41 protein-coding genes, 1 tRNA gene, 1 pseudogene and 1 riboswitch (1 of these 44 running past the window's edge) are annotated in these 57,671 nt (G+C 62.3%); of the genes and pseudogenes, 22 read left to right on the plus strand and 21 right to left on the minus strand.

Annotation, left to right across the window (positions count from 1 at the left end; translation table 11 throughout):
- The 11 genes and pseudogenes from KO538_RS27410 to KO538_RS27460 form a co-directional block, all read left to right on the plus strand.
- Window positions 1–139: pseudogene (locus KO538_RS27410) on the plus strand (elongation factor Tu); the annotation flags it as partial.
- Window positions 140–205: 66 nt separating this feature from the next.
- Window positions 206–281 (plus strand) — tRNA-Trp (locus KO538_RS27415).
- A 32-nt stretch (window positions 282–313) separates the two neighbouring features.
- Entirely contained in the window at window positions 314–697 is a 384-nt protein-coding gene (gene secE, locus KO538_RS27420) for a preprotein translocase subunit SecE (RefSeq protein ID WP_010394308.1), read from the plus strand.
- Window positions 697–1,323 (plus strand): transcription termination/antitermination protein NusG, encoded by a 627-nt coding sequence (gene nusG, locus KO538_RS27425; protein WP_034753130.1) that lies wholly within the window; start codon window positions 697–699, stop codon window positions 1,321–1,323. The genes secE and nusG overlap by 1 nt, the downstream gene beginning before the upstream one ends.
- 115 nt (window positions 1,324–1,438) lie before the next feature.
- Window positions 1,439–1,873 (plus strand): 50S ribosomal protein L11, encoded by a 435-nt coding sequence (gene rplK / locus KO538_RS27430; protein WP_034753131.1) that lies wholly within the window; start codon window positions 1,439–1,441, stop codon window positions 1,871–1,873.
- Window positions 1,873–2,568 carry a 50S ribosomal protein L1 gene (gene rplA / locus KO538_RS27435; protein WP_034753134.1) on the plus strand — a complete coding sequence of 232 codons (696 nt, stop codon included), beginning with the start codon at window positions 1,873–1,875 and terminating at the stop codon, window positions 2,566–2,568. Before rplK ends, rplA begins: the two co-directional genes overlap by 1 nt.
- Before the next feature lie 320 nt (window positions 2,569–2,888).
- Window positions 2,889–3,428: a 50S ribosomal protein L10 gene (gene rplJ / locus KO538_RS27440; protein WP_034753621.1), complete on the plus strand. Its 540-nt coding sequence runs from the start codon at window positions 2,889–2,891 to the stop codon at window positions 3,426–3,428.
- 67 nt (window positions 3,429–3,495) lie between these two features.
- Window positions 3,496–3,867, plus strand: coding sequence for a 50S ribosomal protein L7/L12 (gene rplL, locus KO538_RS27445; RefSeq protein WP_034753136.1), 372 nt, complete (start codon window positions 3,496–3,498; stop codon window positions 3,865–3,867).
- Between the two features lie 244 nt (window positions 3,868–4,111).
- The gene (rpoB, locus tag KO538_RS27450) at window positions 4,112–8,218 is read left to right on the plus strand and encodes a DNA-directed RNA polymerase subunit beta (RefSeq protein ID WP_046682083.1); all 4,107 of its coding nucleotides are present in this window, start codon (window positions 4,112–4,114) and stop codon (window positions 8,216–8,218) included.
- 109 nt (window positions 8,219–8,327) lie between these two features.
- A complete protein-coding gene (rpoC, locus tag KO538_RS27455) occupies window positions 8,328–12,569 on the plus strand; it encodes a DNA-directed RNA polymerase subunit beta' (RefSeq protein WP_034753138.1) in 4,242 nt (1,413 codons plus the stop codon).
- Window positions 12,570–12,830: 261 nt separating this feature from the next.
- The gene (locus KO538_RS27460) at window positions 12,831–13,019 is read left to right on the plus strand and encodes a hypothetical protein (RefSeq protein ID WP_219330247.1); all 189 of its coding nucleotides are present in this window, start codon (window positions 12,831–12,833) and stop codon (window positions 13,017–13,019) included.
- 273 nt (window positions 13,020–13,292) lie between these two features.
- Here KO538_RS27460 and KO538_RS27465 read toward each other — a convergent pair whose 3' ends face one another.
- Window positions 13,293–13,889, minus strand: a complete 597-nt coding sequence (locus tag KO538_RS27465) for a hypothetical protein (protein WP_219330248.1) — start codon at window positions 13,887–13,889, stop codon at window positions 13,293–13,295.
- Between the two features lie 273 nt (window positions 13,890–14,162).
- Between KO538_RS27465 and KO538_RS27470 the strand changes: the two genes are divergently transcribed.
- A complete protein-coding gene (locus tag KO538_RS27470) occupies window positions 14,163–14,714 on the plus strand; it encodes an ArsR family transcriptional regulator (RefSeq protein ID WP_257620616.1) in 552 nt (183 codons plus the stop codon).
- A 76-nt stretch (window positions 14,715–14,790) separates the two neighbouring features.
- Window positions 14,791–15,630, plus strand: a complete 840-nt coding sequence (locus KO538_RS27475; RefSeq protein WP_034753622.1) for an HDOD domain-containing protein — start codon at window positions 14,791–14,793, stop codon at window positions 15,628–15,630.
- A gap of 58 nt (window positions 15,631–15,688) precedes the next feature.
- Here KO538_RS27475 and KO538_RS27480 read toward each other — a convergent pair whose 3' ends face one another.
- The 6 genes from KO538_RS27480 to KO538_RS27505 all read right to left on the minus strand — a co-directional run bounded on the left by KO538_RS27480 (window position 15,689) and on the right by KO538_RS27505 (window position 22,704).
- The gene (locus tag KO538_RS27480; RefSeq protein WP_034753144.1) at window positions 15,689–16,864 is read right to left on the minus strand and encodes a zinc-dependent alcohol dehydrogenase; all 1,176 of its coding nucleotides are present in this window, start codon (window positions 16,862–16,864) and stop codon (window positions 15,689–15,691) included.
- On the minus strand, window positions 16,861–17,961 hold the full coding sequence (locus KO538_RS27485) for an SRPBCC family protein (RefSeq protein ID WP_219330250.1): 1,101 nt from the start codon (window positions 17,959–17,961) through the stop codon (window positions 16,861–16,863). The genes KO538_RS27480 and KO538_RS27485 overlap by 4 nt, the downstream gene beginning before the upstream one ends.
- Window positions 17,962–18,117: 156 nt before the next feature.
- Complete coding sequence (locus tag KO538_RS27490; protein WP_219330251.1) at window positions 18,118–19,938, minus strand: DUF885 family protein; 1,821 nt, start codon at window positions 19,936–19,938, stop codon at window positions 18,118–18,120.
- Window positions 19,939–20,072: 134 nt separating this feature from the next.
- Window positions 20,073–21,170: a M48 family metallopeptidase gene (locus KO538_RS27495; RefSeq protein ID WP_219330252.1), complete on the minus strand. Its 1,098-nt coding sequence runs from the start codon at window positions 21,168–21,170 to the stop codon at window positions 20,073–20,075.
- Window positions 21,167–22,333 (minus strand): HPP family protein, encoded by a 1,167-nt coding sequence (locus KO538_RS27500; RefSeq protein WP_219330253.1) that lies wholly within the window; start codon window positions 22,331–22,333, stop codon window positions 21,167–21,169. The genes KO538_RS27495 and KO538_RS27500 overlap by 4 nt, the downstream gene beginning before the upstream one ends.
- Before the next feature lie 80 nt (window positions 22,334–22,413).
- The gene (locus KO538_RS27505; RefSeq protein ID WP_257620619.1) at window positions 22,414–22,704 is read right to left on the minus strand and encodes a DUF3349 domain-containing protein; all 291 of its coding nucleotides are present in this window, start codon (window positions 22,702–22,704) and stop codon (window positions 22,414–22,416) included.
- 154 nt (window positions 22,705–22,858) lie between these two features.
- On the opposite strand from KO538_RS27505, the gene KO538_RS27510 reads away from it, so the two are divergent.
- Window positions 22,859–23,359 carry a co-chaperone YbbN gene (locus tag KO538_RS27510; protein ID WP_219330255.1) on the plus strand — a complete coding sequence of 167 codons (501 nt, stop codon included), beginning with the start codon at window positions 22,859–22,861 and terminating at the stop codon, window positions 23,357–23,359.
- A 9-nt stretch (window positions 23,360–23,368) separates the two neighbouring features.
- Here KO538_RS27510 and KO538_RS27515 read toward each other — a convergent pair whose 3' ends face one another.
- Both KO538_RS27515 and KO538_RS27520 read right to left on the minus strand, forming a co-directional pair.
- The gene (locus KO538_RS27515; protein ID WP_219330256.1) at window positions 23,369–25,345 is read right to left on the minus strand and encodes a methyl-accepting chemotaxis protein; all 1,977 of its coding nucleotides are present in this window, start codon (window positions 25,343–25,345) and stop codon (window positions 23,369–23,371) included.
- 140 nt (window positions 25,346–25,485) lie between these two features.
- The gene (locus KO538_RS27520) at window positions 25,486–25,983 is read right to left on the minus strand and encodes an Lrp/AsnC family transcriptional regulator (RefSeq protein WP_034753155.1); all 498 of its coding nucleotides are present in this window, start codon (window positions 25,981–25,983) and stop codon (window positions 25,486–25,488) included.
- A 151-nt stretch (window positions 25,984–26,134) separates the two neighbouring features.
- On the opposite strand from KO538_RS27520, the gene KO538_RS27525 reads away from it, so the two are divergent.
- Together KO538_RS27525 and KO538_RS27530 are read left to right on the plus strand one after the other, a co-directional pair.
- Window positions 26,135–28,162: an aminotransferase class V-fold PLP-dependent enzyme gene (locus KO538_RS27525; RefSeq protein WP_219330257.1), complete on the plus strand. Its 2,028-nt coding sequence runs from the start codon at window positions 26,135–26,137 to the stop codon at window positions 28,160–28,162.
- Between the two features lie 407 nt (window positions 28,163–28,569).
- Window positions 28,570–37,197, plus strand: coding sequence for a GH36-type glycosyl hydrolase domain-containing protein (locus KO538_RS27530; RefSeq protein WP_219330266.1), 8,628 nt, complete (start codon window positions 28,570–28,572; stop codon window positions 37,195–37,197).
- Here KO538_RS27530 and KO538_RS27535 read toward each other — a convergent pair.
- Entirely contained in the window at window positions 37,194–37,415 is a 222-nt protein-coding gene (locus tag KO538_RS27535; protein ID WP_034753159.1) for a hypothetical protein, read from the minus strand. The genes KO538_RS27530 and KO538_RS27535 overlap by 4 nt on opposite strands.
- Before the next feature lie 112 nt (window positions 37,416–37,527).
- The gene (locus tag KO538_RS27540; protein WP_034753160.1) at window positions 37,528–38,103 is read right to left on the minus strand and encodes a TMEM165/GDT1 family protein; all 576 of its coding nucleotides are present in this window, start codon (window positions 38,101–38,103) and stop codon (window positions 37,528–37,530) included.
- A gap of 9 nt (window positions 38,104–38,112) precedes the next feature.
- Window positions 38,113–38,294: riboswitch (yybP-ykoY riboswitch) on the minus strand.
- A 145-nt stretch (window positions 38,295–38,439) separates the two neighbouring features.
- Here KO538_RS27540 and KO538_RS27545 point away from each other — a divergent pair.
- The 4 genes from KO538_RS27545 (at window position 38,440) to KO538_RS27560 (ending at window position 44,958) form a co-directional block, all read left to right on the plus strand.
- Window positions 38,440–40,833 carry a M1 family aminopeptidase gene (locus KO538_RS27545; RefSeq protein WP_219330258.1) on the plus strand — a complete coding sequence of 798 codons (2,394 nt, stop codon included), beginning with the start codon at window positions 38,440–38,442 and terminating at the stop codon, window positions 40,831–40,833.
- A 118-nt stretch (window positions 40,834–40,951) separates the two neighbouring features.
- Window positions 40,952–42,811: a M1 family metallopeptidase gene (locus KO538_RS27550; protein WP_072457716.1), complete on the plus strand. Its 1,860-nt coding sequence runs from the start codon at window positions 40,952–40,954 to the stop codon at window positions 42,809–42,811.
- Between the two features lie 22 nt (window positions 42,812–42,833).
- Complete coding sequence (locus KO538_RS27555; RefSeq protein ID WP_072457740.1) at window positions 42,834–44,471, plus strand: serine hydrolase; 1,638 nt, start codon at window positions 42,834–42,836, stop codon at window positions 44,469–44,471.
- A gap of 292 nt (window positions 44,472–44,763) precedes the next feature.
- A complete protein-coding gene (locus tag KO538_RS27560) occupies window positions 44,764–44,958 on the plus strand; it encodes a hypothetical protein (protein ID WP_072457718.1) in 195 nt (64 codons plus the stop codon).
- A gap of 59 nt (window positions 44,959–45,017) precedes the next feature.
- On the opposite strand, the gene KO538_RS27565 is transcribed toward KO538_RS27560, so the two are convergent.
- A complete protein-coding gene (locus KO538_RS27565; RefSeq protein ID WP_219330267.1) occupies window positions 45,018–45,848 on the minus strand; it encodes a class I SAM-dependent methyltransferase in 831 nt (276 codons plus the stop codon).
- An 85-nt stretch (window positions 45,849–45,933) separates the two neighbouring features.
- A complete protein-coding gene (locus KO538_RS27570) occupies window positions 45,934–46,590 on the minus strand; it encodes a pyridoxamine 5'-phosphate oxidase family protein (RefSeq protein ID WP_219330259.1) in 657 nt (218 codons plus the stop codon).
- A 109-nt stretch (window positions 46,591–46,699) separates the two neighbouring features.
- Between KO538_RS27570 and KO538_RS27575 the strand changes: the two genes are divergently transcribed.
- The gene (locus KO538_RS27575; RefSeq protein ID WP_219330260.1) at window positions 46,700–48,187 is read left to right on the plus strand and encodes a PLP-dependent aminotransferase family protein; all 1,488 of its coding nucleotides are present in this window, start codon (window positions 46,700–46,702) and stop codon (window positions 48,185–48,187) included.
- A 10-nt stretch (window positions 48,188–48,197) separates the two neighbouring features.
- Here the strand turns inward: KO538_RS27575 and KO538_RS27580 are convergent, their stop codons facing one another.
- The 8 genes from KO538_RS27580 to KO538_RS27615 all read right to left on the minus strand — a co-directional run bounded on the left by KO538_RS27580 (window position 48,198) and on the right by KO538_RS27615 (window position 57,132).
- A complete protein-coding gene (locus KO538_RS27580; protein WP_219330261.1) occupies window positions 48,198–48,977 on the minus strand; it encodes a spermidine synthase in 780 nt (259 codons plus the stop codon).
- A 59-nt stretch (window positions 48,978–49,036) separates the two neighbouring features.
- On the minus strand, window positions 49,037–49,561 hold the full coding sequence (locus tag KO538_RS27585; RefSeq protein ID WP_219330262.1) for an FxDxF family PEP-CTERM protein: 525 nt from the start codon (window positions 49,559–49,561) through the stop codon (window positions 49,037–49,039).
- Window positions 49,562–49,798: 237 nt separating this feature from the next.
- Complete coding sequence (locus tag KO538_RS27590) at window positions 49,799–51,115, minus strand: PAS domain-containing sensor histidine kinase (protein WP_070301661.1); 1,317 nt, start codon at window positions 51,113–51,115, stop codon at window positions 49,799–49,801.
- A gap of 14 nt (window positions 51,116–51,129) precedes the next feature.
- Window positions 51,130–52,482, minus strand: coding sequence for a sigma-54 dependent transcriptional regulator (locus KO538_RS27595; protein ID WP_219330263.1), 1,353 nt, complete (start codon window positions 52,480–52,482; stop codon window positions 51,130–51,132).
- Between the two features lie 28 nt (window positions 52,483–52,510).
- A complete protein-coding gene (locus KO538_RS27600; RefSeq protein ID WP_070301646.1) occupies window positions 52,511–53,749 on the minus strand; it encodes an ABC transporter permease in 1,239 nt (412 codons plus the stop codon).
- A gap of 28 nt (window positions 53,750–53,777) precedes the next feature.
- Complete coding sequence (locus KO538_RS27605; RefSeq protein WP_070301645.1) at window positions 53,778–55,100, minus strand: ABC transporter permease; 1,323 nt, start codon at window positions 55,098–55,100, stop codon at window positions 53,778–53,780.
- 9 nt (window positions 55,101–55,109) lie between these two features.
- Window positions 55,110–55,826 (minus strand): ABC transporter ATP-binding protein, encoded by a 717-nt coding sequence (locus KO538_RS27610; RefSeq protein ID WP_070301644.1) that lies wholly within the window; start codon window positions 55,824–55,826, stop codon window positions 55,110–55,112.
- 34 nt (window positions 55,827–55,860) lie between these two features.
- Entirely contained in the window at window positions 55,861–57,132 is a 1,272-nt protein-coding gene (locus KO538_RS27615) for an efflux RND transporter periplasmic adaptor subunit (RefSeq protein ID WP_257620617.1), read from the minus strand.
- 276 nt (window positions 57,133–57,408) lie between these two features.
- On the opposite strand from KO538_RS27615, the gene KO538_RS27620 reads away from it, so the two are divergent.
- A protein-coding gene (locus KO538_RS27620; protein WP_219330264.1) for a BrnT family toxin crosses the window boundary here: on the plus strand, window positions 57,409–57,671 show its 5' portion. Its footprint extends 31 nt past the window's final position; the window shows 263 of its 294 coding nt (coding positions 1–263); the start codon lies at window positions 57,409–57,411; the stop codon falls past the right edge of the window.

The following is a 57,671-nucleotide window of genomic DNA, read 5'->3' on the forward strand; positions in this document are numbered from 1 at the left end:
AATGGTCATGCCAGGCGATAACGTGTCGATCACCGTCAAGCTGATCAACCCGATCGCGATGGAAGAAGGTCTGCGCTTCGCTATCCGCGAAGGCGGCCGTACCGTCGGCGCCGGCGTGGTTGCAAAAATCCTCGCATAAGGAAATGTTATGCTTCCACCCGGGGCGTCCTGGGTGGTAGAATAGCACTCCTCGAAAGTTTTACGTAGGGACGTAGCTCAATTGGCAGAGCGTCGGTCTCCAAAACCGAAGGTTGGGGGTTCGATGCCCTCCGTCCCTGCCACCGTCAAGGTGCAGGGCACCGAAAGTAGAAAAATGTCAAATCAATCCGTGCAAACCGTTAGCACGTCGAGTGACAAGATAAAAGTCGCGCTGGCAATAGTGGCTGCGATTGCAGGAGTAGTCGGGTTTTATTACCTGGCAGGCCAACCAGCTCTGGTGCGTGCAAGCGCGCTTGTGGCTGGTTTGGTTATTGCTGTTGCGCTCTTGTATGTCTCGACGACCGGCCGTGAATTTCTCAATTTCGCCAAAGAAGCTGTGCGCGAAACCAAGAAAGTCGTTTGGCCTACCCGCAAAGAAGCCACGCAGATTACTGCGATCGTGTTTGCCTTTGTGCTGGTCATGGCGATTTTCCTGTGGGGCACGGATAAATTGCTCGAGTTTTTGTTGTATGACGTAATTCTTGGTTGGAAAAAATAATGAGCGAAAATGTGCATGATGAAGCGGCGGACGAGTCCGTTCCGGGCGACGCTCCGGTGGCGGACACTGGTGCAGCGCTGAGCGTGCCAGTCAGCAGCAAGCGCTGGTATGTCGTGCATGCTTATTCCGGCATGGAAAAAAGCGTCATGCGCGCACTGACCGAGCGCATCGAGCGCGCGGGCATGCAAGACCAGTTCGGCCAGATCCTGGTGCCGATCGAAGAAGTTGTGGAAGTCAAGAATGGTGTGAAGTCCGTCACCGAACGTCGTTTCTATCCTGGCTATGTGCTGGTTGAAATGGAAATGACGGACGAGAGCTGGCACTTGGTCAAGAATACCAGCAAGGTTACCGGTTTCATTGGTGGCAAGTCGAACAAGCCGACGCCGATCTCCGCGCGCGAAATCGATGGCATCATGAAGCAGATGCAGGAAGGTGTTGAAAAGCCCCGTCCAAAGACCTTGTACGAAGTGGGCGAGCAAGTCCGCATCAAGGATGGTCCGTTCACGGACTTCAACGGCAATGTCGAAGAAGTCAACTACGAGAAATCCAAAGTGCGCGTCTCGGTCACCATTTTCGGCCGCGCTACCCCGGTAGAGCTCGAATTCGGCCAGGTCGAAAAAGTTTAAGTATTATCAAGCGCCACCAGGAGCGTCGCGGCAGTCTCAGCGAAATCCGGTCAGAGGAGCCCCGCCAGGGTAGGATCGGCGGGGCGCTACTACTCAATCCAAGATAGGAGCCATCATGGCAAAGAAAATCATTGGTTTTATCAAGCTGCAAGTGCCAGCTGGTAAAGCAAACCCATCCCCACCAATCGGTCCAGCTCTGGGCCAACGTGGTCTGAACATCATGGAATTCTGCAAGGCCTTCAATGCACAGACCCAAGGTCTGGAGCCAGGCATGCCAATTCCAGTCGTGATCACCGCGTTCGCTGACAAGTCCTTCACGTTCGTGATGAAGACGCCTCCAGCAACCTACCTGATCAAAAAAGCTGCTGCGATCACCAAAGGTTCGCCGAAGCCACATACCGACAAAGTCGGTACGCTGACCCGCGCACAAGCTGAAGAAATCGCTAAATTGAAAACCCCTGATCTGACCGCTGCCGACATGGATGCTGCTGTACGCACCATCGCTGGTTCCGCTCGTTCGATTGGTATCACGGTGGAAGGTGTTGTATAATGGCTAAGTTATCCAAACGTATCAAGGCTTTGAAAGCCAAAGTCGACCGTACCAAAGTGTACGCTTTCGACAACGCTGTCGCTCTGATCAAAGAGTGCGCGACGGCCAAGTTCAATGAATCGATCGACGTATCGGTACAACTGGGTGTTGACCCTAAGAAATCCGACCAAGTGGTGCGCGGCTCCGTCGTGCTGCCAGCTGGTACCGGCAAAACCGTACGCGTGGCAGTATTCGCGTCGGGCGAAAAAGCGGAAGCTGCTAAAGCAGCTGGCGCCGACATCGTTGGTATGGAAGACCTGGCTGAGCAGATCAAAGCCGGCGACATGCCTTTCGACATCGTTATCGCTTCGCCAGATACCATGCGTATCGTTGGTACCCTGGGTCAGATCCTGGGCCCACGCGGCATGATGCCTAACCCGAAAGTTGGCACTGTTACTCCTGACGTCGCTACCGCCGTGAAAAACGCGAAAGCCGGTCAAGTTCAGTACCGTACCGACAAATCCGGTATCATCCACGCTACCATCGGCCGTAAATCGTTCGCTGACGCAGATCTGAAGTCGAATCTGGTCGCACTGATCGACGCACTGAACAAAGCCAAGCCAGCATCGAGCAAAGGCGTGTACCTGCGCAAAGTTTCGCTGTCGTCGACCATGGGCGCTGGCGTCCGTGTTGACCAGGCTAGCCTGGCAGCTTAAGTAACAGAATCAAGTCCTGTAGCGCCTTCGGGCGCTGCGGGCGCATCTTTGGGCTGTCTGCCCGGTGTTCGCACCAGGCAGGCAGACAATCAAAGACCGTTGGGCCGACTGCGATCGCACATGCAGAAGGTTAATAGGCTTGCCGGCAACGGCAAGTGCCCAACGCAGATGGTGTACCCGAACAAGTTTTGTAGTCCTCATGCTGCGTGAATTCATCCGCTCAGTTTAGTACTTCTTGACTTCGGACGCCGTGTTCGAACCGATGCAAGGCGCTCAACCACTCGGTTGTGATTGCCGAACATCATTTAAGGAGGTTGACCGTGAGTCTCAATCTGAATGACAAAAAGGCCGTCGTCGCCGAAGTTTCCGCACAAGTAGCAAATGCGCAAACGATCGTCGTGGCCGAATATCGTGGCATCCAGGTTGGTCACTTGACGCAACTGCGTGCTAAAGCGCGTGCCCAAGGCGTGTACCTGCGTGTGTTGAAAAACACTCTGGCTCGTCGCTCCGTTGAAGGTACCGCATTCGCCAGCCTGGCAGATGCCATGACCGGCCCGTTGATCTACTCGATCTCGGCCGATGCCGTTGCAGCAGCTAAAGTCATCGCTGACTTCGCTAAAACCAACGACAAACTGGTCATCAAAGCAGGTAACTACGCAGGCAAGCCGCTGGATACAGCTGCTGTCACCGCGTTGGCGAGCATTCCTAGCCGTGAAGTCCTCATTTCGCAGTTGTTGGGCGTTATGCTGGCTCCGGTTTCGGGCTTTGCACGTGGTCTGGCTGCCCTGGCAGCGAAAAAAGGCGAAGGCGCCGAAGCTCCTGCAGAAGCAGCAGCAGAAGAAGCCCCAGCAGCCGCTTAATTGCGCGCGCTTTTTTCTCTCAGTACCAATCTGATGTAACTAACGTAATAAATTTAGGAGTTTCAAAATGGCAATTAGCAAAGACGATATCCTGGAAGCAGTTAGCGCCATGTCCGTAATGGACCTGAACGACCTGGTTAAAGCATTCGAAGAAAAATTCGGCGTGTCCGCAGCAGCTATGGCTTCGGCCGGTCCTGCAGCAGGCCCAGCAGCAGCTGCTGAAGAACAAACCGAATTCAACGTCATCCTTGACACCTTCGGCGCAAACAAAGTTGGCGTTATTAAAGCAGTTCGCGAAATCACCGGCCTGGGCTTGAAAGAAGCTAAAGACCTGGTCGATGGCGCACCAAAAACTGTGAAAGAAGCAGTGTCGAAAGCTGACGCTGAAGCTGCACAGAAGAAACTGGTAGAAGCCGGCGCAACCGCTTCGATCAAGTAATATCTGTACCGGCGGCAGTTAGCGCCCGAGTCAAAGTCTGAGGTTTCCCCTCGCAAGGGGGGAAATCCGACTTTGGCTCCTTTGTCGTCTGCATCGTATTTGTCATGTAGTTGTAGCAGCAGTTTTTATTCGATTCAAGCCGGAAAGCAGAGCCTTGAGGTTTCGTCTGTGTCACACGCAGCGGTGCAAACGAACACTTGCAAAACCTGAATTTTCTATCCTTTCTGTCACTCACGGAGTGTCCATGCACTACTCATTTACTGAGAAGAAACGCATTCGCAAATCATTCGCGAAGCGCGCCAACGTTCACCACGTTCCGTTCCTGCTGGCGACCCAGCTCGAGTCTTATCATAGCTTCTTGCAAGAGGACATAGCACCGTCCGGCCGCAAGAATGATGGCCTGCAGTCGGCTTTCACTTCGATTTTCCCTATCGTGTCGCACAATGGTTTTGCGCGTCTCGAATTCTTGTCGTACGTTCTCGGCGATCCTGCCTTTGACGTCAAAGAATGTCAACAACGTGGCCTGACGTTCGCGTCGCCGCTGCGCGCGAAAGTGCGTCTGGTGATCCTGGACAAGGAATCGCCAACCAAGCCCGTCGTCAAAGAGATGAAGGAACAGGAAGTCTACATGGGCGAATTGCCGCTCATGACGACCACCGGTTCGTTCGTCATCAACGGCACGGAGCGGGTTATCGTTTCCCAGCTGCACCGTTCGCCTGGCGTGTTCTTCGAGCATGACCGCGGCAAGACCCACTCGTCCGGCAAACTGCTGTTCTCCGCGCGTATCATTCCTTACCGCGGTTCGTGGCTGGACTTCGAGTTCGACCCGAAAGACATCCTGTTCTTCCGCGTCGACCGCCGCCGCAAGATGCCAGTAACGATCCTGCTCAAAGCCATCGGCATGTCGCATGAGCAAATCCTGGCCAATTTCTTCGTCTTCGACAATTTCAATCTGCGCTCCGAAGGCGCGGAAATGGAATTCGTCGCCGAACGTCTGCGCGGCGAAGTGGCGCGTTTCGACATCGTCGACAAGTCGGGCAAGACCCTGGTGCTGAAAGACAAGCGTATCAACGCGAAACACGTGCGTGATATCGAAGCTGCCGGCATCAAGCACATTTCCGTACCGGAAGACTACCTGCTGGGCCGCGTATTGGCGAAGAACATCGTCGATGGCGACACCGGTGAAGTCGTCGCTTCCGCGAACGATGAGCTGACCGAAGATCTGTTGGGCCGCCTGCGCGATGCCAACATTTCCGAAATCCAGACCTTGTACACAAACGACCTGGATCAGGGCGCCTACATCTCGCAAACCCTGCGTATCGACGACACCGCCGACCAGATGGCTGCGAAAGTGGCGATCTACCGCATGATGCGTCCAGGCGAACCGCCAACGGAAGACTCCGTTGAAGCGCTGTTCAATGGCCTGTTCTACAATTCGGACCGCTACGACCTGTCGGCCGTGGGCCGCATGAAGTTCAACCGCCGCATTGGCCGCGATGAACTGACCGGCGCCATGACCCTGTCGAACGAAGACGTGCTGGCCGTGATCAAGATCCTGGTGGAACTGCGCAATGGCCGCGGCGAAGTCGACGATATCGATCACCTGGGTAACCGTCGCGTACGTTGCGTGGGCGAACTGGCCGAGAATCAATTCCGCGCCGGCCTGGTGCGTGTTGAGCGCGCCGTCAAGGAACGCCTCGGCCAAGCCGAAGCGGACAACCTGATGCCGCACGACCTGATCAACTCGAAGCCGATTTCGGCCGCGATTCGCGAGTTCTTCGGTTCGTCCCAGCTGTCGCAGTTCATGGACCAAACCAATCCTCTGTCGGAAATTACCCACAAGCGCCGCGTATCGGCTCTGGGACCCGGCGGTCTGACACGCGAACGCGCCGGCTTTGAAGTGCGCGACGTGCATCCGACCCACTACGGCCGCGTCTGCCCGATCGAGACACCGGAAGGTCCGAACATTGGTCTGATCAACTCGCTGGCGTTGTATGCCCGCCTGAATGAATACGGCTTCCTGGAAACCCCGTACCGCAAGGTCGAAGGCTCCAAGATTACCGATCAGATCGACTACCTGTCCGCCATCGAAGAAGGCCGCTACATCATCGCTCAGGCGAATGCGACCATCAACGACGCCGGCATGCTGTCCGATGAACTGGTCTCGGCCCGTGAAGCTGGCGAAACCATCCTGGTCTCCCCGGAGCGCATCCAGTACATGGACGTTGCCCCAGGCCAGATCGTTTCCGTCGCTGCCTCGCTGATTCCGTTCCTCGAACACGATGATGCGAACCGTGCATTGATGGGCGCCAACATGCAACGCCAGGCTGTGCCTTGCTTGCGTCCGGAAAAAGCGCTGGTCGGTACCGGTATCGAACGCACCGTTGCGGTCGACTCGGGCACCACCGTGCAAGCGCTGCGTGGCGGTATCGTCGATTACATCGATGCGGGCCGTGTCGTGATTCGCGTCAACGATGACGAAGCGACCGCTGGTGAAGTGGGCGTCGACATCTACAACCTGATCAAGTACACCCGTTCGAACCAGAACACCAACATCAACCAGCGTCCTATCGTGCAAGTGGGCGACCGTGTTGCCAAGCGCGACGTGATCGCCGACGGCGCATCGACCGACCTGGGTGAATTGGCGCTGGGCCAGAACATGACCGTGGCCTTCATGCCATGGAATGGTCTGAACTTCGAAGATTCGATCCTGATCTCGGAAAACGTCGTCAAGGACGACCGCTACACCTCGATTCACATCGAAGAGTTGTCGGTTGTTGCCCGTGACACGAAACTGGGTGCGGAAGAAATTACGCGCGACATCTCGAACCTGGCTGAAAATCAGCTGGCACGTCTGGATGAGTCCGGTATCGTCTACATCGGCGCTGAAGTCCAGGCCGGCGACACCCTGGTTGGTAAAGTGACGCCGAAGGGCGAAACCCAGCTGACCCCGGAAGAGAAGCTGCTGCGCGCGATTTTCGGCGAAAAAGCTTCGGACGTGAAAGATACGTCGCTGCGCGTGCCTTCGGGCATGATCGGTACCGTGATCGACGTGCAAGTCTTCACCCGTGAAGGCATCGTGCGCGACAAACGCGCCCAGCAAATTATCGATGACGAACTGAAACGCTTCCGTCTGGATCTGAACGACCAGATGCGTATCGTTGAAGGCGATGCCTTCCAGCGTCTGGAAAAAATGCTGATCGGCAAAGTTGTCAACGGCGGCCCTAAAAAGCTGGCGAAAGGCGCCAAGATCACCAAGGAATACCTGGCCGATCTGGACAAATACCACTGGTTCGACATCCGCCCTGCGGACGACGATGCAGCGGTAGCGCTGGAAGCGATCAAGGAATCGATCAACGAGAAGCGTCACCAGTTCGATCTGGCCTTCGAAGAGAAGCGCAAGAAACTGACGCAAGGCGATGAGCTGCAACCAGGCGTGCAAAAAATGGTCAAGGTGTACCTGGCCGTGAAACGCCGCCTGCAGTCGGGCGACAAGATGGCAGGTCGCCACGGTAACAAGGGTGTGGTTTCCCGTATTGTTCCTGTGGAAGACATGCCATACATGGCCGACGGCACGCCAGCCGACGTTGTGCTGAACCCGCTGGGCGTTCCTTCGCGGATGAACGTTGGTCAGATTCTCGAGACTCACTTGGGCTGGGCTGCCAAGGGTCTGGGTATCCGCATCGGCGAAATGCTGAAGGCGCAAACCAAGGTCGAGCAAGTGCGCAAGTACCTGACGACGATCTACAACGACAACGGCCGCGCGGAAGATCTGAACGACTTCGACGACGAAGAGATCATGAAGCTGGCGGAAAACCTGAAAAAAGGTGTTCCATTCGCCACGCCAGTGTTCGACGGCGCCAATGAAGAAGAGATCCGCCGCATGCTGGACCTCGCGTATCCGGACGACATCGCCAAGAATCTGGGCATGACCGCTTCGAAAAACCAGGTGACCATGTATGACGGTCGCACCGGTGAAGCGTTCGAGCGCAAGGTCACTGTCGGCGTCATGCACATGCTGAAACTGCATCACTTGGTTGATGACAAGATGCATGCGCGTTCGACCGGTCCTTACTCGCTGGTGACGCAACAGCCACTGGGCGGTAAAGCCCAGTTCGGTGGTCAGCGTTTCGGTGAGATGGAAGTCTGGGCACTGGAAGCGTATGGCGCGTCGTATGTCTTGCAAGAGATGTTGACCGTCAAGTCCGATGACGTGAATGGCCGTACCAAAGTGTACGAGAACCTCGTCAAGGGCGACCACGTGATCGACGCCGGCATGCCGGAATCGTTCAACGTGCTGGTCAAGGAAATCCGTTCGCTCGGTATCGATATCGACCTCGAACGCAACTAAACGACAGCACCCTGTCATTTGGTTTGGGAAACACAAAGCCCGGCTGGGAAACCACGCCGGGCAATGTAGTCTCAGGAATATAGAAATTTAATCACCTCTGGAGTGATACATGAAAGCACTGCTCGATCTATTCAAGCAAGTACAGACCAACGAGACCTTCGATGCAATCAAGATCGGTCTCGCTTCGCCTGAGAAAATCCGTTCGTGGTCCTACGGCGAAGTCAAGAAGCCGGAAACCATCAACTACCGTACCTTCAAGCCTGAGCGCGACGGCCTGTTCTGCGCCAAGATCTTTGGCCCGATCAAGGATTACGAATGCCTGTGCGGCAAGTACAAGCGCCTGAAACACCGCGGCGTGATCTGCGAAAAGTGCGGCGTCGAAGTCACCCTGGCCAAAGTGCGCCGCGAGCGCATGGGCCACATCGAGCTGGCCTCGCCGACCGCGCACATCTGGTTCCTGAAATCGCTGCCGTCGCGTCTGGGCATGGTCCTGGACATGACCCTGCGGGACATCGAACGCGTGCTGTACTTTGAAGCATACGTCGTGACCGATCCAGGCATGACTCCGCTGAAAAAGTGCCAGATCATGTCGGAAGACGACTACGCCGCCAAGTACGAAGAGTACGGCGACGACTTCACCGCCTTCATGGGCGCCGAAGGTATCCGTGAACTGCTGCGCTCGATCGACATCCACCGCGATGCCGAAACCCTGCGCGTGGAACTGAAGGAATCGAAATCCGAAGCCAAGATCAAGAAATACGCGAAGCGCCTGAAAGTGCTGGAAGCGTTCCAACGTTCGGGCATCAAGCCTGACTGGATGATCATGGAAGTGCTGCCAGTGCTGCCGCCGGAACTGCGTCCGCTGGTACCGCTGGATGGTGGCCGTTTCGCGACCTCGGATCTGAACGATCTGTATCGCCGCGTCATCAACCGTAACAACCGTCTGAAACGCCTGATGGAGCTGCGTGCTCCAGAGATCATCACGCGCAACGAAAAGCGCATGCTGCAAGAAGCGGTCGATTCGCTGCTGGACAACGGCCGTCGCGGCAAAGCGATGACCGGCGCCAACAAGCGTCCGCTGAAGTCCTTGGCCGAGATGATCAAGGGCAAGGGCGGCCGTTTCCGTCAAAACTTGCTGGGCAAACGCGTCGATTACTCCGGTCGTTCGGTCATCGTCGTGGGCCCGCAATTGAAACTGCATCAGTGCGGCTTGCCGAAACTGATGGCGCTGGAACTGTTCAAGCCATTCATTTTCAATAAACTGGAACTGATGGGTCTGGCTACCACGATCAAGGCCGCTAAAAAGCTGGTCGAGATTCAAGAGCCGGTCGTGTGGGACATCCTGGAAGACGTGATCCGTGAACATCCGATCATGTTGAACCGCGCACCGACGCTGCACCGTCTTGGTATCCAGGCGTTCGAGCCAGTCCTGATTGAAGGCAAGGCCATCCAGCTGCACCCGCTCGTCTGCGCCGCATTCAACGCCGACTTTGACGGTGACCAAATGGCGGTCCACGTTCCTCTGTCGATCGAAGCGCAGATGGAAGCACGCACCCTGATGCTGGCATCGAACAACATCCTGTTCCCGTCGAACGGCGAACCATCGATCGTTCCTTCCCAGGATATCGTGCTGGGTCTGTACTACGCGACCCGCGAAGCGATCAATGCGAAGAACGAAGGGATGATGTTCCCTGACGTGTCGGAAGTGATCCGCGCCTACGACAACAAGGAAGTCGAACTGACGACCCGCGTCACCGTGCGTATTACCGAATACCCGAAAAACGCCGAAACGGGCGAATTCGAGAAAACGGTAACGCGTTACGAAACGACGATCGGCCGTGCGATCCTGTCGGAAATTCTGCCGAAAGGCCTGCCGTTCTCCGTCCTGAACCGCGCGCTGAAAAAGAAAGAAATTTCCAAGCTGATCAACACGTCGTTCCGCAAGTGCGGCCTGCGCGCCACCGTGGTGTTCGCAGACAAACTGATGCAATCGGGTTTCCGCCTGGCGACACGCGCCGGTATCTCGATCTGCGTCGACGACATGCTGGTACCGCCTCAAAAAGTCACCCTGATCGCGACGGCCGAATCGGAAGTCAAGCAGATCGAACAGCAATACGCCTCGGGTCTCGTGACCGCCGGCGAGCGTTACAACAAGGTAGTCGATATCTGGGGCAAAACCTCGGATGAAGTCGGCAAGGCCATGATGGACCAGCTCAAAGTCGAAGACGTGATCCGCCGCGACGGCACCAAGTCGACGCAAGAATCGTTCAACGCCATTTACATGATGGCCGACTCCGGCGCGCGCGGTTCCGCAGCCCAGATTCGCCAGTTGGCCGGTATGCGTGGTCTGATGGCCAAACCGGATGGCTCGATTATCGAAACGCCGATTACCGCGAACTTCCGCGAAGGTCTGAACGTTTTGCAGTACTTCATTTCGACCCACGGCGCTCGTAAAGGTCTGGCCGATACGGCGCTGAAAACGGCTAACTCCGGTTACCTGACGCGTCGTCTGGTTGACGTGACGCAAGACTTGGTGGTGATCGAAGATGATTGCGGCACCATGAACGGCGCCGTCATGAAGGCACTGGTCGAAGGTGGTGAAGTCATCGAACCGTTGCGTGACCGTATCCTCGGCCGCGTGGTGGTGCATGACGTCGTCAATCCTGAAACCCAGGAAACGCTGTACGAAGCCGGCACCTTGATGGACGAAGACATGGTCGAAGAGATCGAGCGTCTGTCCATCGATGAAGTCAAGGTTCGCACGCCACTGACTTGCGACACGCGCTTCGGCCTGTGCGCCAAGTGCTATGGCCGCGACCTGGGCCGCGGCATGCTGGTCAACGCCGGCGAAGCCGTCGGTGTGGTGGCAGCGCAGTCGATTGGTGAGCCGGGTACCCAGCTGACCATGCGTACGTTCCACATTGGTGGTGCGGCATCGCGTGCGGCAGTGGCATCGTCGGTGGAAGCCAAGTCGAACGGTACCATCCGCTTCACGGCAACCATGCGTTACGTGACGAACGGCAAGGGCGCGCAAATCGTCATTTCCCGTTCCGGTGAAGTGCTGATTACCGACGACCATGGCCGTGAGCGTGAGCGTCATAAAGTACCGTACGGTGCGACCCTGATCGTCAAGGACGGCATGGTCATCAAGGCCGGTACGGCCCTGGCAACGTGGGATCCGCTGACCCGTCCGATCATTACCGAATACGCCGGTCAAGTGCGTTTCGAGAACGTCGAAGAAGGCGTCACCGTGGCCCGTCAGGTCGACGAAGTGACCGGTCTGTCCACCCTGGTGGCGATCGATGCGAAACGTCGCGGTTCGTTGACGAAAACGTTGCGTCCGCAAGTCAAGCTGATCAACGACGCGAACGAAGAAGTCAAGATCGCCGGCACCGAACACTCGGTGGCGATCGGCTTCCAGGTCGGCGCGCTGATCATGGTCAAGGACGGTCAACAGGTATCGGTTGGTGAAGTGCTGGCACGTATTCCTACCGAATCGCAAAAAACGCGCGATATTACCGGTGGTCTGCCACGCGTTGCGGAACTGTTCGAAGCGCGCTCGCCGAAAGATGCCGGTATGCTGGCGGAAGTCACGGGTACGGTTGCGTTCGGTAAAGAAACCAAGGGCAAGCAGCGTCTGGAAATCACGGACATGGACGGCAACAAGCATGAGTTCTTGATCACCAAGGACAAACAAGTGCTGGTACATGACGGCCAAGTCGTGAACAAGGGCGAGATGATCGTGGACGGCCCGGCCGATCCGCAAGACATCCTGCGCCTGCTGGGTATCGAAGCGCTGGCACGTTACATCGTTGACGAAGTGCAAGACGTGTACCGTCTGCAAGGCGTGAAGATCAATGACAAGCACATCGAAGTGATCGTGCGTCAGATGCTGCGCCGTGTTCAGATCGTCAATGCCGGCGACACCAACTACATCGTTGGCGAGCAGGTAGAGCGTTCGGAACTGCTGGACGAGAACGATCGCATGGCCGTTGAGAACAAGATTCCAGCGACCTACGAAAACGTCTTGTTGGGTATTACCAAGGCATCGCTGTCGACCGATTCGTTCATCTCGGCCGCATCGTTCCAGGAAACCACCCGCGTGCTGACCGAAGCGGCGATCATGGGCAAGCGCGATGGTCTGCGCGGCCTGAAAGAGAACGTCATCGTCGGCCGTCTGATTCCTGGCGGTACGGGCCTGGCCTTCCACCGCGCACGCAAAGAGAAAGAAGCGTGGGAAGTGGAAGAGCGTCAAGCGCTGCTGCTGGCCGAGAAAGCCTCGATGGCTGGCGAAGCTGCAGAAGCATTGCAGGATATCGAGACCCAGCAACACCACGGCGACGAAGCGTAATCTGCGCTGCTAGCTGACAAAACGGCACCTTCGGGTGCCGTTTTTTTATGGCCGTTACTGCGGCCTTCCACCGTGCACGCAAAGAGAAAGAGACGTGGGAAGTGGTTGAGCGTCAAGCCCCGCTGCTGGCCGATAAAGTCACTCTGGCCGGTGAAACTACCGACGATCTGCTGGCCATCGAAACCCGGCAACACCACGGCGACGAAGCGTAATCTACGCTGCTAGCTGACAAAAACGGCACCTTCGGGTGCCGTTTTTTTTATGTCCGTTACTGCGGCCTTCCACCGTGCACTCAAAGAGAAAGAGACGTGGGAAGTGGTTGAGCGTCAAGCCCCGCTGCTGGCCGATAAAGCCACCCTGGCCGGTGAAACCACCGACGATCTTTTGGCTATCGAAATCCGGCAACATACGACGAAGCGTCATCTTTATCAAACAGCGTACAATTTATAGTTAATTGCAATCGCATGGATGTCGTCCGCTTTATTTTCCTGGAAATTTTTAATCATTTAATTGATAGAAATTCCAGGTAATAGAAAAGATTTATTGCGTATGCCATTCAACGGTCATTCGTCAATTATTTAACTTATTAAATATATGCATCTGCGCTGTTCGCTGATAAGCACGGCACCAGGGAGAAATTCCTGGTGCCGTTTTTTTATCTCCATGACTGCGGCCTTCCAGCACACACGCAAACAGGAAGCCGCGCCCAGGAACGCCATGGCGTCAGCAAGTCTGCAGTATTGATCGGCACTCGTTTTTGCTGGCATCGTAAAACACATAGACGGCGGCCTCGTCATGAAAATAGTCGTCCACCGGGAGTTGTCCCAAAAATACTAGCGGACCGTGCGCCTCGATGGGCCAGTTGGGCGCTTGCAGCCAACGGGGCGGCCTCTTCGCATAGCGAAATAACGCGAGCAATTGCGCCCGCAGCCACTGCGTCCGTTCACTTTTTTTCGCATGTGGCGGTGCCTTGTCCAGCAGTGCCGCCACATAGGCCAGATCCACATCCAGCCACTTCGGCTGCGCCGCCAGTAAAAGCGCGTGCAGCTGGCCAGGCTTTTCCGAGACGAATAGCGGAATGCCGGCGGCGTGCAAAAACTCGGCCAGAGCGCCCTGCGCGTTCAGCACGTCCGCCGGATTGTGCAGGTCGAGCGATATCAGATAGTGATACAGCGTGTGCCCCGCATGCGCATACCTGGGCGCCGGCTGCGCCGACAACAGGCGCTCTGTTTCTGCGTCTTGATATAAAAGGTGTTCAAAGGCCGCCGTATCAAGCTGTCCTCCGACAAACCCGACCACGCTGCTGGTGGCTGATGACATACAAGTGTTCCCCTGAAAGTATCGTTTGTCGGCAACTGCGAGTGTGAGAGGGCACGCCGTTTTCCGATCGTTCGGGAGTGCGCAACCATGGCGATTATGCACGATGCCGTCATGTCGGCACACTCTGTTGTAGCGTAGCAAAAGCGCACTTGCCACGCCAATTTCCAGTGCGCTCATGCTAATATCTGGCGCATGATTGCCCAAGCCCTGTTTACTCCCGCCCAGCAGAAACTGCTGGGACTGCTCTTTGTCCGCGTGAATGAAGGCTTTCACTTGAACGAGATCATGCGCTTGACGGGGCTGGGCAGCGCGTCGGCGCAGCGGGAACTACGCCGGCTGCATGAGTCCGGCCTGATTACTTCTGAACGGATCGGCAATGTGCGGCGCTTCTGGCCCAACAAGGAAAGCCTCGTGTATCCGGAGTTGAGCGGACTGGTGCAGAAAACCTTCGGCATCGTCGGTGTACTCAGCATGACTCTGGCGCCCTTGCGTGCCCAGCTGCACCTGGCATTCGTGTCGGGCGCCACGGCGAAGGGGCAGGACATGCCTGGCAGCGCCATCGATTTGCTGCTGGTGGGTGAAGAAGCCAATTATGGCGATCTGTTGACGGGATTGGCGCCGGCCGAGCGAACCTTACGGCGTAAAATCAATCCCAACCTATATACGCTGGCCGATTATCGCCGGCGGCTACGTGAAGGCCAGCCATTTCTGCTGCAGGTATTACAACAGCCGAAGTTGTTTGTCATCGGCGATGAATCGCTATTGCATGCGCTGGCATTACCGGATTCTTCATTACAAGCGTATGACATGCCATCTGTATTCTAAAGGCCGGGCCTGGCATTCAATTTCTGATGCATGAAATTGTTGGCCAGAATAATATCTGAGGCGGATTGATCGTATGATGAATAAACTACAGGCTTTCGGTTTAATTGTTTCCCAAGCGGTGCGCGGCGAATTAACGTTTCCCACGAGCGTTAATTCTGCACTGCAACTGCAATTGGCTTTGGCTGAACCGGACTGCCATATCGACCATGCGATCAAGCTGGTATTGGCCGAACCCTTGCTGGCGGCGCGCACGGTTGCGCTGGCCAACTCGGCCGTCTACAGCCGCGGCGATGCGGCGCCCGTGACCAGCGTACGCGCCGCCGTCATGCGCATGGGCTACCGCAATCTGTACGCGCTGGTGGCGGCCATGGTGGTGCGCCAGTTCGGCAGCAAGATCATCGACCCCGTCCTGCGCCAGAAGGCGGCCCAGCTGTGGGAGCACACGGCCCACGTGGCGGCGCTGGCGCACGTGCTTGCCCGCCGCGTGACGCACGTCGATGCCGACACGGCGCTGTTCGCCGGCATCGTGCATGAGGTGGGCGGTTTTTACCTGTTGTCGCGTGCCGACGAATTTCCCGGCCTGCTCGACGACGATGCGGATCACTGGATGGAGTCCGCAGAAGAAATCATTTCCCGCGAAGTCATGAAGAAGCTTTTGATCCCGCTGGCCGTGAGCGAAGCCATCGAAGGCTTGCGCGATGGCTTGCTGTCGATTCCGCCCGACTCCCTGCTCGACACCTTGTTGTTGGCCAAGCAACTGTCGCCCGTGCAGTCGCCGTTGCAGGTGACGTATGTGGAAATGCTCACGCCCTCCGATTCCGTCATCGATTTCATTATCGATAACGAGACTTTGCAAAGCATCCTCGCCGAATCGGCCGAGGAAGTGCGTTCGATGAGTGCCGCGCTGCTCGTCTGAGCTCGTCCGAGATCAGCGCATTGTTCGCCTGGCCCTGCCGCGCTGTCTGCCAGCGCAGTCAGGGGCCCGGATGCAGCACGACCTTGATGCATTGCTCCTGTTTCTTCTGGAAGATTTCGTAGCCGTGCGGCGCTTCGTCCAGGGTCAAGTGGTGGGAAATGATGGCGCCGGGATCGAGCTCGCCCCGTTGTATCCGTTCCAGCAGTGGCTGCATGTAGCGCTGCACGTGTGTTTGGCCCGTCTTGATGGTCAATGAACGGTTCATGATGGAGCCAAACGGAATCTTGTCGCTGAAGCCGCCATATACCCCTGGCACCGAGACGACGCCGCCGTTGCGGCACGCCATCAAGGCTTCGCGCAGGGCCGTGGGACGATCCGATTCCAATTTCATCGTCTGCTTGAGGCGGTCGTAGATATAGCTGACGCCGGAGCCGTGCGCTTCCATGCCGACGGCATCGATGCAGGCATCGGGGCCTCGTCCTCCCGTCATTTCCCGCAGGGCATCGGGCACGTCCACGGCATCGAAATGCAGGGTTTCCGCACCGGACAGTTCGCGCGCCATGCGCAGGCGTTCCGGGTAATGGTCGATGGCGATGACGCGCTCGGCGCCGAGCAGGAAAGCGCTCTGGATGGCGAACTGCCCCACGGGGCCGCAACCCCAGACGGCCACCACCTGGCCTGGCGTGATGGCGCAGGCTTCGGCCGCCATGTAGCCGGTCGGCAGTATGTCCGAGAGAAACAGCACCTGTTCATCCTTGAGCTCGTCCGGTACCTTGATGGGGCCGACGTCGGCAAACGGCACGCGCACATATTCGGCCTGGCCGCCCGCATAGCCGCCCGTCAGGTGGGAATAGCCAAAGATGCCCGCGCCCGAGTGGCCCCACATCTTTTCCGCCATATAGGCGTTCGGATTGGAATTCTCGCACACCGAGTACAGCTGTTGCTCGCAAAAGAAGCAACGTCCGCAGGCAATGGGAAACGGCACCACCACCCGATCTCCCACCTTGAGCTTGCGCACAGCGGAGCCCACCTCCACCACCTCGCCCATGAACTCATGGCCGAGGATATCGCCTTGTTCCATGGTGGGCACGACGCCATTGTAGAGGTGCAGGTCGGAACCGCAGATGGCCGTGGAACTGACTTTGATGATGGCGTCGCCGGGATTGAGGATGGCGGGATCGGGCACCTGTTCGATCCGTACGTCGCGCTTGCCGTGCCAGCAGTTGGCTTTCATGACACACCTCCGTTTGCTTGCGGTCGGGGGGAAGATACCGTGCCACCAGCCTTGTGCAGCAAGCGCGTCTTGAAGCTGCGCTTGCCTGACGGCTGGCCCTCGATGGTGCTGACTTCGCCCGTTTCCATCCACTGCTTGAAGCGGCGCAAGGTGGTCTCGATCTTGTAGGCGGGCGCCTGGCTGAACAGGCCGACCACGGCCGCGCCCACCTTGCCGACGGGCGCCTGCATGTGCAGTTGCATGGTGACCACGGTGCCGCGCCCGCCCGGTGCGGGCGACAGTTCCAGCGCGCCCGTTTCCGCATGATTTTCCGCCGCGCGCCAGCGCATGCCCTGGCCCGGACGCTCGTCTGTCAGTTCGCCTATCCACTCGCCTTCGACGCTGTGCCAGCGCGAGCGGCGCGCATCGATTATCTGCACCGATTGCAAGCCTGGCATGAAGCTGGGCAGGTTTTCCAGGTCGCGCCAGGCGCGGTAGCATTCGTCGGCGGAACGGTTGACGATCACGCTCCTTTGCAGCGCCAGCCCCTCTTCGCCGGGCGCGGGCAGTTCGCTCAGCTTGCGCGGCGCCAGTTGTGCGCTGGCGATATAGTCGATGGCCGTCACGCCTGCCACCACGGCTGCCGTCGCCGCCAGGCGCGTGCGCGCATTGCGCCGGCTGGCCATGGCCACGCCCAGCAGCGACAGATCCATGGCGTCGCCGGCGATGCGCGACCAGCGCCATGCCGGCCTGCTTTCTCCGCGCAGCAAGGCGACGCCGCAAGCCATTTCGCGCAGGCCGATGGCGCGTATCCAGACAGGCGAGACGCCGCGCAAGCCGCTGGCCCGCGCCAGCCCGCGCGGTGCCACCAGCTGGACCAGGCCCAGTCCGATGCTGAGCCAGCCAAGTGCCGTGATCAGGCCATGGTTGCCATGCGTGGTATCGTCAGGAATGTGCCGCTGCAGCCGTCCATCGACCTGGCCGCGCGCGCTCGTGTAGTGAAGAATGGCGTCGTGCCCATTCCCGGACGAGCCGGATGTTTCCGCTGGCATTTCTGACTGCTGCCGCCACGTTGGTGGATGCGCCGTGGCGCCATCGCTGATGTCTTCGTTTTGCATGCTGCCTCCCTTCTGTGTATGGGAATTAGGCAGCATCGAGCTGTACACGTTCCGGCAGGCGCGCGCGAGATGCGCCGGATCTGCGCCAGATCAAATATCGGTGCGAAAAAAAACGGCAGCCCCGGTTGGCGCTGCCGCTGTTGCGGGAGGGCTAGCTTACTTCTGCTGCGCGATCCACCGGTCGACCTTGGCTTCCAGCAGTTTCAGGGGCAGGGTACCGTCGCTCAGCACCACTTCATGGAACTTCGGCAGGCTGAATTTGTCGCCCAGCGCCTGCTGCGCGCGCTGGCGCAGTTCGACGATCTTCAGCGAACCGATCTTGTAGCCCAGCGCCTGGCCCGGCCAGGCCATGTAGCGTTCCGTCTCGCTTTTCGCCACGGCGTCATAGCCGAGGGTATCGCGCATGTACTTGATGGTCTGCTCGCGCGTCCAGCCCTTGGTGTGCAAGCCCGTGTCGACCACCAGGCGCACGGCGCGCAGCATCTCGTCGTTCAAATGGCCGAAATACTGGGCCGGATCCTCGAACAGCCCCATTTCCTTGCCCAGGGTTTCCGCATACAGGGCCCAGCCTTCCGTGAAGGCATTGTTGCCGCCGAAGCGGCGGAAGTTCGGCAAGTCCATCTCTTGCACCAGCGCCAGGTGGAAATGGTGGCCCGGCTTGCCTTCGTGCAGGAACAGGGTGGTCATGCCCGTGTCGCCATACAGTTTCGGATCCGTGACGACGGACCAGAACACGCCGGGGCGCGAACCGTCGGCGGCCGGCGCCGTGTAGTGATCGGCGGCCGTGTCGCGGCTCAGTTCAGGTTCCAGACGCAAGTCCAGTGGCGCTTTTGGCACCAGGGTGAACAGGGCGGGCAATTTGCTGTCGAGCAGCACGTTTAGTTTCCGGTAGACGTCGAGCACTTCCTGCTCCGTCTTGAACGGGCGGTATTTCGCCTGTTCCGATACCCATACGGGCAAGCCGGCGGCCGGGCCGTTGTAGCCCATCTTCGGGCCCACGATCGCGTATTGTTCCTGGATGCGCGCCACTTCCTTCAAGCCGATGGCGTGGATCTGCTCCGGTTTCAGATCCGTGGTGGTGCTGCTGGCCACGCGCGCCTGGTACCAGGCGGCGCCATCGGGCAGGGCGCTCCAGCCGCTGCTCGTGCGGCCGGCCGGCAGGTAATCGCGCTCCATGAAGGTGGACAGGCGCTGCAGCGCCGGCATCAGCTTGGCTTCGATGATGACGGTATAGGTTTGCGTCAGGCGCGCCTTGTCCGCGTCGGAAAAGCTGGCCGGCAAGTTCTTGATGGGCGTGTAATAGACGCTGTCCTGCGGCGTGGCGCTGACGAGCTTTTTGAATTGCGGCAGGGCCGATTCCGTCAGCGCCTTCGGCAGCACGATGCCCTTTTGCATGCCGACTCTCATGTTGGCGATGGCCTGGTCTATCCATCCCGGCAACTGGCCGATACGGCTCAGGTAAGCGTCATACTCCTTGACCGTAGTCAAAGGCTGCGATGCCTCGCCGCCCGCATAATTGGCGAGGGTGACGGGCATGCTGTCCATCTGGTTCAGCGGCAGCAGGTATTCCGGGAAGCGCTCGAAACTGAGCGCCGTGGCCAGTTCATAGTCGAGGATGTCGTAGTTGATCTGGTCCTGGTGCGACAGCTGCGCGCGGGCAATGCTGCGCAGCGCCTTCTGGTACTGGCGGTACAGGGCGAACTGTTTTGCGCGCGCGGCGGGCACGATGGCTGAACCGAGCTGGTCATCAAAACGGTTGTCGCCGCTCTCGGTGGCATTGATCGGCTCGAAACGGGCCAGCGCGTCGTAGTATGTGTCGGCCAGCACTTGCAGCTGCTGCTTTGCTTTTGGCGCGCTGACGGCGGGCGCGACGGCTGTTTTGGCTGCGGGCTGGGCCGCTTGCGCCATGGGTGCGTAGGCGAGCAACAGGGAGATGGCCAGGGTGCCGAGGGTGCCGGCGGCAAAACGATGCTTCATGCGCGATGTCCTTTGTAAGGAGGGAATGAACGGAGGCGTTGTGGGTCGGGGTGGCCGGTCGCGATGGAGCAGCCGGGGCGTAAGCATACGCCATTGCCCAGTACGTTTGGATAAATTGTACGAGAGGAATGTTGCTATTTTGCCGTAGGCGGCAGGTCCGCTTTCATCGCTTGCCAGTGGCTGCTGCTCAAGGGAAGGCAAGCAGGGCAGGGCGTGGCGGCGATCAGGCTGCGGATCTGCTGCGCGCGCGCCGCCGTTTGCGGGTGCGAGGAAATCCAGCCGGGTACCTTGGCCTTGTCCTTGTCATCGAGCTTCTGGAAAAAGCTGAGCATGCCGTCGGGACGGATGTGCGCGCGCTGCAAGGCGAGCAAACCGAGACGGTCCGCTTCTTCTTCCATGTCGCGGCTGAAATACAAGGTGCCGGCCTGGTGCGCCAGCATGGCGGCCACGGCGCTGATGTCGCCGATGGTCACGCCCACGAGGGCGCCCCAGCCCAGGCTGCTGATCATTTGCCGCAGCGAATGACGCTGCTCCACATGCTGCACTTCATGCGCGAGTACGCCGGCCAACTCGCCCGGGTCGGCGGCCTGGCGCAGCAAGCCCGTATGCACGACGATGATGCCCCCCGGCATGGCAAACGCGTTGACCGTGTCGTCGTTCTTGATCAGCCAGCGGTACTGGTAGCGCGAGCCGGCCGTCAGCTTGCGGCCGATCTCCTGCACCGTCTGCTGCTCCACGCCGCTTTCGCTGATGCCGCCCTGCGCGCGCACTTGCGACAGGGCCAGTTCGCCCAGCTGTTTTTCCGTCGACAAAGGGATGAATCCCGCCAGCGCGCCGACGGCATGGCCGCCTTGCCACCACAGCAGAGCTGCCGCGACGATGGCCGCGCCTGTCAAACCGGCCAGCCAGCCCGACACCTGCCGCCGGTTGCGCTGGCGCTCGCCCCACAAACGCTGCAGTTGCGGCTGCAGCGCGGCCGGCGCTTCGCGCAAGACGATGGCGATGTCGCTCGCCGTCAGCGGTTTCAGCGAGGCTTGCCGTCCTTGTTCGTCGAGCCAGTTCAGGAACAGTTCCGGCCCATCGACGCCGCCTACGCTGACGACCAGCTGCGCCACGTCGACACCATGGCCGGGCGCATCGATAGCCAGCTGGCTGCCGAAAAAATGCGCGCTGACGGCCGTGCCCGCCGGGCCGCCGTCGGGGCCGCTCAGCAGTGCCTGGAATGGCGTCATGCGGCCGCCTCGGCAAAGCGGCTTTCGTACAGGGCCGCCATCAGGTCGGACTGGCTGATGATGCCGGCCAGACGCTCTTCATCGTCGAGGATGGGAATATGGTGATAGCCGGCGTCGGCCATCAGGGGAACCAGATCGATGATGGGCGTGCCCAGGCGGGCCGTGTGCGGGGACGGCGTCATAAGCTGCCCCACCACTTCCGGCTTGTCGCTATGGGACAGGCCGCTGCGTTGCAGCAGGCCGCGCAGGCGCTGGCGCATGCCCTGATAATCGTCGAGGCCGCCATGGCGCAGGAAATCCGTCTGCGTGATAATGCCGATGACGCGGCGCGCCCGGTTCAGCACGGGCAGGGCGCCCACCTGGTGTTCGCGCATGGTGCGCCAGGCAACATCGAGCGGCGTGCCGAACTCCACGCTGAGCACGTCTTTCGACATGATGTCGGCGCAGGTGACGACGCCGAAGCGGCGCTGGTAGGCGCGCATTTCCGTTTGCAGGAAGATCGCTTGCAAATCGTCGCGGCTGATGTCGAGCACTTCGCTGTGCTGGCGCAGGACGGCGTCGAGGTCATCGGGCGAAAAGCCCAGCCGGTTGCTGGGCACGTCATCCTTGGTGGCGTGCGGATGCGGCGCCACCAGTTGCTGGATGTGCGGGTAGCGGCGCCCCGTCAGGTTGTTGTACAGCACGGCGCAAGCGACCAGCACAGCGGAATTGAACAGCACGGTGATGAAGACGAATTCAAAGCCGGCGGCATGCACGCTGGCGCCGCCAACCACCGTGGTGAGCGCCACGGCGCCGCCCGGCGGATGCAGACAGCGCAGGGCAAACATCGCGCCGATGGCCAGACAGGCGGCCAGCGCCGCCACGCCCACGCTCGATCCCAGCCATTTCACGCAGGCCATGCCGACCAGGCCGGAGATGACGTTCCCGCCCACCACGGACCACGGTTGCGCCAGCGGGCTGGCCGGCAGGCAGAACAGCAATACGGCAGAGGCGCCCATGGGCGCGATCAGGTAGACGCTGGCGCTGTCGGGGGCCAGCAGGAAATGGCAGATCAGGCCTGTCAGCAGCAAGCCGCAGATGGCGCCCGCACACGCACGTAATTGTTCGCGGCGGCTGCCGTTGTTCGGTTGCGGCAGCCAGCGTGCCAGGAAAGAAGTCGTCATGGAGGAGGGCGCGTTCGGATCGCGTTGCTCAGTGTGAGCCCGATATTATCCCATGCGTTCCATTTCGCTGCCTGCAGGCATCAATCTTCGGCACAGACTGCTTGCAAGCCGTGTTGCTCCAGCAAGTTCCTGGAGGCCGCGATGGCGGAAGGTGCCGGTTTGCTGCTGGCGCAGGCATAGATGTCATTGAGGACCACCGCCGCATCCTTGCCCATTACAGCGGCCATCAGCTCGGCCAGGTTGCAGTCGGAAAAGTGTTCATACAGCAGGGCCAATACGGCGAAATACGCCGAGTCGGGAATGCCAGCGGGATAGGCGCTGCGCAGCATGCGAGCGGCGCCGGACAAGGTTGGGGGCAGGGTATCTGGCATGCTCAAGCGGCTACTCCTTGGTGTTGCTTATACCTTTTCCGCATAAGCACAGTGCAATTAAATGGTGGATATTTCCCATAAGCAGGCATATTCTAGACAATCACGCCAGCTGGCAGCTGTTCAGCTGGCCTCACGATTTTTTTCAGGAGCCCGCATGCGCTTTTCTCTTTTCCTTGCCAGCCTGCTGCTTGCCGGCACCGCCGTTGCCGCCGCGCCGACACCGGCTAACCTCGTCGCCACGCCGCACTTGCCGTACAACGCGGCGGCCGACGCCAAGGCCGACGTGGCCCGCGCGCTGGCCGAAGCGAAGGCGGCGCACGTACCTGTCTTGCTGATCTTTGGCGCCAACTGGTGCGAGGATTGCCGCGCGCTCGACAAGGCATTGAAGGAAGGCAAGAACGCGGAATTGATGCAGCAGCAGTTCAAGGTCGTCAAGGTCGACGTGGGTAACTTCGACCATAACCTGGACGTGGCGCAAGCCTATGGCAATCCGCTCAAGAAAGGCATCCCCGCTGCCGTGCTCGTCTCGAGCGACAATAACCAGGTGCTGTACGCCACCAAGGGCGGCGAACTGGCCAATGCCCGCCGCATGAGCGAGAGCGGCATCTACGATTTCTTCAAGCAAGCGGCCAGCGTGAAAGCGCCGGCGATTTAAGCGTCTTCTTTAAAACTCTTCCCACGCATCGCTGGCCGGCGCTGCCGGGCGCGATGGCGTGGGCAGCACCGGCTTGTGCGCCGGCTGCCGGGGCTGTAGCTGCGCCGCATGCCCGGTTTCTTCCAGCTTGAACACGCTGACTACTTGCGCCAGCCGGCCGGCCTGGTCCTGCAACGATTGGGCTGCCGCCGCCGCTTCCTCCACGAGGGCCGCGTTTTGCTGGGTGGCGTCATCCATCTGCGTGACGGTGGCATTGACTTGCGCGATGCCCTGGCTTTGTTCCTGGCTGGCCGAGGCGATTTCTCCCATCAGGTCGGCCACCCTTTGCACGGAGACGACGATGTCCTGCATGGTGGCGCCGGCCGAGTCGACCAGCTTGCTGCCCGCTTCCACCTTGCTGCCCGAGTCGACGATCAAGTCCTTGATTTCTTTCGCTGCCGCTGCCGAGCGTTGCGCCAGGTTGCGCACCTCGGTCGCCACCACAGCAAAGCCGCGGCCCTGTTCGCCCGCACGGGCTGCCTCGACGGCCGCGTTCAGGGCGAGGATATTGGTTTGAAAGGCAATGCCGTCGATCACACCGATAATATCGGCGATCTTGCGTGAACTTTCCGTAATCGCGCCCATCGTCTGCACCACTTGTCCCACCACTTCACCGCCCTTGACGGCGTGGTTTGAGGCCGACACGACCAGCTGATTGGCCTGGCGCGCATTGTCCGCGTTCTGTTTCACGGTCGACGTCAGTTCTTCCATGGCGGCCGCCGTCTCTTCCAGGCTCGACGCCTGGGCTTCCGTGCGCGCCGACAGGTCCAGGTTGCCCGACGCGATCTGGCTCGATGCGCTGGCAATGGAGCCCGTACTGTCGCGAACTTCGCGTATCGTCACGTTCAGCGATGCGACGAAGCGGTTGAAGGCGGCGGCCAGCGCGCCGACCTCGTCTTCCGATTCGACGGGCATGCGGCGGCTCAGGTCGCCATTGCCGCTGGCGATTTCGCTGAGCATGTTGGCCGCCCGCGCGACGGGGGCGGCGATGGCGCGGCTGATGACATAAATGATGCACAGGGCGATGCCGCCACCGACGAGGCCGGCGATCAGGGCGGCAAGCAGGGCCGAACGCGTGACATTGCCCAGCACTTCCGCTTCCGGCACTTCCGCCATCACGTATAAATTCAATTCCGGCACGAAGGAGGCGGCGACGAACTGGCGTCCCGCAGGCGCGTCGTAGATGGCGTACGCGTATTTGTTACCGGTCAACAGACTCTTGCTCAGGGTATCGCTAAAGCCGGGCAGATCCTTGAGCTGATGCTTGCCGTCGGCCAGGGCCGTGTCGCGGTGGACCAGCAGCACGCCATTGGCGCGCGCCAGGTAGACATGGCCCGTCTGGCCGATCTTGTAGCTGCGGATGGTGTCAGCCAGCGCATTGATGGACAGGCCCAGGCCGGCCGCGATCTGCTTGCCGCCCGCCGTCTGGCCGCGCGCATTCAGGTACAGCATCAGGTCGCTGGAGTTTTCCGCCTTGTCGATGTCGAGCGTGTAGGCCTTGTCGCCGGCCAGCAAGCCATAAAACCACTGGTCGGCCGCCTGGTTCTTGTCCAGGGTGCGCAGCAAGCCTTCCGTGGTGAAATACTTGCCCGTACTGGCCGAGGCCCAGTTGATCGAAGCGGCCTTGTTCTTTTCCTTGACGACCTTGGCGTAGCGCTGGAAGGTGGCGATGCCGCTGTCGGGCAAGCCCGCGTCTTCCCAGTCTTGCAGGTAGACATCGTTGGCCATGGTCTGCACCACGGACAGGGGCTGGCTGATCTGGCGCAGCACGTCGTTGCGGATCTCGCCCACTTGCGCCGGCAACTCCTGGCTGACGACGCGCTCGCGCACGTAATCGCTGCTCATGCGCACGCTGAGGAAAGACGAGATCGCCATGAAGAGCAGCAGGCACAAGCCCATGCTGAACAGGAGTTTTTTCTGGATGGAGAGGCGGCGGAGCAGAGACATGGAAGACCTTGAGGATGGCCTGCAGAATGAGCAGAAAAGCGGGCAGGCGAGCAGACAGTATACCGGCCGCACTGCGCCTTCCATCGCACCATTGCTGCTTTTCATTCATTTATGTTGCATTGCAGCAACGTGCGATCGTCTCAGGCAGGCAAGCCGTGGGCGATCAATTCCAGCGGCAATTCCGTGCTGCACTTGATCTGCTCCATGGAAAAGGCTGAAGACACGCCCGTCAGCTGCACGGCCTTGATGAGCTTTTTGTAGAAGGTGTCATAGCCCTTGATGTCGGTGGTGACGACTTTCAGCAGGTAATCGATGTCGCCGCTCATGCGGTGAAATTCCTGTACCTCGGGCAAGACGATGACGGCGGCGGCGAAGCGGCGCAGCCATTTTTCATCGTGCTGGCCCGTGCGCACGCTGACGAACACGGTTACGGGCAAGCCCACTTTTTGCCGGTTGACGATGGCCACGCGGCTCTCGATATAGCCGTCTTCTTCCAGGCGCTTGACCCGCTTCCAGCACGGCGTGCTGGACAAACCGATCTTTTCGCTGAGGGCGGCGATCGACAGGGTGCCATCCTGTTGCAAGGCGGCCAGGATGGCGCAGTCGAATTTGTCGAGCGAGGCGTTTGGTGAATTCATTTTACTATTCCAGTTTTTATGGCATGAACATGCTGCATGGTACATCGTTTGCAGCATTGTTTGGCATATCTTCACGGGGGCGGGCCGGTAGACTATCCATATGTTCCAGCCGCCTGCGCTGCCCCTTTTATAGAATACTCAGACTGCCATCATGAAAGAAATCTACCTCGACAGCAATGCCACCACTTGCGTGCTGCCCGCCGCCGTTGCCGCCGCCAAGCAGGCGATGGAGCAGGGCTATGGCAATCCCAGCAGCACCCACGCGACGGGATTGCAGGCCAAGGCCATGATGGATGGCGTGCGCCGGCGCGCCAGCGGCTTGCTGGGCGTGGGCGACGGCCGCCTGATGTTCAACAGCGGCGCCACCGAAGGCATTCAGACAGCCGTGCTGTCGGCCCTGTGCGCGCTGCGCGAACGGCGCGATGCGGGCAAGCGCATCGGCAGCCTGCTGCTGTATGGCGCGACCGAGCACAAGGCCGTACCGGAAAGCCTGGCGCACTGGAATCGCCTGCTGGGCCTGAACCTGGAAGTGCGCAAGCTGCCCGTCGATGCGCAGGGGCGCCACGATCTGCAGGCACTCGGTGCGCTGATCGGCGACGCAGCCATGCTGTGCACGATGGCGGCGAATAATGAAACGGGCGTCGTCAGCGATTTGTCCGCCATCGCGCAGCTGCTGCAGGAACGCGGCGCCGATGCCTACTGGATGGTCGATTGCGTGCAGGCGCTGGGCAAGCTGAAACTGAACCTGGCCGCCACGCGCATCGATTACGCACCGTTTTCCGGCCACAAGCTGTATGCGCCCAAGGGCATCGGCATGCTGTACGTGCGCGCCGGCGCCCCGTTTACCCCCTTGATGATGGGCGGCGGCCAGGAAGCGGGCTTGCGCTCGGGCACGGAAAACATGGCCGGCATCGCCGCGCTGGGCGCCGTGCTGGCCGCGCTCGACGATGGCAAGACCTTCCGCAGCCACGCCGACCTGGCCGCGTTCCGCGCGCAGCTGGTGGCCAGCCTGGAACGTGCCTTCCCCGGCATCGTGTTCAATATGCCGTTCGACTTGTCCTTGTCGACGACGCTCAATTTTTCCGTGCCCGGTTTGTCGTCAAAGGAATTGCTCGATCTGTTCGACGCGGCGCGCGTGCGCGTCAGCTCGGGCAGCGCCTGTTCCGCCGCCAAGGCGCTCCCCAGCTATGTGCTGGAAGCGATGCACGTGCCGCAATGGCGTGCCAGCTCGGCCATCCGTCTGTCGTTCGGTCCCCTGATCGACGCGGCGACGGTGACGGCCGCCTGCGCGCGCATTGAGCGCTGCGGCGAAGCGCTGCGCAGCAGCTGCCTGCTGCCGTCCGCGCTGGCGCCATCGCCGCAGGACGGCGTGATTCAGCTCAGCGTCGATGGCCAGTGCACCTGGCTGCTCAGCGACCTTGCCAGCGCCAGTTGCGTCGTCATCGATCCCGTCGCCGCGCTCGTGCCGCGCCTGGCCGCTTTCATCCGCTGCCAGCACCTGGCCTTGCGCGCCATTGTACACACGGCGGCGCCAGCCGACCATGGCGTGGCGCGCCTGGCGCTGCTGCAGGAACTCGAGATCGAACAAGTCGGCCACGTCGATATCGACGGTGAGCTGGCGCTGGGCCAGCAGCGTTTGCGCCGCGTCGAGTGTGGCGAAACCCATGTGTATCTGCTGGGGCAGCGCTTCGCCTTCATCGGCGCCATGACGCCCGGGGCGCTGGCACCTCTGCTGGATGCGGCGCTGCTGACGCAGGACACCGTGCTGTGCGCGTCAGGCGACGACGGCAGCATTTGCGCTACCGTGCGCACCGTGCAGGACGGTAGCGTGCCGGCTGTCGAACTGCGGCTCGATGCGGCCGCCTTGCCCGCCTTCCTGCGCCAGCATCCCGACGCCATCCTCGTCGACGTGCGCGAAGCGTATGAACACGCGGCGTGCGCCGGCACGGTGTTCGAGGGCTGCGAGGTGCGCAGCGTACCGCTGAGCCGCCTGGCGGGACAGGTGGCCGCGTGGCTGCAGCAGCCGCAGCGCCCGCTGGTCTTTTTCTGCCGCAGCGGTAACCGCAGCGCGCGCGCTAGCGCCTGCCTGCGCCGCCTCGGTCACGGCGCGGCATGGCAACTCAATGGCGGCATGGCGATGGCCGAGGCGACGCGCCACCCGCTGGCCATCGCCGCCTGAACGGTCTGAACTTTCTTCCTTGAAATATTGCACCGTGCCATCTTTGGCACGGTGCTCTTCTCGCATTTCTTGCATTCATTTCCTGACGGCATTTTTCTGCCGCTCAACAGGCTAATTTCTTTGCTGAAACGTCCCTAAAACGTGATGTATGTACGCTAGCGCACGGTCTTGCGCAGATGGCGCACCTACGATGAAGTTCAGAAAATCTCCTTATACCCTGAGATTCGTCGCAACGCTCCGGCGCTTCGCTTTCCGTCTTCGCCAGTGTCCGATCGTGTTCTTCCAGACTGGGCCCGCGTGACGGCGGCCGCTGGCTGCGTGCGTGCACCTAGCGAGGCCCCAAGTTGAAAGAGTACACAGCAGTTGTCACGCAGCAGATCAAGGAACAGATTTCCAAAGTTAAAGAAATCTTCCGCGACCATTCCCTTGCACCGGACACCTTCGACGCCGCGCGCGACGATGCCTTGCCCCTGCGTTCCGAATTATTCAGCGCCATGCAGATGGCCGCCCACGGCAAGCACGTGGCCACCGGCCATGCGGTGGGCAAGCATCACGGCCGCGACCGCCTGTTGGCGCGCCTGGCCGACAATGCGGCCCTGATCACGGCCACCGTCAACGAGCTGACGGCGACCGTCAAAAGCGGGCGCCAGGTCACGCCCGCCTCGGAATGGCTGCTCGATAATTTTTACCTGATCGAAGAGCAGATCCGCACGACGCGGCGCCATTTGCCGAAGAACTACAGCAAGGAGCTGCCGCGCTTGACGTCGGGCCCCGACGCAGGCTGCCCGCGCGTCTATAAAATTGCGCTGGAAATCATCTCGCACGGCGATGGCCGGGTCGACCTGGAAAACCTGTGCCACTTCGTCGAGGCTTACCAGGATGTGGCCACGCTCACGCTCGGTGAACTGTGGGCCGTGCCCATCATGCTGCGCCTGGCCCTGATCGAAAACCTGCGCCGCGTGGCCGTGCGCGTGGCCGACGACCGCATGCAGCGCGACCTGGCCAACACCTGGGCCGACCAGATGACGGAGATCGCCGAGCGCAATCCCAGCGGCTTGATCCTGCTCGTGGCCGACATGGCCCGTTCGAATCCGCCGATGACCAGCGCCTTCGTGGCCGAATTGTCGCGCCGCCTGCAGGGACAAAGTTCGTCGCTGACCCTGGCGCTGTCGTGGCTCACGCACAAGCTGGCCGAGTCGGGCCTCACCATTGAACAGCAGATCCAGTCCGAGATCGGGCAGCAGGCGGCCGACCAGGTATCGATCGCCAACAGCATCGGCAGCCTGCGTTTTCTCGGCACCATGGATTGGCAGGAATTCGTCGAGACGATGAGCGTGGTCGAGCAGACCTTGCGCCTCGATCCGGCCGGCACGTATGGATTGATGGATTTCGCCACGCGCGACAGCTACCGCCACGCCATCGAACGCATCGCCAGGCGCAGCGCGCGCAGCGAAGTGGAAGTGGCCGAGATGGTGGTGCAGCTGGCGCACACGCACGGCAACGGCAATGACGCGCGCCGCGGCCACATCGGCTTCTACCTGGTGGGGCGCGGCGTGCTGGTACTGGAAAAACAGGCAGGCGCGAAGCTGCCCTTCGTCGAGGCGCTGCAGCACACGGCGCGCGCCGCGCCGCTGGCCGTCTACCTGGGCGCCATCTGCTTCCTGACCCTGGCGACGAGCGCCTTGCTGCTCGAGCGCGCCGTGCGCCATGGCGTGCAGGGCTGGCCCCTGGCGGCGCTGGGCGCGCTGGCGCTGCTGGGCAGCAGCCAGCTGGCCGTGGCCGTGGTGAACTGGCTGGCGACCCTGATGACGTCGCCGCATCCGCTGCCGCGCATGGATTACCAGGCCGGCATTCCGTCGGACGCGCGCGGCATCGTCGTCGTGCCGACCCTGATCTACAGCGAGGAAAACGTGGCGGCCCTGTGCGAGGCGCTGGAAGTGCGTTATCTCGCCAACCGCGACCCGAACCTGCGTTTCTGCCTGCTGACGGACTTCGTCGACGCTGAGGCGCAAACGATGCCGGGCGACGAAGCCCTGCTGCGCCAGGCGCAGGAGACCATCCGCATCCTGAACGAGAAATACCGCGTGGAGGGCGTCGAATTCAAGGAAAACGGGGACCCTGCCGATCCCGAGGAGCTGGGCCATGTGGGACCGTTCCTGCTGCTGCACCGTCCGCGACTGTGGAATTCGCAGCAGAATGCGTGGATGGGGCAGGAGCGCAAGCGCGGCAAATTGTCCGACCTGCACGCGTTCTTGCGCGGCGGCGCGCGCGACAAATTCTCGCTGGTGGAAGGCGAGCTGCGCGGCCTGCGCACGATCAAATACGTGATCACGCTCGACACGGATACGCAGCTGCCGCGCGACGCGGCGCGCGAATTCATCGCCACCATGATGCACCCGCTGAACCGCCCCGTGCTCGACGCGGCCGGCACGCGCGTCGTGGCCGGCTACGGCATCCTGCAGCCGCGTGTGGCCGTGGCGCTGCCCAGCGCGAACGCCTCGCGCTACGAGCTGCTGTGCGGCGGCGAACCGGGCATCGACCCGTATACGCGCACCGTCTCCGACCTGTACCAGGACGTGTTTTATGAAGGCTCGTTCATCGGCAAGGGCATCTACGATCTCGACATGTTCGAGCGCGTGCTGGGCCAGCGCCTGCCCGATAATAAAATCCTCAGCCACGATCTGCTGGAAGGCTGTTATCTGCGCGCGGGGCTCCTGAGCGACTCGCAGCTGTACGAGGAATATCCGGCCCGCTACGACGCCGACGTGAGCCGCCGCCAGCGCTGGATCCGCGGCGACTGGCAACTGGTCGGCTGGCTGCTGGGCCGTGTGCCGGGCCGCGCCGGCAAGCGCGAACGCAATCCCTTGTCGATGCTGTCGCGCTGGAAGCTGTTCGACAACCTGCGCCGCAGCGTCGTCGCGCCGGCCACCACCTTGTCGCTGCTGCTGGTATGGGGCTTCCTGCCGCATGTGGCCTTCTGGAGCGCGGCTGTGCTGGCCATCATCTTCCTGCCGCCCGTCTTTTCGGCCCTGTACGATCTGCTGCGCAAACCGCGCGACACCCTGTGGCGCCAGCACCTGGCCGCGTTCGAGCGGCGCTGCGGCGTGCAGTTTTCGCACGCCATGCTGACCCTCGTCTTCCTGCCGTACGAAGCGTGGATCAGCCTCGATGCCATCGTGCGCACCCTGTGGCGCCTGGGCGTGTCGCACAAGCATTTGCTCGACTGGCGCGCCTCGAACCTGCATGTGTCGTCAGGTTCGCAGGCCGACAGCTGGCGCGCCATGTGGTGCTCGCCCGCGCTGGCGCTGGCCACCTTCGGCGCCTTGCTCTACTGGCGTCCGGAAGCCTTGCCCGCCGCCGCCGTGGTGCTGCTCTTGTGGCTGGCCGCGCCCGCCATCGCCTGGTGGATCAGCCGCCCCATCGAGCGGGCCGTGGCGCGCCTGTCGGCCGAGCAGGGACGTTTCCTGCACGGCGTGGCGCGCAAGACCTGGGCCTATTTCGACACCTTCGTCGGGCCGGACGACCACTGGCTGCCGCCTGATAACATGCAGGAACACCCGAACCTCGTGGTGGCGCACCGTACCTCGCCGACGAATATCGGCCTGGCGTTGCTGGCCAACCTGACGGCCTACGATTTCGGCTATCTGACCCTGGGCCAGTTGATCGAGCGCAGCCGCGCCACCCTGCACAGCATGGGCGAACTGGAACGCTTCCAGGGCCATTTCTATAACTGGTACGACACGCAGACCCTGAAGGCGCTGCAGCCCATGTACATTTCAACGGTCGACAGCGGCAACCTGGCCGGCCATCTGCTGACCTTGCAGCCGGGACTGGTGGAGCTGTATGACGCCCCGATCATCGGCGCGCAAGTGGTGCAGGGCATCCGCACGACGGCGCAGGTGCTGCAGGAATTCATCGCCGCCGAAGGCGAGGGCAAGGCCATGCGCGACAGCATGACCCTGCTGCAGGCGCAGGCCGCACCGGCCAGCCTGGCCGAATGGCATGCCTACCTTTCTGCCGCGAATGGCGCGGCCGACGCGCTGCTGTCGCTGACCTTGCAAAGCGAGGATGGCGAGCTGTCCATGTGGGCGGGTGCGCTGGCGCGCCAATGCCGCGCGGCGCTGGCTGAATTGCTGCAACTGGCACCTTGGGCGGCGCAGGCGGGCGTCGATGCGGCGTGGCTGCGCGTGCCGACCCTGCGCGAACTGGCCAACCTGGAAACGCCGCAAGGCACGCAGCCGGAGCTGGCCGCCTTGCTGGCGCAGGGCCGCGAACAGGCGGGCCGCCACATGCGCGACATCGCCCACGCGGCGGGCCAGGCGCGCGACTTCGCGCAGATCGAATACGGCTTCCTGTACAACCCGTCGACAAAACTGCTGGCCATCGGCTACAACGTCAGCGAACGGCGTTTGGACCCCAGCTACTACGATTTGCTCGCTTCCGAAGTGCGCCTGGCCAGCTTCATCGCCATCGCCCAGGGCCAGCTGCCGCAGGAGCACTGGTTCGCCCTGGGCCGCCAGCTGTGCATGGTGGCCGGCCAGCCCGTGCTGCTGTCGTGGAGCGGCTCGATGTTCGAGTACCTGATGCCGCTCCTGGTGATGCCGAACTACCCGAACACCTTGCTCGACCAGACCTACCATTCCGTCATCGAGGCGCAGATCGATTACGGGCGCCAGCGCGATGTGCCTTGGGGGATTTCCGAATCCGGCTACAACACGGTTGACGCCAGTTTGAACTACCAATACCGTGCCTTCGGCGTGCCGGGACTGGGCTTGAAACGGGGCCTGGCCGACGACTTGGTGGTGGCGCCGTACGCCAGCATGATGGGCCTGATGGTGCAGCCGGAAGCGTCGTGCCAGAACCTGCAGCGCATGCAGGCGGCCGGCTACATGGGCCGCTACGGCTTTTTTGAAGCGATCGATTTCACCACGGCGCGCCTGCCGCGCGGGCAGGGCAGCGCCGTCATCCGCTCCTTCATGGTGCACCACCAGGGCATGGGCTTTCTGGCCCTCAGCTACCTGCTGCACGACCGCCCGATGCAGCGCCGTTTCGAGTCCGATCCGCTGCTGCAATCGGCCTTGCTGGTGCTGCAGGAACGCACGCCGCAGGCGGGCGCGTTTTACTCGAACACGGCCGAACTGGCGGTGCTGCGCAGCGGCGCGCCCGAGCAGGCCATGCCGATGCGCATCCTCACGCAAGCTAACAGCGCCGTGCCGGAAACGCAGCTGCTGTCGAACGGCCGCTACCACGTCATGGTGAGCAATGCGGGCGGCAGCTACAGCCGCTGGAAAGACCTGTCCGTGACGCGTTGGCGCGAGGACAGCACGCGCGATAACTGGGGCAATTTCTGCTACCTGCGCGACCTCGATGATGGCGAAGTCTGGTCCACCATGTACCAGCCCACGTTGGCCGAACCGAAGAAATACGAAGTGATTTTTTCGGAAGGGCGGGCCGAGTTCCGCCGCGCCGACCATGGCCTCGACCTGTACACGGAAATCGTCGTCTCGCCCGAGGACGACATCGAAATCCGGCGTACGCGCATCAGCAATAATTCGAACCGCCAGCGGCGCATCGAGATCACCAGTTTTGCCGAAGTGGTGATGGCGCCGGCGGCGGCCGATGCGGCCCATCCCGCGTTCAGCAAACTGTTTGTGCAGACGGAAATCCTCGCGCATGAAAAGGCGATTTTATGCACGCGCCGGCCCCGCTCGAAAGAGGAGCAGATGCCGTGGCTGCTGCATGTGATGACCGTGCACGATATCGAGCGCTACGAAGTATCGTTCGAAACGGACCGCGCGCGCTTCATCGGCCGTGGCAATACGGCGCAGCTGCCGCAGGCGCTGCAGGAAAGTGGCCCGCTCAGTGGCGGCCACGGTTCCGTGCTCGACCCCATCGTGGCCATCCGCTATGTCATCACGCTCGAACCCGACCAGGCCGTCACCGTCGACAGCGTCACCGGCATGGCCGAACAGCGCGATGCGGCCTTGCACCTGATCGACAAATACCAGGACCGCCATCTGGCCGACCGCGTGTTCGAACTGGCCTGGACGCACAGCCAGGTGGTGCTGCGCCAGTTGAACGCCAGCGAAGCGGACGCGCAGCTGTATGCGCGCCTGGCCAACGCCGTGATCTACCCGAATGCGGCCCTGCGCGCCGAGGCCAGCATCCTGATCAAGAACCAGCGCGGCCAGTCCGGCCTGTGGGCGTATGCCATTTCCGGCGACTTGCCCATCGTGCTGCTGCAGATACGCGACGCGGCCAATATCGAACTGGCGCGTCAGATGGTGCAGGCGCATGCCTACTGGCGCCTGAAGGGGTTGATCGTCGACCTGGTGATCTGGTACGAGGAGCAGTCGGGTTACCGCCAGTTGTTGCACGACCAGATCATGGGCTTGATCGCCTCGGGCATCGATGCGCAGGCGATCGACCGCCCGGGCGGCATCTTCGTACGCCTGGCCGAGCAGATCGCCAACGAAGACCGCATCTTGCTGCAATCGGTGGCGCGCGCCATCATCAGCGACTTGCGCGGCACTCTGGCCGAGCAGGTCAAGCGCCCGCCAAGCCCCGTGCTGCGCATGCCGCCGCTGCTGCAGGACCCGGCCCGCGAACAGGGCGGCGTGCCGCACCGGGCGCCAGAGCGCCAGTTGATCCTGGAAAATGGCCTCGGCGGTTTTACACCCGACGGCCGCGAATACGTGATCACCACGGCAGAAGGCAAGCAGACGCCGGCGCCGTGGTCGAACGTGCTGGCCAACGCGCAATTCGGCACGGTGGTGTCCGAAGCGGGCCAGGCCTACACGTGGAGCGAGAATGCGCATGAATTCCGCCTCACGCCGTGGCAGAACGACCCCGTGTCCGACTTGTCCGGCGAAGCGTTCTATGTGCGCGACGAGCAAAGCGGCCAGTTCTGGTCGCCCACGTCACTGCCCGCGCGCGGCAGCGGCGACTACGTGACGCGCCACGGTTTCGGCTACAGCATTTTCGAACATAGCGAAGGCGGCATCGCCACGGAATTGTGCACCTATGTGGCGCTCGATGCTGCCGTCAAATATTCGGTGATCAAGGTGCGCAACGACAGCGGCGTGCCGCGCCGCCTGTCCGTCACCGGTTATGTGGAATGGGTGATGGCCGACCTGCGCGCCAAGTCCGGCATGCATGTGGCCACCGAGGTCGACACGATCAGCGGCGCCCTGTTTGCGCGCAATAACTACAACACGGAGTTCTCGGGCCGGGTCGGCTTCTTCAATACGGACGCCAGCATCCGCTCCATCACCTGCGACCGCAATGAATTCATCGGCCGCAACGGCAGCCTGGCGCAGCCGGCGGCGCTGCGCCGCGTGCGCCTGTCAGGCAAGGCGGGCACGGGGCTGGACCAGTGTGCCGCCATCCAGGTGCCGTTTGAATTGCAGCCGGGGCAGGAGCGCGAAATCGTCTTTATCCTCGGCGTGGGCGGGCGCCGCAATGCCGATGCCAGCACCATGGTGCAGCGCCATGCGGGCAAGGATGCGGCGCGCGCTACGCTCGACGCCGTGCGTGCGCACTGGGACAGCACCCTGGGCGCCGTGCGCATCGAAACGCCCGACCCGTCGCTCGACGTGATCGCCAACGGCTGGCTGATGTACCAGACCATCGCCTGCCGCCTGTGGGCGCGCAGCGGCTATTACCAGTCGGGCGGCGCCTACGGTTTCCGCGACCAGCTGCAGGACGCGATGGCGATGATACACACGGCGCCGCAGTTGCTGCGCAAGCACTTGCTGCTGTGCGCGGCGCACCAGTTTGTCGAAGGCGACGTGCAGCACTGGTGGCATCCGCCATCGGACCGCGGCGTGCGCACGCACTGCTCCGACGATTACCTGTGGCTGCCGCTGGCCGCCTGCCGCTATGTGATCGCCACGGGCGACGTCAACGTGCTGTCGGAAGTGGCGCCCTTCATCGAGGGCCGCGCCGTCAAGCCGGAAGAGGATTCCTACTACGACTTGCCCGTGCGCTCGGGCGAATCGGCCGACCTGTACGAGCACTGCGTGCGCGCCATCCGCCATGGCCTGCGCCTGGGCGTGCACGGTTTGCCGCTGATCGGTTCCTGCGACTGGAATGACGGCATGGACAAGGTGGGCGAACATGGCAAGGGCGAGAGCGTGTGGCTGGCCTTCTTCCTGTATGAAGTGCTGCAGCGCTTTGCCGAAGTGGCCATGCTGCGCGGCGACGCCGCGTTCGCCCAGTTCTGCCGCGACGAAGCCGTGAAACTGGCGGCCAACGTCGAGGAACATGCGTGGGATGGCGAGTGGTACCGGCGCGCGTATTTCGACGACGGCACGCCCTTGGGTTCGCATACGAACGAGGAATGCCAGATCGATTCGATTTCGCAAAGCTGGGGCGTGCTGTCGGGCGCCGCCAACAAGGAGCGGGTCGCCGGCGCCATGCGCCAGGTCGATGCGCGCCTCGTGCGCCGCGATTCCGGGGTGATCCAGCTGCTCGATCCGCCGTTCGACAAGGCCGACCTCAATCCCGGCTACATCCGCGGCTATGTGCCGGGCGTGCGCGAGAACGGCGGCCAGTACACGCATGCGGCCATCTGGACGGCGATGGCGTTTGCCCGAATGGGCGACGGCGAGAAAGCATGGGAACTGCTGCGCATGATCAGTCCCGTGCGCCATGGCGCTGACGCGCCGGCGGTGGCGCGCTACAAGGTGGAACCATACGTGGTGACGGCCGACGTGTATGCCGTGGCGCCGCACGTGGGACGCGGCGGCTGGAGCTGGTACACGGGATCGTCGGGCTGGCTGTACCGCCTGATCGTCGAATCCCTGCTCGGCTTGACGCGCGAAGCGAACGTGCTGCGCATGGCACCGATGATGCCGGCCGAGTGGCGCAGCTTCAAGCTGCATTACCGCTTCGGCGCCAGCAGCTACGCCATCACGGTGGAGCAGGCGCAGGGGCGGCCTGCGGGACTGTCGCTCGATGGCGTGGCGCAGGGCGGCAACAGCATCACCCTGCGCGACGAAGGCCGCGAGTATGCGGTGCTGCTGCTGGTTTAGTCTTGCCCACGTACTTGCCAAGCATCGTGTTCGGGACGGCGCCGGCCGGCCAGCAGGATCAGGCCGGCGCCAAACAGCAGCAGGTCGCGCGTGCGCACCTCGGGCGCGGACTGCGTTGCCGTCTGCTGGTGGTAGTTCAAGGCTGCCGCCGTGGCGGCGGCAGGCTGGCTGGCGCAAGCGGCCAGGCACAGCGCCGCCATTTTTCCATTCAAATACATACATTCCTCAAGAAAGCGCACCGGCCGTTGGGATCGGCGCGCCGGTATTCATGTCGACGACATTGTAATTATGAACATGAATATTGTAAATGAGAAATTATCCAAGGCTGCCTCAGAAACCCAGGGCGGCGCCTGCCCCCAGCAGGGTGGCCACACCCAGCACGGCAAACACCAGCGCCGCGATGCCGTGCACGAGGCGCAGCGGTACACGGTTGGCGATCCTGTCGCCCAGGTAGACGGCCGGCACGTTGGCCAGCATCATGCCGAAGGTGGTGCCCAGCACGACGGAAACAATGTCGTGGTAGCGCGCCGCCAGCGCCACGGTCGCCACCTGCGTCTTGTCGCCCATTTCCGCCATGAAGAAGGCGATCAGGGTGGTCAGGAAGACGCCGTATTTGGCCAGCTTCGTTTCGTCTTCATCGAGCTTGTCGGGGATCAGCGTCCAGGCGGCCATGGCCAGGAACGACACGCCCAGCACCCAGCGCAGTACGTCGGGGCCCAGCATGCTGGTGATCCAGGCGCCGACGGCGGCGGCGAACGCGTGGTTGGCGATGGTAGCGACGAAAATGGCCAGCACGATGGGCAAGGGCTTGCGGAATTTGGCGGCCAGCAGAAAGGCCAGGAGTTGGGTTTTATCGCCGATTTCAGCGAGACCGACGATGCCGGTGGAGATGAGGAATGCTTCCATGAGATTGCAAGAGGTACGCGGGCCGGACGAATTAACCAATGATCCACGGGCGACTCCGGCCCATGCGGCCGCCCTGGATCAATGGTCTCGTCAAGTTCTGCAACCACCTGCACCATGGCCTGCGGGCCAATCATGTTGATACAGGTTCCCGCGGCAGGACCGCGGGACGACTACTCCCCAATGTTCGAGGCGCATCATACGCCAATGCCCGCGCCGGCGCCAGTAGCGCCCGGGTGGGGCGCGGCCCGGTGTGTGGGACTTCGACAACAATGACCGATTGCAAACAGACTCGACTTAGAATGCAGTTCTGTCCACGACTCCCAGATGGAATGCGCCATGCCGGTCCTTGTCCGCTTGCTTGCCTTGTGTTTGACCTTGTTTGCTCCCTTGTCCGGCCTGTGCGCCGCCGCGCCCTTCGACGACAAGTTCCGCCAGCTGGAAGAGCTGCTGCCCACGCCGAACAGCTACCGCACGGCGTCCGGCGCGCCCGGCCACGCCTACTGGCAGCAGCGCGCCGATTACGTGATCCGCGCCACGCTCGATGAGGAACGCCGCGCCATCACTGCCAGCGAGCAGATCACCTATCACAACCGCTCGCCCGACAGCCTCGCGTATCTGTGGCTGCAGCTGGACCAGAATGGCTTGCGCCAGGATGCCGACCAGCGCCGCGTATTGAGTGCCCCATCGCGCCAGGCCTGGCTCAGTGGCAGCGAAGACGAGGCGCTGAAATTCGAGGACTTGCGCGCCATCCATGCGGGCCGCGAATTTGACGGCGGCTTCAAGCTCACCGCCGTGACGGCGGCCAACGGCAAGCCGCTGCCGTATGTGGTCAACCAGACCATGCTGCGGATCGATCTGCCGGTGGCGCTGGCACCCGGCCAGAGCGTCACGTTCAATATCGACTGGTCGTATCGGATCAATGACCAGAAGGTGCTCGTCGAGCGCTCCGGCTATGAGTATTTTGAAGACGACAAGAACACGATCTTCCAGATCGCGCAGTGGTTCCCGCGCATGGCCGCGTATTACGACGCCGCCGGCTGGCAGCACAAGCAGTTCCTCGGCTCCGGCGAATTCACGCTGGAGTTTGGCGACTACGAGCTGTACCTGACGGTGCCGGACGACCACGTGGTGGCCGCCACGGGCGAGCTGCAAAATCCGGCCGCCGTACTGAGCGCGGCGCAGCGCGAGCGCCTGGCGCGGGCGAAAAACAGCAATACGCCGCTGCTGGTGATCACGCCGCAGGAAGCGCTGGCGGCGGAGAAGGGCAAGTCGGCGGGCATGAAAACCTGGCACTTCAAGGCGGCCAATGTGCGCGATGTGGCGTGGGCCTCAAGCCGCAAGTTCATCTGGGATGCGCAGGGTTTGAATAGCGGCGGCAAGCGCGTGATGGCCATGTCGTATTACCCGAACGAAGGCAACCCACTGTGGCAGCAGTACAGCACGCGCGCCGTCGTGCACGCGATCGAGCAGTACAACAAATACAGTTTCGACTATCCGTATCCGAACGCGATTTCCGTCAACGGCGCCGTCGGCGGCATGGAGTACCCGATGATTGCGTTCAATGGCGGGCGCCCCGTGAAGGACAAGAAGACGGGGGAGCTCACGTATTCGAAGACGGCAAAATATGACCTGATCGGCGTGATCATCCACGAAGTGGGCCACAATTATTTCCCCATGATCGTCAACTCCGACGAGCGCCAGTGGACGTGGATGGACGAGGGCCTCAACTCCTTCCTGCAGTACCTGGCCGAGCAGGCGTGGGAAGAGCATTTCCCGTCGTGGAATGGCGAGCCGCGCAAGATCGTCGACTACATGCGCAGCCAGAACCAGGTGCCCATCATGACCAATTCCGAGTCCTTGCTGCAGTTCACGGCGAACGCCTACGACAAGCCGGCCACGGCGCTCAACATCCTGCGCGAGACCATCCTCGGGCGTGAACTGTTCGACTTCGCCTTCAAGCAGTACGCGCTGCGCTGGAAGTTCAAGCGCCCGACGCCAGCCGACTTTTTCCGCACCATGGAAGACGCGTCCGGCACGGACCTGGACTGGTTCTGGCGCGGCTGGTTCTATACGACCGATGCGGTCGACATCAGCATCGACGGCATCAGCGAATATGGCGTGAGTACGAAGAATCCGGAAATCGAGAAAGCGTGGAAGAAGGCGCAGAAAGACGCGCAGCCCATCTCAATTTCGGACCAGCGCAACAAGGCGCTGCCGAAGAAGGTCGACATCGATCCCGCACTGAAGGATTTCTATAACCGGCACGATGACTTCACGGTCACCAACAAGGACCGCAACAGCTATGCGGAAGAGCAGGAAGGGCTGGAGCCGTGGGAGCGCAAGCTGCTGGAACAGCGCAACATGGGCAAGCACTTGTACCTGGTCGACTTTTCGAATCTCGGCGGCCTGGTGATGCCACTGATCCTGGAAATCGAACTGAAAAGCGGCAAGAAGATCATCGAGCGCGTGCCGGCCGAAGTGTGGCGCTATGCGCCGCACAAGATCAGCAAGGTGATCGTCACGGACGAGCCGATGGTGGGCCTGGTGCAGGACCCGTATTGGGAGACGGCCGACATCGACACCGGCAACAATAGCTGGCCGAGGAAAGTCACGCCATCGCGCCTGGAACTGTTCAAGCTCGATCGCGACAAGAACAACCTGATGAAGGATTTTAATACGCCGCTGAAGGCGCCCGAGGCCAAGGCCGAGGCCAGGCCGGAAGCAAAATAGGGAAACAGCGCCGGCCAGTCCGGCGCTTTTTTCTGCCGGCCCGCGCCGGAAGTGCTATTCTGCGCGACGCCCCGGCGCACACGGACCGGGGCTTTCGCAAATCATTCAAAAGACGACCATGCAAACTTTGACCTTCCTGCGCGCGCTGGGCTGTGCGCTCCTTTGCCAGGTAACCCTGGCCGCGCACGCCGACCCCCTCAGCTATGCGCGCTACGACCAGGTGCGCACGCGCGACCTGCAGCTGGACCTGAAAGCGGACTTCAAGCAAAAGACGCTCTCCGGCTATGCCGAGCTGTCCTTGAACTGGATCGATCCGGCGGCGCGCACCCTGGTGCTCGATACGCGCGATTTGTCGATCGCCAAGGTGCAGGTGCAGGACAAGCGCGGCGCTTGGCAGATGGCGCCGTACCAGCTGGACAGGGCCGACCCGGAAAAGGGCCAGGCGCTGCGCATCACCACCACGGGCCAGCCGGGCAAAGTGCGCGTCTACTATCACACGGCGCCGAACGCCATCGCGCTGCAGTGGCTCACGCCGCAGCAGACCATGTCGGGCAAGCTGCCTTTCATGTTCAGCCAGTCGCAAAGCATCAACGCCCGCTCGTGGGTGCCGTCGCAGGATACGCCGGCCGTGCGTTTTACGTATAGCGCACGCATCGATGCGCCAGCGGGCATGCGCGTCGTGATGAGCGCTGAGAACGACGAAAAGGCGACGGGCAAGGGAGGCTGGAAATTCAGGATGCCGCAGCCGATTCCATCGTACCTGCTGGCCATTGCCATCGGCGAATTGGAAGTGCGCAAACTCGGTCCCCGCTCCGCCGTGTATGCGGAACCGCCGCGCATCAAGGCGGCCGAATACGAGCTGGCCGACACGGAAAAGATGATCCAGGCCGCCGAAGCGCTGTACGGTCCATATGGCTGGGGACGCTACGACATGATCGTGCTGCCGCCATCGTTCCCCTACGGCGGCATGGAAAACCCGCGCCTGACCTTCCTCACGCCGACCATGATCGCGGGCGACCGCAGCCTGGTCGACCTGATCGCGCATGAACTGGCCCACTCGTGGTCGGGCAACCTGGTCACCAACGCCTCGTGGAAGCACATGTGGCTCAACGAAGGCTTCACCACCTACGTCACGACCCGCATCGTCGAGCAGCTGTATGGCAGCGAAGTAGCGCAGATGGGCGTGCAGGTCGACCAGGAAGAACTGGCCGCTGCGATCCGCGAACTGCCGGCCGCGAAAACGGCGCTGATCACACGCGACGCGGACGCCAACCCGGCCGAAACGTACACGGACGACGGCATCATCTACCCGAAAGGCGCCTGGTTCCTGGCCACCATGGAGCGCCGTGCCGGCCGCGCCGTGTTCGATCCTTTCCTGCGCGGCTGGTTCGACCAGCACGCGTTCCAGAGCGTGACGACGGAGCAGTTCATCGCCTACCTGCGCAAGAACCTGCTGGCGCAGCATCCGGACGTGATGCCGGAAGCGGAACTCGATGAGTGGCTGTATGGCACGGGCGTGCCGGCCAGCGCGCAGCGCGTCGTCTCGCCGCGTCTGGCGCTGCTCGACCAGCACCGCGACGCCTGGTTGAAAGGCACATTGCCGACGAAAGACCTGGGCATGGACAAGTGGATCGCCATCGAATCGATGCACTTCCTGAACGACATCAACAACAAGGCCAGCGCGGCGCAATTGCGTGAGCTGGACCAGGCCTACGGCGTGGGCAAGAGCGGCAACAATGAAGTGGCCTACCGCTTCTACCTGGCCTCCGTGAACGCCGGCTACGACGTGCAGCAGCCCTTGCAGGCATTCCTCATGAGCGTGGGCCGCCAGAAGTTCGTCGTGCCCCTGTACAGCGCTCTGATGAAGACGCCGCAAGGCCATGCTTGGGCCAAGGACGTGTATGCGAAGGCGCGCGAACGCTACCACCCGGTGACGCAGGAAAGCGTCGACAAATTGATGGCCGCGCAAGCGCATTGAACTTCCTTTGGACATCCTGACCATGCATACCATGAACCGCCTCGCCACCGCCATCGTGCTGGCGTTTTCCGCGATCGCCGTGCCGGCGCTGGCTGTTGACGCCGCCCCCGTTGTTGCTGCCGCACCGGCGCCCGCGCCGGCCTTCGATCTTGAGCGCGACGTCGCCACCGCCCTGAAAGTGTTCGACGTGCCCGGCATGGCGATCGCCATCGTCAAGGACGGTAAAGTCATCACCGCCAGGGGCTTTGGCGTGCGCAAGCTGGGCGAGCCAGCCGCCGTCGATGCGAAGACCGTGTTCGAAGTGGCATCGAACTCGAAAGGCTTCACGGCCGCCGCGCTGGCCATGCTGGTCGACGAGGGCAAGCTGGCCTGGGACGATCCCGTTACCAAGCATTTGCCCGGCTTCCAGATGCACGATTCCTACGTGACGGGCGCCATGACCATCCGCGATTTGCTGACGCACCGCAGCGGCCTGGGCCTGGGCGCCGGCGACTTGCTGTGGTGGCCGACGACGACCTTCAGCACCGACGAGATCATCGAGAAGCTGCGCTACATCCGTCCGGCCACGAGTTTTCGCAACAGCTATGCCTACGATAACCTGCTGTACATCGTGGCTGGCAAGATCATCGCCGACAAGGCGGGGAAAAGCTGGGGCGAGGCCATGCATGAACGCATCCTGGCGCCGCTGGGCATGACGGGCACCACCACCAGCCTGGCTGAAAATGCGGGCAATCCCGACGTCGCCAATGCGCACAGCAAGATCGACGGCAAGATCGCCGCCGTCAAATCGATGCCCGTGCCGAACGCCGTGGGCGCCGTCGGCATCAACACGAATGCGGAAGATATCGCCAAGTGGATGATGGTGCTGCTTGACGGCGGCAAGATCGCCGGCGTGAAGGACAAGGATGGCAAGGACGCGCGCCTGTTCAGCGAAAAGCAGGGCCGCGAAATGTGGACGGCGCAAACGCCGATCAAGATCCCCGAGCCGAAACCGGCATTGGCCGCGACGAAACCGAACTTCAGCGCGTATGGCCTGGGCTTCCAGCTGCGCGACTACAAGGGCATGAAGGTGGCCATGCACGGCGGCGCGCTGCAGGGCTTTTATTCGCGCGTGGTGATGGTGCCGGAAGCGAAGCTGGGCGTGGCCATTCTGACCAATGCGGAAAATGGCGGTTCCATGACGGCGCTGCAATGGCGCATCCTCGACCATTACCTGCAGGCGGCGCCGTCGGACTGGCTGGCGCTGGTGGCCAAGGTGGAGCAGGACCAGCATGCGGAAGAAGTGAAAAAGCAGGGCAAGGCGTCGAGCGCGCGCGCGGCCAGATCGCAGCCATCGCTGCCACTGGCGGCGTACGACGGCGAGTACGAGGATGCCTGGTACGGCAAGGTCATCATCAAGCCCGAGGGGAAAAAACATATCCTCAGCTTCACGCGCACGCCGGACCTGACGGGCGAGCTGGAACACTGGCAGCACGACACCTTCATCGTGCGCTGGAAAGAGCGTAACTTCAACGCCGACGCCTACGTGACGTTCTCGCTCAATCCCGATGGCAGCATCGACCGGGTGAAGATGGCGCCCGTGTCGGCCGAGACGGATTTCAGCTACGACTTCCAGGACCTGAGCCTGGTGCCGGTGAAACCGAAGGAAGCGAAGAAATAAAGGGTCGATACATAAAGGGTCGATACCAGAACCGCAGCCTGTGCTGCGGTTTTTTTTCGCCCGTTGCCATGCAAATGCGCGGCAGGAGGGTGGCGGACCGGTTTTTATTCCATGAAATGGGGCGAAAAAGAAACGTTATCTTGTTTTCTTGTTTGTGGATTTACTAACTTTTCAAGGTGATACTATTTCCGTGCGCCATGAAATTTGTCTGTCGACAGACGCTTTCTGGCGGCTGACGTCTTTGTCTTCCAGTGTTTTTTATAACGACTCAACTTTGGGGAATGGGATAAAAATGATCAATGTGAAAAAAGCCGTATTTGTCTTTTGCGTCGCCGTCGGTTTTGCCGGCGCCATCAGTTCTTCCGCGTTTGCCTTGCCAACGCGTGAAACCTGCGAGGAAGCCTATACCGCCTGCGTGACGGACAGCGATGCCAACGCCTGCACCCTGGTCAAGCGCCTGTGCGGCGTGTACGGCATCCACCTGTAAGGCGGCATTCCAGTCCGGGATCGGGCGGCGCGCCGGAGTGGCACGCCGCCGTTTGCTTTTTATGGCTTGACGAACTTCAAGGTCATGCGGTCGCTCTCGCCGATGGCCGTGTACTTGGCCCGGTCCACATCCTTGTTGGCGTAGGTGGGCGGCAGCGCCCAGACGCCCCCCTGGTGGTCCGCCGTGTCTTTCGGATTGGCGTTGATCTCTGACTTGGCCGCCAGTTTGAAACCTGCGCCTTCGGCCAGTTTGATCACATACGCTTCGTGCATGTAGCCGCTGCTTGCTGTGGCGTCCTGCACCTTGTTCGCCGGCAGGCGGTGCTCGACGACGCCGAATACGCCGCCCGGTTTCAGGCTGTCATACACTTCCTTGAACAGGGTCTGCATGCCCGCTTCGCCGATCGGTATCCAGTTGTGGATATTGCGGAAGGTGAGCACCATGTCGGCCGTGCCCTTGGGCGCGATGCGGTAGGTGGTGGGTGGCGCGAAGGCGCCGATGTCCACCTTGCCGAAGGCGCTGGGATTGGCGTCGAGTTTTTGCTGGAAGCGCGCCGCGCCGCGGCGAGCGCCTTCGCTGCTTGACTGCGGGTCGTTGCCGGCGGCAATCAGCTTGCCGTTGTCGCGCAGGTAGGGCGCGAGGATCTCCGTGTACCAGCCGCCGCCGGGCGCCAGTTCCACCACCGTCATCGTCGGCTTGATGCCGAAGAACGTCAGCGTTTCATACGGGTGGCGGGCGCTGTCGCGCAGCGCGTTGGCCGGTGTGCGCGCGCTGCCGGCGATGGCCGCTTTCAGGGCCGCGTCGCCCGTGTCGGCGGCCAGTGCCGCGCCGCTGCCGCCACAGGCCAGCATGACCGTCAGGGCCACAGCCAGGGATACTCGCTTCATCATCATTTGCTCCATGCGTGATTGGATCGGTTGGTGAATTGGTGGCGATCGCCATCAACGCCGATCATCGGTCAAGCACGCTGGCCGGTCAAGCGGATTCCGTACTCCATGCGGCGGCATACGCGGGTATGTCGCACGTGTTGAGCGCATCGGCGATGGCCGCGCCACGGCCGTGCGTGAACGGCAGTTCGCCCGTCCAGACGGCATGCGCCATGTCGCCAGCGTCGTCGAGCGGGCCGCCCTTGCGCTGCTTGACGGCGTATTCGTCGAGCGCGATGCGCAGCACGGTGGTGGCCGCGTATTCCTTGGCGTTGCCGCCACGCACGTGCGCCAGGCGTCCCGGCATCAGCTTTTCCATCAGCGCGTCCATGGCCGCATGCTGCTGGCCGATGTCGCTGACTTTTTCAAACCGCCCGTACACCATCGCCGAACGGTAGTTCATCGTGTGGTTGAAGGCGGAGCGCGCCAGTACCAGGCCATCGAGATGGGTGACCGTCACGCATACGTCGCTGTCTTGCAGGAGCTTGAGCATGCGGCTGCCGTTCGAGCCGTGGATATACAGGTGGCCATCGATGCGCCAGCAGGCGGTCGGGATGCAATGGCTGCCCTTGTCGTCGTGGAAGGCGATATGGCACAGGTAGGCGACATCGAGGATGGCGTACAGGGCGGCTTGCTCGTAGCTGGCCAGTTCGGCGACGCGGCGCACGCGGGTACGGGGGCTGGGAGGCAGGGCGGTAGTGGTCATGGCGGAAGTCCCGTTGGTTGAAGAGGAAGGCCGCACTATAATCGGCATCTGGCCCTGAAAAAAGATCCAGAACCGATAAATAATGTAGAGCCACAGTTGAGGGGGCCACATGGATTTTGCTTTGCTGCTGAGCGCATTCGAGCGCACGCACCGCGAGCGGGGCTGGCCGCGCCAGCGCCTGCTGCATGAATGCCTGCGCGCGGCGATCCGCGGCGGCCAGCTGGCCCCTGGCACGCGCCTGGCCGCCACGCGCGTGCTGGCGGCGGAACTGGGACTGGCACGGAATACCGTGCTGTACGCCTACGAGCAATTGGCCAGCGAAGGGTTTGTCTTGCCGGACCGGCGCGGCACCGTCGTCGCCGGCAGCGTGGGCGTGCCGGAAGCGGCACCTGCTGCCGGCGGCAGCAATGACGGCTTGTCGCGCCGCGCCCGGCGTTTGCGCGGCGTGGCGGGACAGGATGCCAGCGCGGCGGTGGTGTTTCCCGCCGACGCCATGGGCGCGTTCGCGCCTGGCGTGCCGGCGCTCGACGAATTTCCGCTGGCGCAGTGGCGGCGCATGCTGGACCGCGCGTGGCGCGCGCTGACGCCGCGCCAGCTCAATTACGGCGACCCTGCCGGCGAGCCGCAGCTGCGCATGGCCATCGCCGACCATTTGCGCGCAGCGCGCGGCGTCGTCTGCGATGCGGGCCAGGTGTTCATCACGGACGGCACGCAGAGCAGCCTCGATGTCTGCCTGCGCGCCTTTGCCGACCAGGGAGATACCTTGTGGATCGAGCATCCCGGCTATGGCGGCGCGCTGGCGGCGGGCCGTGGCGCCGGCTTGCAGGTGACGGGTATCGCCGTCGACATCGATGGCATCGCGCCGACGGACGACGACTGGCGCGATACGCCGCCGCGCCTGATCTACACGACGCCGTCGCACCAGTATCCGACGGGCAGCGTACTTAGTCCCGCGCGCCGCATGGCGCTGCTCGAACGCGCGCGCGCGGCCGGCGCCCTGATCATCGAAGACGATTACGACAGCGAATTTCGCCATGGCGGCCCGCCCCTGGCGGCCATGCAGGGACTGGTGGCCGACGCGCCCATCGTGTACCTGGGCACCTTCAGCAAGACCATGTTCCCCGCCTTGCGCCTGGCTTTTATCGTCGTGCCGGCGGCGCTGGCCGGGGCCTTCGCGCAGATGCAGGCGCAGGGCGCCGCGCGGGGCCGCGTGGCCGAACAGCTGGCGCTGGCCGAGTTCCTGCGCAGCGGCCTGTTTGCGCGCCATGTACGCCGTATGCGCCGCCTGTACCGCCAGCGCCGCGACGCCTTGAGCGAGGCACTGCAGCGCCATGCGTGTGGGGGCGCGGCCATCCATGGCGGCACGGCCGGCATGCACCTGGCGCTGCGTTTTCACGATCGCGCATGGGATGACCTGGCGCTGAGCCGCCGCGCCGCGCAGGACGGCATCGTGGCGCTGGCGCTGTCCGCCCATGGCACGGGCGAGGGGACGCGAGAAGAGGCAGGCTGGAACGGTTTTCTGCTCGGCTATGCCCAGGTACCGGCCGAGAATATGGATGGCCTGGCGCGCCGCCTGGGCGCGCTGCTGCCGGCGTGATGCGGTTATCTTATTGCTGGTCCTGCATCCACTGTTTCAAACCGTTGACCCAGTTCTTGGCGGGCAGGTTGAATTGCTTCTTGATGGTGGCGGCGCGTTCGTATAGCTCGCTGAAGTCGAGCGATGGCGATTTTTTGAAGGCCAGCACGACGATGTTTTCATCTTCCATTTCCGGCACCCAGACGACGGCGTCGAAGACCAGTTCCATCGCCTGCAGATTCTTGTCGTAGTTGGGGAAGTCGCCGAAGACATTCGTGCACATGATGCCCTCGTCCGTCAGGCAGTCGAAGCATGCCTGGTAGAACTCGGGCGTGTCGAGCACGGGGCCGCGCGCGTCTTCATCGTACAGGTCCACCTGCAGCGCGTCGACGGTGCCATGGTTGGCCGGGTCGAGCACGAAGTCGAGCGCATTCATTTCGCGCACATCGAGGCGTGCGTCGTTCGGCGGCAGCGCGAACTGGGCGCCGCAGATGGCGATCACGTTCGGATTGAGTTCAATGGCCGTGACCGAGGCATCGGGGAAGCGGCGGTAGCTGAACTTGGTCAGCGCGGCGCTGCCCAGGCCCAGTTGCACGATGCGTCTGGGCTGCGTCTTGAACAGTATCCACATCATCATCATCTGCACGTATTCGAGTTCGATGGCATCGGGTTTGTCGAGGCGCATGGCGCCTTGCACCCACTTGGTTCCCAGGTGCAGGTAGCGGATGCCGCGGTGTTCGGTGGTGGTGGCGGGCGGGTGGCCCGGGTGGCTGAAAGCGGTATGGCTGGTGGAGGTAAAGTCGGTCGTCATGGCGCCAGTTTAGCAGTCGCCAAAGAAAAAGACGCCGTGGCGTCTTTTGGGTGGAGCGCTCAAGATTGCTTGCGGCGCCGCGCCAGGAAGCCGAGTATGCCCAGGCCGGCCAGCAGCATGCCATAGGTTTCCGGTTCAGGAACGGGAGCCAGGTTCAGGTTGAAGACGCCGCCATAGCTGCCGCCCTTGGTGTTGCCGATGACGGTGAGGACCAGCGGGCCATTGAACAGGAGGTTCGTCGGCGCCAGGACTTCGCCCTGGGCATAGCCAAAGACGGTGGGGCCGCCAAAGCCGGTCAGGCCGATGCCATTCAGGTTGGCGCTGGTGAAGCTGATGGAGGAACTGTCCGAACCCGTGACGGACAGGTTGGCCAGAAAGGCTTGCGCGGTGGAACCGAAGGTCGCATCGGGTGTGAACGTGAAGGTATCGGTGAAGTCGCCGAGCGGACTGGGCACGGCGCTGAAGCCGCTGGTCCACAGATTCCCCGTGGTATTGACGAGGTTGACGATGTAGTCGGCGGCACTGGCGCTGCCGATGGAAGCAGCGCTCAGTACTGCCGCTGCGATGAGTGATTTTAATTTCATGTTGATCCCCGCGAAAAGACGATTGATGTTTCAAAAAAACCGTACCGCGCTGATAAATTATCGCTGAGACATCACGTTGTCAATTAGTTATTTCAATATCATTATGCAAACTCAAATAGCTTATTTCTAACGCACGGGCATGGGACGTGAGTGATTTCAATATTGACAATTGTTATTGTCAATGTTTTACTCAAAATCGTCCGAGATTTTGTGGTCTAAAAATCGTTACGCTGGGAACTAATTTCTGTCCAGCAAGGGAAGAATCAAGGTCACCGCCAGGCCGCCACCCTCGCGGTTGGCCAGGGTGATGCGCCCGCCATGGGCTTCGGCGATTTCGCGCGCCAGGGCCAGGCCCAGTCCCGTGCCGCTGCGCTTGGTGGAATAAAACGGCACCAGCGCGTTTTCCAGCACGGCGCCGCTCATGCCCGGCCCGCGGTCGCGCACTTCGATGCGCAGCTGGCCATGCGCCTGGCTGACTTGCAGGCCGATATGCTCTTCCCGCGAGCCCGATTCCAGCGCATTCTTGAGCAGGTTCAGCAGCGCTTGCTGCATTTGCGCCGCATCGAACAAGGCCGCTTGCGCGGGCGGCGGGGCGTCGAGCGTGAAGGCTGCTTGCGAGGCCAGGCTGTCAAGGAAGAGGGGCCATTCGCATGGCGCCAGGCGCGGCGTGGGCAACTTGGCAAAGCGCGCATAGCCGAGGATGAAGGTTTCCAGGTGACGCGTGCGCTCTTCGATGGTGGCGAGGATTTGCGGCAGGCGCTCCGTCTGGCCGCGGCGCACCAGCTCGGCGCCGGAGTGGGCCAGCGAGGCCAGTGGCGCCAGCGAGTTGTTGAGTTCGTGGCTGATGACGCGGATGACTTTTTTCCAGGTCTGCACTTCCTGCCGGCGCAGTTCCAGGGTCAGCTGGCGCAACAGCAGCAGTTCGTGCTTGCGTCCGTTCAGGCTGAAGCTGCGCCGCGCCAGGTGATACACCTCTTCCTGTTCCCCTTCGCCGCTGGTAAACAAGCCGTCGTTGCGGCGCGCCAGCGCTTCGGCCAGTGCCGGCGCCGCCTGCTGCACGATGTCGGCCAGGTGATGCCCTTCGAGCCGGCGTCCCTGGTGCAGCAACTGGCGCGCGGCCAGGTTGGCGTAGACGATGGCGCTGCCCTCGGCCACCAGCAGCATGGCCACCGGCGTGTTCTGAACCATGGTGTCGAGCAGCAGTTCGCGCTGCACCAGGTCCAGGCGCTGCTTGCGCAGCACGTCGCCCAGCGCATTGTGGGCCGCCACCAGGTCGGCCAGCTCATCGTCTTGCGGCCAGCGCAGGCTGAAGCCGAAATCGCCGTCCTGGTAGCTCGTCACTGTGCCGCTCAAGGCGCGAAACAGCGACAGCATCGATTGCAGCTGCGCGCGGATGGTGATGACGGCCACCGGCAGCACGCACAGCAGGGTACCGGCCAGCACCAGCAGCGGCTGGCCTGGCAAAAAGTGCGCGAGCAGCAGCGCGATGATGATGCCCAGCACCAGCAGGGTGACGATCAGCGCCGTCCAGCGCGTGAGCAGGGAGAGGCGCATGGGGCGGTATCCCATCAGCCGCGCGCGATGCCCAGGCGTTCCATGCGACGGTACAGTGCCTGGCGCGACAGCCCCAGTTCCTGCGCCGCCTGCGCCACCACGCCGTGCGCACGCGCGAGCGCCGCAGTGACGCTGTCGCGGTCCGGTTCCGTCGCGCCGGCATCCTGCGGCGCGCGTGGCGATGCCGCACCGGCCAGCGGCAAGCCCGTTTCCAGCGCGCCGATCACCGGGCCGGCCGTCAGCAGGCTGGCGCGCTGCATGACGTTTTTCAGTTCGCGCACATTGCCTGGCCAGCCGTGCGCCAGCAAGGTCGCCTGCGCCTGCGCGTCCAGTGTCTTTTCGCCGCCCAGGAAATGCCGCGCCAGGAACAGGATGTCCAGCGGGCGCTGGGCCAGCGCCGGCAATCGCAGTTCGATCACGTTCAGGCGGTAGAACAGGTCTTCGCGAAACGTGCCGGCCTTGATCATCGCCGGCAGGTCGGCGTTGCTGGCGCTGATGACGCGCACTTTCACTTGCCGCTCGCGGTTCGAGCCGAGGCGCTCGAAGCGTCCCGTTTCGAGCACGCGCAGCAGTTTCATTTGTCCGGCCAGCGGCAGGTTGCCGATCTCGTCGAGGAACAGGGTGCCGCCGTCGGCCGCGTCGAACTTGCCGTCGCGTGCGCGCGTGATGCCCGTATAGGCGCCTGCTTCCGCGCCGAACAGTTCCGCCTCGATCAGTTCCACGGGCACGGCGCCGCAATTGAGCACGACGAAAGGGCCGCTGGCGACCTGCGAATTGGCTTGCACGATGGCGGCGATGCGTTCCTTGCCGCTGCCGTTCGGCCCCGAAATGAGCACGGGCACGTCGGCGCGCGCCACCTGGCACGCCAGGTGCACGACTCGTTCCGTGGCCGGGTCTTGCCATACCATGCCGCGCAGGTCGAAGTCGTGTTCCAGGGCGTGGCGCTGGCGCTGTTCGGCCACCACGCGCTGGCGCAGCGCGCGGTTGGCCTGTCCCAGTTCCAGCAGGTTCTGCACGCTGGCGATCAGGCGCCGGTCATCCCATGGCTTGGCCAGGTAGTCGGCCGCGCCGGACTTGATCAGGTCGACGGCGGCGTCGAGCTGGGTCCATGCCGTCAGCAGGATCACGGGCAGGTCCGGATAGCGCGCGCGAATCGCGTGGAACAGCGCGCCGCCTTCCTCGCCCGACGTGGTGTCGGCCGTGAAATTCATGTCCTGCACCACCAGGTCGATGGCGTGGCGCTCGAGCAGCTGCAAGCCTTCCTCGGGCGAGGCGGCGCGCACGGCGTCGATCTCGTGCAGGGAGAGCAGCACGTCGAGCGCGATGGCCACGGCGGCATTGTCGTCAATAATCAGTACGGTAGGCATGCGCGCAGCATATCACTGAGGTGCCGGCTTAGGCACTGCGGGTGGCAGTGGCGGGCGAAATGCTGGCCGCGCGCCAGGCCGGGCCGTACACGGCGCCCACACCTAGCAGCCAGAACACGAGCGCGCCGGCCAGCAGATAGCCGGGCGGCAGGCGCGCCATTTCCAGCTGGCTGACCAGCAGCTGGTTCAAGCCCAATCCCAGCAGCACGCCGCACGCCACGCCGACGCTGGTGATCATGAAATTTTCGGTCAGGAAGTAGCGCAGGATGTCGATGCGGCGGGCGCCCAGGGCGCGGCGCACGCCGATCTGTTTGCGGCGCTGCGACACCCACAGGCTGGCGATGCCGACGATGCCGCTGGCGGTGACCAGCAGCAGCAGGGTCGACACGGCGATCAGCATCCACGACAGGCCCTGGTCGGCACGGTAGCGCGCCTTGCGGTGCTGTTCCAGGGTGTCGGTGTGTACCAGCAGCCGGTCCGTGCTGGACCTGCGGATGGCCTGCTCCGCCTCCTGCATCAGGCGGTCACGCTGGCCGGGTTCGGCCCGCACGGCGTACATCAGCAGGTCGCGCCCACCCGTCAGGCGTGTCGGCAGCAGGGCCGAATACTCGCCGCGCGGCTTGGTCTGCGCGCCTTGGGTCTGCAGCCGTTCGACGATGCCGACCACGCGCAGTTCCGGGTCGTCGTTGCCGGTGCCCTGGTACAAGGTCTTGCCGACAAAGCTGGTCTCGCCGGGCCAGATCTTTTGCGCCGCCGCCCGCGTCAGTATCAGCACCTTGGGCGAGCTCTCGTCGACGTCTTCGTTGATTTCGGGCACCTCGTCGGGCCGGAAATCGCGGCCTTCGACCAATTGCAAACCATACGTCCTGATCAGCGAATCGGGACTGACATAGGTGGACACTTCGGCGCTGGCCGAAGCCTGGCCGCGCTTGGCCGACACGCTGGTACTGTGGCCGGAGCGCGACAGCACCGCCTGCGACGTTTGCGCCACCGACATCACGCCCGGCAGCGCGCGCAGCAGTGCCGCCTGGCGCTTCTGTTCCGCCAGCTGGCGCTCATGGCTGCCGCGGTTGATGTTCTGGATACTGACGTAAAAAATATCGCTTTCGGCGGCCACGCCGGTGGGCCGTGCGGCGACGGCCTGGCGCAGGTTGACGATGTGCAGGGCGTTGGCCAGGATGGCCAGGCTGATTGCCACTTGCACCGCCACCAGGACGGCGCCGGTTTTGCTGCGCATCAGCGCCGACAGGATGGGACGGATTTCCATGCTGGACCTCATGTTGGGTAAACGATGTTCATTGGGATTTGAGCTGGATCGCCGGCGTCACCTGGCAGGCGCGCCAGGTCGGCAGCAGGCCTGCCAGCACGGCGGCCAGCACCGACATGGCAAACGTCAGCAGCAGCATCGGTATGTCCATGTGCGCGACCGTGCCCAGATCCTCCGACTGCTTGCTGACCACGGCCAGCGCGCCAAACGCCAGCAGCAGGCCCAGTACGCCACCGGCCAGGCCGATCACGGTGGTCTCGATCAGGAACTGGCGGAAGATGTCGCGCCGGGTGGCGCCCAGCGCGCGGCGGATGCCCACCTCGGACGCGCGCACGGAAAACTTCGCCAGCAGCAGGCCGATGGTATTGACCAGGCACAGCAGCAAGAAGCCGAAGGCCAGCCATGCCGCCAGCTTGTTGTCGTTGTCGACCACCTGCAAAAAACCCATCCATTCGTTCAGGTCGTACAGGCTGTTCGGCGCATTGCGCTGCATGCGCCCCAGCTTGCGCTGCTCGCCCGCATAGGCGTCCAGGTATTGCTGCAACTGGCCGCGCTCACCGCTGCTGGCCATCTCGAACCAGAACTGCAGCCAGGTGCAGCCCGAGGCGAGCGTGCCCTGGTAGCCGGGTGCGTTATTGTCGCCGTTGCAGCTCATGCCGCCATCGTGCACGGTCTCGTGGCGGATCGCGCTGGCGAATGGAATGAAGAATTCGTCCTCCGGCCCGAATGCCCCCTTGCTGCCGATAATGTGATGGGCGCGCGGCACGACGTCCCAGGTGGCCAAGACGCCCGTCACCATGTAGGGCCGGCCCAGCACCGTCACGCGCTGGCCGACCGGATTGGCGCTGCCGACCAGTTTCTCCGACAGCGCGCGGCTGAGCACGATCACGTCGGCGCCGCTGGCGTCGTCGGCGTCGCTCCATGGCTGGCCGTACAGGAACGGCGGCTCGAACATGGCAAAGAAGTCGCGCGTGGGCGCCATGCCCTGCGCATTGAAGACGCCGATATCCTTGCGCAAGGGTTCGACCGGGCCGGCCACGCCGAACATCACGGTGCGGCGTACGCCGATTTTGCTGCGCATGAAGTTCTGGGCGTCGATATAGCTCATCTGCATTTGCGGAAAGCCCGGCTTTTCACCGGCGACATAGCCTTTCATGGGCAGGATGTCGATCATCGGCACGAACAGGCGGTCGCTCTTGTGCGGCAGCGGGTCGCCCGACATGGCGTGCAGGATGGTGACGGTGGACACGCTGGCGGCCACGCCGACGGCCAGGGTCAGTATCATCAGCGCCGTCAGGGCGCGGTTGCGGCGCAGGCTGCGCAGGCCCAAGGTGAAATAGTAGCGGAACATGGGCTCTCCTTACGCGGTCGCGGCGTGCTGCGGCCTGGCCGACAGCGTGGCGCCGTGCTGCACCAGGTCCGACACCTGGCCGTCGATGATGTGCACGTTGCGCTGGCTGCGCAGCGCCAGTTCCGGATCGTGCGTGACCATCAGGATGGTGGTGCCTTGCGCGTTGATGTCTTCCAGCAGTTCCATTACGCCGCGCGCCATCTGCGTGTCCAGGTTGCCCGTCGGTTCATCGGCCAGCAGCAGCTTGGGCGAGCCGGCCAGCGCGCGCGCGATGGCCACGCGCTGCTGCTGGCCGCCCGACAGTTCGGCCGGATAATGCTTCATGCGTGAGGCCAGACCGACCTTGGCCAGCGCGTCTTCGATGCGTTCCTTGCGTTCGGCGCGGTTGAAGCCCCGGTAGCGCAGCGGCACGTCGACGTTGTCGAACAGCGACAGGTCGGGAATCAGATTAAAACCCTGGAAGATGAAACCGAGTTTTTCATTGCGCAGGCGCGAGCGGGCATTGTCGTCCATGCCCCTGACGTTGACGCCGTCGAGTATGTATTCGCCGTCGGTGAATTCCTCGAGCAGGCCGGCGATGTTCAGAAAGCTCGTCTTGCCCGAGCCGGACGGCCCCGTGACGGTGACGAATTCACCTTGTTGCACATGGATGTCGAAGCCGCGCAGCGCGTGGGTTTCGATCATGTGGGTGCGGTAGACTTTGCTCAGGTTTTGCATGCGCAGCATGGAGGGCCTCTCAGGGTATAAGTTGAATGATGTGTCAGTTGAGCGAGACGCGGGCCGCGTTCTCGAAGTTTTCCGTGCCGGCGACGACGACCTTGTCGCCCAGCTTCAAGCCGTCGAGGATTTCCACTGATGACACGCTGGTCGCGCCCAGCTTGATCGGCGTGCGCATCGCCAGCCCGTCGCGCACGACGTAGGCGAAACGGCCGCCTTCCGCTTCGACGAAGGAGCCGCGCGCCAGCATCAGCACATTCGGTTTTTCATCGATCAGCAGGCGTGCCGCCACGCGCTGGTTCTGGCGCAGGCCGGCCGGCTGTTCGCCATCGAAACGCACGCGCGCCAGCACCTGGTTTTTCACCACTTCGGGCGACAGCGCCGACAGCTTGCCGGTGGCCTTGATGACGCCCGTTTCGATCTCGGCGCGCATGCCCAGGCCGATGTCGGCCACATACGTTTCCGGTACTTCCAGCTCGACTTCCAGCTGCGACAGGTCGACCAGGGTCATCAGGGCCGTATTGGCTTGCACCACGCTGCGGTTGGCCACCGACAGGGTGCCGATGAAGCCGTTGACGGGTGCGCGCACGGTCAGCTCGTCGACCCTGCGCTGGGCGTTGTCGCGGACGAGACGCTGGCGTTCGAGTTCATTGCTCTTTGTTTTCAGGGCCAGGGTCACGTCTTCGCTTTCCAGGCCCGCCGCCTGCGAAGCGTGCTTGCTGCGGATATCGGCCGAATTCAAGGCGTCCTTGGCCTTCTGGTAATCGATCTTGGCGATGATGCCCACCTGCGCCACGCTCTCGTAGCGTTCGAGCGTGCGCTGTGCGGACAGGCGGTCGATTTCCGCCGTATCGGCTTCGCGCCGCGCCAGCAGTTTCTGCTTCTTGGCCAGGATCTGCTGGCGCGCCACTTCCGCCTCCAGCTGCTGCACGCTCGATTGTTCGCGTTTGAGTGCGTCGGACAGGTCCGGCGACTCCAGCACGGCCAGGATGTCGCCCTTTTTCACCGTGTCGCCCGCCTTCGCTTTCAGCGTGACGGTGGCCACGGTGGTCGAATACAGGGTCGGGCTGATGGCAGCGACGATGCGGCCCGTGACGGCGGCGTCACGTATCAGGGTGCCGCGCGTGACATCGGCGATGCGCAGGCGGCTGCTGTTGACGGAATGCTCGCTGTTGCGCCAGCCGGCAACGGCAGCGATGGCGCCGCCAATGATGACGACGGCGCCAGCGAGCAGCAGGGCGCGTCGCTTGTGGCGCTGGCCTGGCGGAGAGGACAGTACGGCGTCTTGGGAAGAGGTATCGCGGATCATGGTCATGTCTCGTGAAGGATTTCCTTTCCAATGCACGATCCATGCCAATTGTTAAGCCTTTGATTTGGATGGGAAAAAATCCAGGCGTCCGGCTGTCCGCCGTGTCCGCGCTGTCCAGGCGGTGTCCGTGTGCGCACGGCGTGCTGCAGGCCGCCAACTGCATCGTCCTGCTTGCGCAGCGCGGTTTTGATGCTGGTATCACGGACAAGGCCTGAGGACATGCGTTCCTCTGGTTTGATACTGATGTATTGACATCGTCAATACGCGTGCTAATCTTCTTGCATGGACGTCCACTTCACCCTGGGGGCTGATGCGTTTGTATGGGACGCTGCCAAGGCGCAGCTGAACCAGCGCAAGCATGGGGTTAGGTTTGAGGAGGCCGCCCAGGTGTTTGGAGACCCGCTGCTGGTTCTGGTGGAAGCCTCGCGCAATCAGGAGGCACGCGATGCCACCATCGGCTTCGATGCTGCCGGGCGGCTGCTGTTCGTGGTACATGTCGAGATCGAGGACGTTGCCATCCGTATTATTTCCGCCCGTCTGGCGGA

Origin of the sequence: Janthinobacterium sp. NKUCC08_JDC (assembly GCF_019345575.1) — a bacterium.
Lineage (GTDB): Bacteria > Pseudomonadota > Gammaproteobacteria > Burkholderiales > Burkholderiaceae_D > Janthinobacterium > Janthinobacterium aestuarii.

Coding starts and splice junctions, on each gene's coding strand:
- secE (WP_010394308.1), top strand. CDS start 314: ATGTCAAATCAATCCGTGCAAACCGTTAGCACGTCGAGTGACAAGATA.
- nusG (WP_034753130.1), top strand. CDS start 697: ATGAGCGAAAATGTGCATGATGAAGCGGCGGACGAGTCCGTTCCGGGC.
- rplK (WP_034753131.1), top strand. CDS start 1,439: ATGGCAAAGAAAATCATTGGTTTTATCAAGCTGCAAGTGCCAGCTGGT.
- rplA (WP_034753134.1), top strand. CDS start 1,873: ATGGCTAAGTTATCCAAACGTATCAAGGCTTTGAAAGCCAAAGTCGAC.
- rplL (WP_034753136.1), top strand. CDS start 3,496: ATGGCAATTAGCAAAGACGATATCCTGGAAGCAGTTAGCGCCATGTCC.
- rpoB (WP_046682083.1), top strand. CDS start 4,112: ATGCACTACTCATTTACTGAGAAGAAACGCATTCGCAAATCATTCGCG.
- rpoC (WP_034753138.1), top strand. CDS start 8,328: ATGAAAGCACTGCTCGATCTATTCAAGCAAGTACAGACCAACGAGACC.
- KO538_RS27460 (WP_219330247.1), top strand. CDS start 12,831: ATGTCCGTTACTGCGGCCTTCCACCGTGCACTCAAAGAGAAAGAGACG.
- KO538_RS27465 (WP_219330248.1), bottom strand. CDS start 13,889: ATGTCATCAGCCACCAGCAGCGTGGTCGGGTTTGTCGGAGGACAGCTT.
- KO538_RS27475 (WP_034753622.1), top strand. CDS start 14,791: ATGAATAAACTACAGGCTTTCGGTTTAATTGTTTCCCAAGCGGTGCGC.
- KO538_RS27480 (WP_034753144.1), bottom strand. CDS start 16,864: ATGAAAGCCAACTGCTGGCACGGCAAGCGCGACGTACGGATCGAACAG.
- KO538_RS27485 (WP_219330250.1), bottom strand. CDS start 17,961: ATGCAAAACGAAGACATCAGCGATGGCGCCACGGCGCATCCACCAACG.
- KO538_RS27490 (WP_219330251.1), bottom strand. CDS start 19,938: ATGAAGCATCGTTTTGCCGCCGGCACCCTCGGCACCCTGGCCATCTCC.
- KO538_RS27495 (WP_219330252.1), bottom strand. CDS start 21,170: ATGACGCCATTCCAGGCACTGCTGAGCGGCCCCGACGGCGGCCCGGCG.
- KO538_RS27500 (WP_219330253.1), bottom strand. CDS start 22,333: ATGACGACTTCTTTCCTGGCACGCTGGCTGCCGCAACCGAACAACGGC.
- KO538_RS27505 (WP_257620619.1), bottom strand. CDS start 22,704: ATGCCAGATACCCTGCCCCCAACCTTGTCCGGCGCCGCTCGCATGCTG.
- KO538_RS27510 (WP_219330255.1), top strand. CDS start 22,859: ATGCGCTTTTCTCTTTTCCTTGCCAGCCTGCTGCTTGCCGGCACCGCC.
- KO538_RS27515 (WP_219330256.1), bottom strand. CDS start 25,345: ATGTCTCTGCTCCGCCGCCTCTCCATCCAGAAAAAACTCCTGTTCAGC.
- KO538_RS27520 (WP_034753155.1), bottom strand. CDS start 25,983: ATGAATTCACCAAACGCCTCGCTCGACAAATTCGACTGCGCCATCCTG.
- KO538_RS27525 (WP_219330257.1), top strand. CDS start 26,135: ATGAAAGAAATCTACCTCGACAGCAATGCCACCACTTGCGTGCTGCCC.
- KO538_RS27535 (WP_034753159.1), bottom strand. CDS start 37,415: ATGTATTTGAATGGAAAAATGGCGGCGCTGTGCCTGGCCGCTTGCGCC.
- KO538_RS27540 (WP_034753160.1), bottom strand. CDS start 38,103: ATGGAAGCATTCCTCATCTCCACCGGCATCGTCGGTCTCGCTGAAATC.
- KO538_RS27545 (WP_219330258.1), top strand. CDS start 38,440: ATGCCGGTCCTTGTCCGCTTGCTTGCCTTGTGTTTGACCTTGTTTGCT.
- KO538_RS27550 (WP_072457716.1), top strand. CDS start 40,952: ATGCAAACTTTGACCTTCCTGCGCGCGCTGGGCTGTGCGCTCCTTTGC.
- KO538_RS27555 (WP_072457740.1), top strand. CDS start 42,834: ATGCATACCATGAACCGCCTCGCCACCGCCATCGTGCTGGCGTTTTCC.
- KO538_RS27560 (WP_072457718.1), top strand. CDS start 44,764: ATGATCAATGTGAAAAAAGCCGTATTTGTCTTTTGCGTCGCCGTCGGT.
- KO538_RS27565 (WP_219330267.1), bottom strand. CDS start 45,848: ATGATGAAGCGAGTATCCCTGGCTGTGGCCCTGACGGTCATGCTGGCC.
- KO538_RS27570 (WP_219330259.1), bottom strand. CDS start 46,590: ATGACCACTACCGCCCTGCCTCCCAGCCCCCGTACCCGCGTGCGCCGC.
- KO538_RS27575 (WP_219330260.1), top strand. CDS start 46,700: ATGGATTTTGCTTTGCTGCTGAGCGCATTCGAGCGCACGCACCGCGAG.
- KO538_RS27580 (WP_219330261.1), bottom strand. CDS start 48,977: ATGACGACCGACTTTACCTCCACCAGCCATACCGCTTTCAGCCACCCG.
- KO538_RS27585 (WP_219330262.1), bottom strand. CDS start 49,561: ATGAAATTAAAATCACTCATCGCAGCGGCAGTACTGAGCGCTGCTTCC.
- KO538_RS27590 (WP_070301661.1), bottom strand. CDS start 51,115: ATGCGCCTCTCCCTGCTCACGCGCTGGACGGCGCTGATCGTCACCCTG.
- KO538_RS27595 (WP_219330263.1), bottom strand. CDS start 52,482: ATGCCTACCGTACTGATTATTGACGACAATGCCGCCGTGGCCATCGCG.
- KO538_RS27600 (WP_070301646.1), bottom strand. CDS start 53,749: ATGGAAATCCGTCCCATCCTGTCGGCGCTGATGCGCAGCAAAACCGGC.
- KO538_RS27605 (WP_070301645.1), bottom strand. CDS start 55,100: ATGTTCCGCTACTATTTCACCTTGGGCCTGCGCAGCCTGCGCCGCAAC.
- KO538_RS27610 (WP_070301644.1), bottom strand. CDS start 55,826: ATGCTGCGCATGCAAAACCTGAGCAAAGTCTACCGCACCCACATGATC.
- KO538_RS27615 (WP_257620617.1), bottom strand. CDS start 57,132: ATGACCATGATCCGCGATACCTCTTCCCAAGACGCCGTACTGTCCTCT.